The following is a 55,333-nucleotide window of genomic DNA, read 5'->3' as shown; positions in this document are numbered from 1 at the left end:
GGTCTTCGCGGGCGTCGGTGAGCGGACCCGCGAGGGCAACGACCTCTATCACGAATTTCTCGACGCGGGCGTCATCGCCAAGGACGCCGACGGCAACGCGATCTCCGAAGGGTCCAAGGTGGCGCTGGTCTACGGCCAGATGAACGAGCCGCCGGGCGCCCGCGCGCGCGTCGCCCTGTCGGGCCTCACCATCGCGGAATATTTCCGCGACCAGGAAGGCCAGGACGTGCTGTTCTTCGTCGACAACATCTTCCGCTTCACCCAGGCGGGCGCGGAAGTGTCGGCCCTGCTCGGCCGCATTCCTTCGGCCGTGGGCTATCAGCCGACCCTCGCCACCGACATGGGCGCCCTTCAGGAGCGCATCACCTCGACCAACAAGGGTTCGATCACCTCGGTGCAGGCCGTCTACGTCCCCGCGGACGACTTGACCGACCCGGCGCCCGCGACCTCCTTCGCGCACCTTGACGCCACCACCGTTCTCAACCGCGCCATTTCGGAACTGGGCATCTATCCGGCGGTCGACCCGCTGGACTCGACCAGTCGCGTTCTGGAACCCCGCGTCGTCGGCCAGGAACATTATGAAACCGCCCGCGCGGTCCAGGCGATCCTGCAAAAGTACAAGTCGCTGCAGGACATCATCGCGATCCTGGGCATGGACGAGCTCAGCGAAGAGGACAAGCTGACCGTCGCCCGCGCCCGCAAGATCCAGAAGTTCCTGTCGCAGCCCTTCCACGTCGCGGAGGTCTTCACCGGCATCTCGGGCAAGTTCGTCCAGATCGAGGACACGGTAAAGTCGTTCAAGGCCGTGGTCGAAGGCGAATATGACCATCTGCCCGAAAACGCCTTCTACATGGTCGGCGGCATCGACGAAGCCATCGAAAAGGCGAAGAAGCTGGCTGCGGAAGCGGCGTAAGAGCGACCTGTTCCCCTCCCGCAAGCGGGAGGGGCCAGGGGTGGGCAGCGACCCCGGACTTGATCCGGGGGAGCCACCTATCCCGAAGCGTTGCAGGCGATTGCTTGCGCAATCGCACCCACCCCCTGCCCCTCCCGCTTGCGGGAGGGGGGAGAGTCAAAGATGGCACTGCATTTCGAACTCGTGACCCCGGAAAAGCTCGTCCGCTCGGAAGAGGTCTATCAGGTGGTCGTCCCCGGCACCGATGGCGACTTCGGCGTGCTGGAGGGCCACGCGCCCTTCATGTCGACCGTCCGCGACGGCGCGATCCAGGTTTTCGCCAGCGCCGGCGCCGCGCCGGAGGTGATCCCGGTCCGCGGCGGCTTTGCCGAAGTCAACGAAAAGGGCCTCACCGTCCTTGCGGAGCATGCCGGCTGACAGGCCGATCGACAGCCCGACCGCCCCGCTGATCCCAAAAAGGCCGCGCTCCTCATCGGAACGTGGCCTTTTTTGGTCGGCGGCTCCATCAGAACGAAAGAAATCCGCTTCGATTCGGCGCTGATCATGCGAAGCCGAACCAGGCGTCGCCACGGCCCCGCCATCCCCGCCGCATTAGCCATTTATCAAAGTTTCCGCGCTATTCACCTTTAACAGGCATGGCTGATGCACATCATTTCGGCGGAGAATCATGAGCGCGTTCGGACGTAAAAATGGACCTTCGGGCATAAAGCCCGGCTTCGGCCTTGCTCGCCCCATGCAAGGCGGCGCGCCCAGGGAAGAGGCCAAGGGCGGCGATCAATTCCCCCCCCTGGACATGACGGCCCTGCCTCCGGAAGCGCCGCTAGACCCGCTCTCCGCCCCCACCAGCCAGATGCAGCGCAACGCCGACGCGATGCAGCGCCTGTCGGATCGCGCCAATGCCGAACATGCCGCGGATGCCGGGCCGCAGGGTTTCGAAGCCTCCGTCCACAAGATCAAGGAGCAGGTTCTCCCCCGCCTGCTGGAGCGCGTTGACCCCGAAGCCGCCGCCACGCTGACCAAGGATGAACTGGCCGAGGAATTCCGGCCCATCATCATGGAGGTGCTGGCGGAACTGAAGCTGACCCTCAACCGCCGCGAACAGTTCGCGCTGGAAAAGGTGCTGGTGGACGAGCTGCTGGGCCTCGGCCCGTTGGAGGAGTTGCTGGCCGATCCCGACGTCAGCGACATCATGGTCAACGGCCCGGAACAGACCTATATCGAAAAAAAGGGCAAGCTCCAGATCGCGCCGATCAAGTTCCGCGACGAGGAGCATCTGTTCCAGATCGCCCAGCGCATCGTGAACAAGGTCGGCCGCCGCGTCGACCAGACGACGCCGCTGGCCGACGCCCGCCTGCCCGACGGCAGCCGCGTCAACGTCATCGTGCCGCCGCTGTCCCTGCGCGGGACCGCCATCTCCATCCGTAAATTCTCCGCCAAGCCGATCACGCTCGACATGCTCGCCCAATGGGGCGCGATGAGCCAGAAGATGTGCACGGCGCTCAAGATCGCGGGCGCCTGCCGCTTCAACATCGTGATTTCGGGGGGCACCGGCTCGGGCAAGACCACCATGCTCAATGCCCTCTCCAAGATGATTGACCCCGGCGAGCGCGTGCTGACCATCGAGGACGCGGCGGAGCTTCGCCTGCAACAGCCGCACTGGCTGCCGCTGGAAACCCGCCCGCCGAACCTGGAGGGCCAAGGCGCGATCACCATCGGCGACCTCGTCAAGAACGCCCTGCGCATGCGCCCCGACCGCATCATCCTGGGCGAAATCCGCGGCGCGGAGTGTTTCGACCTGCTCGCCGCGATGAACACCGGCCATGACGGTTCCATGTGCACGCTGCACAGCAACTCGCCCCGCGAGTGCCTGGGCCGTATGGAAAACATGATCCTGATGGGCGACATCAAGATTCCCAAGGAAGCCATTTCCAAGCAGATCGCCGACTCGGTCGACCTGATCGTACAGGTGAAGCGCCTGCGCGACGGTTCGCGCCGCGTCACCAACGTGACTGAGGTGATCGGCATGGAAGGCGACGTCATCGTCACCCAGGAACTGTTCAAGTTCGAATATCATGACGAGGACGACAGCGGGAAGATCATCGGGGAATATCGCTCCATGGGCCTGCGTCCCTATACGCTGGACAAGGCGCGCCAGTTCGGCTTCGACCAGCCTTTCCTGGAAGCCTGCCTGTAGGCACCGGCCCGCAAAGCGCATTCCGTAACAATCTGTTGCAGGCGGACGGATTTTCCCGCCGGCACGCTTGCGCGCGGCCTGCATCGCGGGCACATCGGACATCCCCAGGAAAAGAGGAATGCCAATGAACCGCTTAGCCCGCGCCGCCCTGCTGCTGACCGGCCTGTCCCTGCCGCTGCTTCCCCTCGCCGCCCAGCATGCGCACCATCACCAGGCGGCCGATCCGATCGCCGCCGCCATCGCCGCGCCCAGCCGCACCCCCGCCAATGTCGCCCGCGACGCCTATCGCCATCCGGCCGAAACGCTCGCCTTCTTCGGGGTGCAGCCGAACCAGACCGTCGTCGAATATGCACCCAGCGGCGGCTGGTACACGGAAATATTGGCGCCGCTGCTGCATGAAAAGGGCACCTTCTACGCGCTCCAGCCCACCGGCCGCTCGCTGGACGGCTACAAGGCGTTCCTCGCGGCAAAGCCGGACGTCTACGGCAAGGTGAAGGTCGTCCCCTTCCCGGACCAGACCGGCCTCATTCCGGCGGGCAGCGTCGACACGCTGCTGACCTTCCGCAATGTCCACAATATGGTGATGGGCGGGACGGAAGCGGCGACGTTCAAGGCCTTTTACGACCTGCTGAAGCCGGGCGGCACGCTGGGCATCGTCGACCACCGCCTGCCCGAAGGGCGCGACACGGCGCGGGAGAAGACCAGCGGCTACCTCAAGGTCTCGACCGTCCGCCGCCTCGCAGAAGCGGCCGGCTTTGAATATGCCGGATCGTCGGAGATCAACGCCAATCCCAAGGACAGCGCCGACTGGGAAAAGGGCGTCTGGACGCTGCCCCCGACGCTGCGCCATGGAGAAGTCGACAAGGCGAAATATCTCGCCATAGGGGAAAGCGACCGGATGACGCTGCGCTTCCGCAAGCCGGCGAAGTGAAACGACGCGGACAAGTGCAGAACGCGCCGAATGGCTGATTTTGGGTGGTTTCCTGTCATTCCCCCTCCCGCAGGCGGGAGGGGGTTAGGGGGTGGGCTGGCGCAACATCCGCGTTGTTTTGCAACGGCCAAGTCAGAAGCTCCCCCGGATCAAGTCCGGGGTCGCGCCCACCCCTAGCCCCTCCCGCCTGCGGGAGGGGAATGTCATGCATTGGCCATTTCCCCCACTCCAGGTTTGTCGACACCGCCTAACCCGACACCGCGTCAGCCCTGGCGATCAGCGCCCTCGCTTCCTCGACATGCATGCTCTCGATCATCCGTCCCTCGAACCGCTCGGCCCCGCCCGTCGCCGCCTCGATCAGCCGCCGCGCATCGGCAACCGCCTGTGGGTCCGGACCGAACACCTGATTGGCCACCGGCACCTGGCTGGGGTGGATCAGCGTCTTGCCGTCGAAGCCCAGCGCATGCCCCGCCGCGCATTCGCTTTCGAAGCCGGCCTCGTCGTCCAGCCGGTTGAACACGCCGTCGAACGCGGCGATGCCCGCCGCCCGCGCCGCCAGCATGACGGACTGCAGGGACAGGGCCAGCCCTTCCCGCCCGGCCGAGGGCGGTATCCCCAGATCCTGCCGCAGGTCGTTATTCCCCATGAACAACCCCGCGCAGCCCTCCGCCGATGCGATCGCCTGCACCGCCAGCACGCCCGCCGCGCTCTCGATCATCGCGATCACCGGCTTCTGGCAGACGCTGAACACGTCCTTCACCTGGCGGGCATTCTCCACCTTGGGCAGCACCACATAATCGGCGGCGGAGCCTTTCAGCGCCACCATCTCCCGCCCGTGCGTCGGCGCGCCCTCCACATTGATGCGCACCGCGCAGAGCCGTCCGCCGAAACCCTCCGCCACCGCAGCGACGGCGTTCCCCAGCGCGTCCTCCTTGCGGTCGTCGGGCACCGCATCCTCCAGGTCCAATATCACCATGTCGCAGGGCAGCGTCCGCGCCTTGGCGATGGCGCGGGGGTTGGACGCGGGCAGGAACAGCAGCGATCGGGCGTGGCGCAACAACATGACGATACTCCTTTGCCTTTCCCCATTCATGATTTCGCGTCATAGTCCAAGCGGATTTCTGGGGGAGTGCAGGCATGCTGACGACATTCGCGCTGACGGTGACATTACTGGTGCTGTTCTACCTGGCGGTGAGCGTCAAGGTCGTGCGCCAGGGCTATCAATATACCATCGAACGCTTCGGCCGCTTCACCGAAGTGGCGCGCCCCGGCCTCAACTTCTACCCCGCCTTCTTCTACGCCGTCGGGCGCAAGATCAACATGATGGAACAGGTGGTCGACATTCCGGGGCAGGAGATCATCACCAAGGACAACGCCATGGTGTCGGTCGACGGCGTGGTCTTCTTCCAGGTGCTGGACGCGGCCAAGGCGGCCTATGAAGTGTCGGAACTCTATGTCGCGATCATGCAGCTCGCCACCACCAACCTGCGCACGGTGATGGGGTCGATGGACCTGGACGAGACCCTGTCGAAGCGCGACGAGATCAATGCCCGCCTGCTCTCCGTCGTCGATCACGCCACCAACGCCTGGGGCATCAAGATCACCCGCGTGGAGCTGAAGGACATCCGCCCGCCCGCCGACATCGTCAACGCCATGGGCCGCCAGATGAAGGCGGAGCGCGAAAAGCGCGCCCTGATCCTGGAGTCGGAGGGCCTGCGCGCATCGGAAATCCTGAAGGCGGAAGGGCAGAAGCAGAGCCAGATACTGGAAGCCGAAGGCCGCCGCGAAGCCGCCTTCCGCGACGCCGAAGCCCGCGAGCGCGAGGCGGAGGCGGAGGCCAAGGCGACGCAGATGGTCTCCGAAGCCATCGCCAGCGGCAATGCGCAGGCGATCAACTATTTCATCGCCCAGAAATATGTCGAGGCGGTGAGCCAGTTCGCCACCTCCCCCAACGCCAAGACGATCCTCTTCCCGGTCGAGGCGACCCAGTTGATCGGCACGCTGGGCGGCATCGGCGCGCTGGCGAAGGAGGCCTTGGGCGAAGGCGCGCCTCCCACGCCGCCCGCCGCGCCGACCCGCCGCGGCCCGTTCGGACAGGGGCCGGCGTGATGGACGCGGGCATGACCGGCTGGCTCGCCATGCTGGACGATCATTGGGGCTGGCTGGTCTTCGCCGCGCTGCTTGCCATGGGCGAGGTGGTGATACCGGGCGTGTTCCTGATCTGGGTCGCGCTGGCGGCCGCGGTGACGGGCCTTGTCGCGCTTGCCTTCCCGATTTCCGTGCCGCTGCAACTGCTGCTGTTCGCGGGCCTCTGCCTCCTGTCGGTCTGGGGCGGGCGGCGCTGGTACACGGCCAATCCGGTGGATTCGCAAGACCCGCTGCTCAACGACCGCGCCGCCCGGCTGGTGGGAGAGGTCGTCACCGTGGTCGAGCCGATCGACAATGGCCGGGGCCGTGTGAAGGTGGGGGACGGCGTCTGGTCCTGCCGCGGCCCGGACGCGCCGGTGGGCGCCAGGGTCAGGGTGACGGGCGCGGAAGGGTCCGTTCTGACGGTCGAACCGGCGTGACGCCCGCCTGAGGCAGCGCCCCGGCCGCATCGCCCGCGCCTTCCTTCATGAGATCCCAGAAACGATCGACGGCGGCGCGGGCCGGCCGACGGCTGCGGATGGCGACCAGTTCCGTCTCGATGCCCAACCCCTCGACCGCGACCTGCTTCAATCGCCCGCCCTCCCTTTCCTCCGGCATGGCGAACCATCCCAGCGATATGACCGGGATGCCGAAGATCGGGGCATAGCGGATCAGGGCGGGCGCATCGCCTTCGGGCAGGTTCACAAGCTCGGCCCCGGCCTGGCGAAGCCCCCTGGCGATCACCTCCGACAGGCGGACGCCATGGGCGCGGCTGAGCGATCCGATCCGGCATCCGTCAAGCTGCGACAGGGCGACCGCGTCGGCGCCATGGAAGGCATGGCCGGGCGGGACGGCCAGCGCCACGGGCCGCCTGCCCAGCACGATGCGGGGAAATTCGTCCGCCATCCCGGTTTCCACGGCGGAACGCGATGCGCCCGATCCCGCCACTTCCAGGTTGATCGCCACCTCGATCATGCCGTCCGCCAGTTCCTGATAGAGCTGGGCCGGCGCCCGGCCATGGATGCGCAGCCTGTTGTCCGGCCGCGCCGCGAGGAAGCTGTCGACCAGGGCGTTCCGTTCGGGAATCCCCGCCATGTGGTGCGCGATCCCGACGCGCAGCCAGTCGCGGCGGATTTCCTCGGCCGCGCGGCCGATCAGGGCGGTTTCCAGGATGATGCGCCGGGCATTGTCCAGGAACAGCGTTCCCTGCGCCGTCAGTTCCACATTGTGCCGGGTGCGCGTGAACAGCGGGAAGCCAAGTCGGCGCTCCAGTTCCCTGATCTGCGCGGACAAGGCGGGCTGGGAGATGTTATGCGCTTCGGCGGCGCGCCGGAAGGACAGCTTCTCCGCCACCGTGACAAAATAGCGATATGGTCGTGCATCCAGATCCATAGGCTTCTTCACCGCCTGCCTGGGGACGTTGATAGGGCTTGCCTATCACCAGCACAAGAATTCCGTATTGGACTGGCTGGCGGCTCTCTCCTACGCTCCATTCCAGCCGCCGGAGCCGCCAAGGCCCGGCGCGGACCCAAGGTGCGGACCCAAGGTGCGGCCGAAAAGGCAGGAGAGGATGTGCAAGCGGTGAGATTCCCGTCCGAAACGCCGCCGCCAGGCGCAGCCGGGGACCGGGCCGGGGATTGGGCCGGGGATCAGGAACGCCTGGTCCCGGTCGACCGGCTGAGGTCGTGGATGGACGGGCAGGGCCTGGGCCGGGGGCCGTTGCAGCATCCCGTCGCGCTCCAGGGCGGCACCCAGAACATCCTGCTTCGCTTCGTGCGGGACGGCCGCTCCTATGTCCTGCGGCGGCCTCCGCCCAACCCCTATCTGGACGGCGACAAGACGATCCAGCGGGAAATCCGCGTGCTCGGCGCCCTTGCCGACACGGATGTGCCCCATGCCCGGCTGGTCGCCGCATGCCTGGATCGCGAGCCGCTCGGTTCCGCCTTCTACCTGATGGAGGCGGTCGACGGCTTCGCCGCGACGCGGGGCATGCCCGATCTTCATGCCGGCGACGCCGACGTGCAGCATGCCATGGGGCTGGAGATCGTCGACGCCCTGGCCAGGCTCCAGGCGGTCGATCCCGCCGCCGTCGGGCTTGACGGCTTCGGCCGGCCGGAAGGTTTCCTGGAGCGGCAGGCATCGCGCTGGCTGCGCCAGCTCGACAGCTACGATCAATATGCGGGCTGGGACGGACGCAGGGATCTTGCCGCCGCCGAACGCCTCGCCGCCTGGCTGGACGCCCATCTTCCGCGGGACTTCAGGCCCGCCGTCGTCCACGGCGACTTCCACGTCGGCAACCTCCTCTTTTCCCATGACGGCGCGGCGCTGCTGGCGATCGTCGACTGGGAACTGGCGACGATCGGCGATCCGCTGATCGACCTTGGCTGCCTGCTCGCCACCTGGACCGACCCCGACGGCTCCCATCCGGGCTGCCTGCCCGTCGAACCGTGGCTGGGATTTCCCACCGAAGCCGAACTGGTGGAACGCTATGCCGCCCTCACCGGCCGCGACATGACGCATTACAACTGGTTCGTCGTCCTCGCCTGCTTCAAACTCGGCATATTGCAGGAGGGCAGCTACGCCCGCGCCTGCGGCGGCCTGGCCGACATGGGCGTCGCGCGCTGGATGCACGAAACCTCGATCAATCTTTTCCAACGGGCCCTCGGCCGCATCCAGGAGCTGCCATGAGCTGGAGTTTCGCCAATGATCCCGGGTTTCAACCCGAACTCGACTGGATCGATCATTTCGTCAGGGAAGAGGTCGAACCGCTCGACCATCTGCTGGGCAGCCAGTGGAACATCCACGATCCGGAATTTCAACGGCTGGTCCGGCCCCTGCAGGCGAAGGTCAAGGCGCGCGGCCTGTGGGCCTGCCACCTGGGACCGGACCTCGGAGGCAAGGGCTATGGCCAGCTGAAGCTGGCGCTGATGAACGAGAAATTCGGCCGCTCGCGCTTTGGCCCCATCGTCTTCGGCGCGCAGGCGCCCGACACCGGCAATTCGGAGATATTGGCGCATTACGGGACGCCCGAGCAGAAGAAACGCTATCTGGAGCCGCTGCTGGCGAACGAGATCGTCTCCTGCTTCTCCATGACGGAGCCGCAGGGCGGGGCGGACCCGCTGGTCATGCGCATGGCCGCGACGCAGGTGGATGGCGGATGGGTGCTGGACGGGGAAAAATGGTTCGCCTCCAACGCCCGCTGGGCCGCCTTCTACATCGTCATGGCGGTGACCGATCCCGACGCCGATCCGCACCGCCGGATGTCGATGTTCATCGTCCCGGCCGATTCCCCCGGCATAGAGATCGTCCGGAACTACGGCTTTTACGGCGAGCCGGAGGACGGGCATGCGCATGTGCGCTGGAACCGGGTCTTCGTCCCGGCGGACAATATGCTGGGCGGGCGCGGCGACGCCTTCGTCGTGGCGCAGGTCCGGCTGAGCGGCGGGCGCATGCACCATGCGATGCGCACCCTGGCCCAGGCGACGCGCGCGTTCGAAATGATGTGCGAACGCGCCGTCTCCCGCTTCACCAAGGGGGAGCAACTGGCCAGGAAGCAGATGGTGCAGGAGAAGATCGCCGATTCCTGGATAGAGCTTCGCCAGTTCCGGCTGCTGATACTGGAAACCGCATGGCTTGCCGACCAGGGGCATGACTGGCGCGCCATCCGGGCCAATGTCGCGGCGGTCAAGGCGGCGATGCCGAAGCTGCTGCACGACATCGCCGCCCGCGCCCTGCATATCCACGGATCGCTGGGCCTCAGCCATGAGATGCCCTTTGCGGAATGGGTCATCAACTCCTTCCACATCGGCCTGGCCGACGGCCCGACGGAGGTCCACAAGGTGACGCTCGCCCGCGAAATCCTGAAGAATGTCGAACCGTGCGGCGACATGTTCCCCGCCTATATCCGCCATGAGCAGCAGGCCCGCGCGGCGGAGCGCCACGGCGCGGGGGCCATGGCGTGACCGGCGCCAACCCGCTGGACTTCACGGGGAAGACCGCGCTTGTCGTGGGCGGGTCGAGCGGCATCGGCAACGGCATCGCCCGCGCCTTCCTCGACGCGGGGGCGCAGGTGCTGGTCTGGGGCACGCGGCCGGACGCGGCGGACTATTCCGCGTCCGAAGGCAGCGATCTGGCCGGACTGCTCTACAGCCAGGTCGATGCGGCCGACTGGGACGGCGTGGAACGGGCGGCGCGCGACATTCCCGCGGTCGACGTCGTCGTCCTGTGCCAGGGCACCGTGGTATATGGGCGCGGCGAATTCGAACGCGACGGCTGGGACAGGGTGATGGGCGTCAATCTCGACAGCCTGATGGCGTGCGCCCGCGCCTTCCGCCCGGCGCTTCGGGACAGCGCGGGATCGCTGATCATCGTCAGCTCGATTTCGGGCTATCAGGCGAACCGCGGCAATCCGGCCTATGCCGCGTCCAAGGCGGGCGCCATCGGCTTGACCCGGACCCTGGGCCAGGCCTGGGCGCCGGACGGCATCCGCGTCAACGGGATCGCGCCGGGAATGGTCGCGACGAAGCTGACGAAGGTGACCACCGACCATCCCGGGCGGCTGGACCGCACTCTTGCCGCGATTCCCCTGGGGCGGATGGGACAGCCTTCGGAACTGGGGTCGGCCGCGCTGTTCCTCGCCTCGCCCCTCGCCTCCTATGTGATCGGGCACACGCTGGTGGTGGATGGCGGATTGCTTCTTTGAGGGGCGGTTCCATGGCAGGGAGGACGGAATGGAGCGCATAGTCGAAGGGAGGGTGTCGATCGTCACGGGCGCTGCGCGGGGCATCGGCCGCGCCACGGCCGAACTGCTGTGCCAGCATGGCGCGCGCGTCGTGATCTGCGACGCGGATCGCGAAGCGGCCGAGCGGACGGCGCGGGAATTGGAAGGGGAAACGATGGTCTTCGCCGGCGACCTCGTCCAGCCCGGCATGGCGGAGGCGCTGATAGAGGCGACGATGGACCGCTGGAACGCGATCGACATCATCGTCAACAATGCCGGCTATGTCCTCAATGCCCGCGCCGAACGGATGACGGACGAGGAATGGGACCGGATGCTCGCGATCCACGCGACCGTGCCGTTCCGCATCCTGCGCGCCGCCGCGCCGCATATGATCAAGGCAGCCCAGGCCGAACGGGCGGCGGGGCGGGAGGTGTTCCGCAAGATCGTGAATGTCGCCTCGACCGCCGTGATGGGCAGCGTCCGCCAGGCCAATTACGCCGCGGCGAAGGCGGCGCTGGTCGGGCTGACCAAGTCGCTGGCGAAGGAATGGGGCGAACATCTGATCAACGTCAATGCGGTGGGCTTCGGTTCGGTCGATACGCGGCTGGGCGGCTTGCGAAGCGAGGATAATGTGCTGGAACTCGGCGGCGAGCGCATCCAGCTCGGCCTTTCGCAAAAGGCGGTCGACAGCATCCCCGCATCGGTTCCCTTCGGCCGCCCGGCCACGCCCGCCGAAGCGGCAGGCGCCATCTTCATGCTGTGCACGCCCTGGAGCAACTGGGTGAACGGCCAGTTGCTGATGGTCAATGGCGGCCAGGTCTACGGCATGTCGGCATAGCCCGGCAGGACGTTGAGGCGACAAGGGAGAGATCCGGCCGGCGCGCCGTGCGTGACGGGATGGACGGCCACGCGGCGCAAAATGCCTCGCGCCGTCAGGCCGGCCCGTTCCCGACCGCTTCCCAGCCGCCGCCCAGCGCCTTGTAGAGCGCGGCCAGTTGTTGCAGTCGCGCCGCCTGCGCCAGCACGTGCAGGCGATCGGCCGCACTGTAGGCAAGCTGCGCCTGCAACAGGGCGGTCAGATCCTCCTCGCCCGCCGCGTACCGTCGCCTCGCCAGTTCGACCGCCTCCGCTGCGGCGTCGCGCGCCGCGGCGCGCTCGACGCCGACAAGGCCCGCCGAGGCGTAGCGGTTGATGCTCGTCTCGCTGTCGGCGAGCGCGGTCAGCACCGCCCGTTCGTAGCGCGCCGTCGCGGCCTCGGCACGAGCGTCCGCCGCGCGGATCTGGGCACGAATGCGCCCGCCAGAGAAGATCGGCCAGCGCAGCGACGGGCCGAACTGAAAGCGCAGGCTGCTGTCGGAAAGGAGATCGCCCGGCTCCCGCGCTTGCAGCCCGATGCCGCCGATCAGCGAGAAGCGCGGGAAAAGCTCCGCCGTCGCGACTCCGACATCGGCGGTCGCCGCGGCCAGGCCGCGTTCGGCAAGGCGAACATCGGGACGACGGCGCAGGAGGTCAGACCGCAGGCCGGCGGCGACGTCCAGGCTTGCCGCGGGCATGGGCGCGACCCGCCTCAGCCGCTCATGCAGCGCCTCGGGCGGCTGCCCGACGAGAAGCGCGAGACGGAAGGCCGCCGCCGCTTCGTCGCTCTCATGGGCGGGGATCGTCGCCGCGGTCGACCGCGCCTGCGTTTCGGCGCGCAGGAAATCGGCACGCGAAGCCGCCCCGACGCGCAGCCGCTCGCCGACCAGCCGCGCTATGTCGCCCTGCCCCCGCGCTTCGACGACCGCGTTGGCGCGCAGCGCCTGTGCGGCGCGCAGGTCGATATAGGAGCGGACAACCTCTGCGACGACCTGGATGACCGTCCCTCGCCGCGCCTCCTCGGCCGCCTCCGCGCGCGCCTCGGCGCTTTCGATCGCCCGGCGCGTTCCGCCCCACAGGTCGATCTCCCACGACGAGTCGAAACCGGCATCGTAGATCGAAAGGCCGCGGCCCAGCCCCGGAACCTTGCCGACGGGCAACTGGCCATTTTCGCTGAGCCGGCTTTCGGTCGCGATCGCCGAAACCCCGGCCTGCGGCAGTTCGCGCCCGTGGACCGCGTCGCGATTGGCGCGCGCCTCGCGCAGCCTCGCCCCTGCTTCGGCCATGTCCTTGTTGCCCGCGATCGCCGCTTCGACAAGCTCGGTCAGCAACGGATCATTGAACTTGCGCCACCAGGCGCCGTCGACGGCTTCCCCGCTCGCTTGCCCGACCCAGCTTTCGCCGACGGCGATTTCAGGACGCCGATAGTCGGGGCCGACCGCCGCGCAGCCCGCCAGACCGGCGGCGAGAACCGCCGCCAGCGCGATTTTCACGGGTCGCTGCCTCTTCATGATCTTGCCTCTGCTGGAAAGGATTTCGGTTTCCCCATCGTCTTGGCGAGCAGGATCTTGAACGCCAGGATGCACGGCGCGCCGAAGACGAAAAGCAAGGCGACGAGGGTGAAGGCGGTGTCGAAAACGATCACCGCGCCCTGCCCGCCGACCGCGCGGCCGACCATCGCGGTCGCGGCCTTCGCGGCCACGCTCGCCTCGACGCCGCGCGATACCAGCAGGTCGGTCGTCGCCCCGATCCGTTCGGCGAGCGCGGGCGATCCCGCATGGATCGCCGCACCCAGCACCGCCTGGTTATGGACCATCCCGTCATCGATGGAGGTCTGGAGCGCCGCGACGCCGATCAGCCCGCCGAGCTGGCGCCCGATATTGAAGATGCCGATGCCGAACGCGACGCTGGCCGGGGGCAATTTGCCGAACGCGATCAGCATGATGGAAAGGAACAGGAAGCCGAGGCCGAAACCGCGCAGCAGGACCGCCGGCATCATGTCGGCGGCGCCGCTTTGGCCGTTCGAGCCGGAAAGCATCCACATAGCCGTCATGATCGACAGGATGCCGAAGGGCACCGTCGCCACCGGCGGCACTCCGCGGGCCTGCATCAGCCAGGCGGCGAGCAGCAGCGTCGCGAGGAAGCAGCCGCCGCTCGGCAGCAGCAGCGCGCCCGCCTCGGTCGGCGTGAAGCCCAGCACCGATACAGCGAAGGCCGGAATCACGAAGCCGCTGCCGAACAGCGCCGCGCCCGCGATGAAGCTGACGAAGAAGGCAAAGGCGAAATCCGCCGTCCTGAAGGCCGAAGGATCGAGAATTCCGGCGCTCCCCACGCGATATTGCCGGACCGCGAACAGCAGCAGTCCGGCCGCGGCGACAGCGGTCATCCAGCCGATCCGGCTCGCCTCGAACCAGTCCCATCGGCTTCCCTGGGTCAGCACATAGGTGACGCAGGACAGCGCCATGCCCAGCCCAAGCAGGCCGACCCAGTCCAGCCGGCGCGGCGGCGCGGGCCGGGCGGGCGTCGGATCGGCGATGAGCAGCAAGCCCGCAGCGCCCAGGGAAAGCGGCAGGATCGCGAAGAAAATCCACCTCCAGTCGTGATTGTCGACCAGCCATCCTTCGAACAGGGGCGCCGCGGTCGCCGGGGCAACGACCGATCCCATGGCGAACATCGCCTGCAGGATCGGCTGGCGCGCCGCGGGGAAGTTCCAGAACAGGATCGCCTGTCCGCTGATCAGCAAGGTCGCCCCGGCGATCCCCTGAACCATCCGCAGGACGATCAGGAAATCGAGCTCGGCCGTCGACGCCGCCCCCGCGCACGCCGCGCCCATCGCCAGCGTGGCCACCAAAAGCGACCGGCGCGGATCGATGCGGGTCAGGAGCCAGGGCGCGAAGGCGAAGCCGATGAACTTGAACGCGGTATATCCGACGTCGAGCCATGCGAACTCGTCGGGCGTGGCCGAGGTGTCTCCGATGATGTCGGCGCGGCCCAGCGCCAGCAACGTGCCCGCGACCGCTTCCGTCAGGCTGGAAAGGATGATGCCGGCGACGAGGAGCCGGCCGGTCGCGGCCCTAAAAGGCGCCGCCGCCGGGGCAGCGAGGGCGGTCATGACCTTGCGCCCCGCTCGACTTCGACCCGTGCCGACAGGCCTGGGACCAGCCGTCCGGGAAGCGGGTTGCGCTGGATTCGGATCTTCACCGGCACGCGCTGCACGACGCGGACGAAATTGCCCGTCGCATTGTCCGTGGGGATCAGGGCAAATGCCGATCCGCTGCCGGGCGCGAGGCTGTCGACGACGCCCTTGATCACGACGTCGGGATAGCCGTCGACGCGTATCCGCGCGCCCTGTCCGGGGCGGATGTGCTCCAGTTGCGTTTCCTTGAAGTTGGCGACGACGTAGAGATCGGCAACGGGAACGATGTCGAGCAGCGAAGCGCCGGGCGCGACGAGCCGACCGACGCGAACCTGCCGATTGCCCACGACGCCGGCGATCGGCGCGCGCACCACCGTATTTTCCAGGTCGATGCGCGCCAGATCGCGCGCGGCGATCGCCTGCGCAAGGGCCGCGACGGCTGCCTGGCGCTGCGTGCCCAGAAGCTCGACACGCTGGCGCTGGGCATCGATTGCAGCGGTCGAGACGGAGACGCCCGCCTCCGCGCGCGATCGCGCCGTCTCGCTTTCGTCGACTTGCGCCTGGCTGATGGCGCCGCCGTCGATCAATTCGTTACGGCGATCGCTCGTCCTGCGCGCAAGACCCAGGTCGGCGACCGCCGCGCCGCGCTGCGCCGCCGCCTGACGGACCAGGATATGCTGCAACCGTATGTCTTCGCCGCTGTTCGCCAGCCGCGCCTGGGCTGCCTTCACATTGGCTTCGGCCTGCGCCAGCTTGGCCCGATAGTCGCGATCGTCGATGCGGAACAAAATATCGCCCGGCCGGACGGCCTGATTGTCCCTCACCGCGACCGAAACGACATATCCGCGCCGCTGCCGCCCCACACCCACGCGCCCAGCGCGACGCTCGCGGCCGCGACGCATAGCAGCATGCCAATCTTCTTCCCGTCAGCGCTGGCCATGAAATCTCCGGTAATAGGAATTACCATTGACCCATAGGGTAATCCCAATTACCAGTCAATGGCGTAGGCGAGGGAAGGAGACGTGCCAGTGAGCCAGACGCCGGGCCGGGGCCGCATCAAGGTCGGTCGCGACGAGCTGCTTGCCGTTGCGGCGAAGATCTTTTTCGAACAGGGCTATGCCGCGACGCGCATCGACGACATCATCGAGCGGACGGGCGGTTCGAAGCGCAACATCTATGCCGAGTTCGGCAACAAGGAGGGGCTGTTCGCCGCGATCGTCTCCGAACAGGCCGGCCAGGCGCTGGCCCCGCTGGCGATCGACAATGCGGCGGGCCAGAAACTTGAGGAGGTGCTGCTCGACTTCGGGCGCCGGCTGATCGACATCTACATGTCACCTGCCCTGCTGGGCGTTTACCGCATCGCGATCACCGAATGCGCCCGCTTTCCCGAACTCGTGCGGCGCTTCTATGATCTCGGCCCGGGACGCGCGGGCGCCACGCTCGCGGACGTGCTCAGGGCGGCCAAGGCGCGCGGAGAGATCCAGACCGACGATTGCGCCGTAGCGGGCGATCATTTCGTCAGCATGATCCGCGGGAACATGCATCTGCACGTCATGCTTGGCCTGCGCGACCCGCCGGATGCGCAAGAGCGGCGCCAATTCGTGGCGTCCGTCGTCGATCTTTTCCTGAACGGCCTCGTCCATGCCAGGCCGGAACAGGACTAGCGACCCGAATCCGCAGCGCGTCGCATCGCGGGGAGACCTTGTTGGTCATAATGGGCCAAAATAGTGGCTGGGGCGGCAGGATTCGAACCTGCGCATGGCGGTACCAAAAACCGCTGCCTTACCGCTTGGCTACGCCCCAGCATGGGCCGGACACCGCCGGCGCGGACCGCCATATAGCGCCTGTTGCGCGAAAGGAAAGCCTAAGGCTGTATCGACATTCAGAAGATGGCGAGCCGAAAATGGTGATTTTCCGTGACCCGGCGCGCAGCCTACTCAAAGTAGGTGAGCACCGGAAGCACAGAAAAGCGCGATTTGCAGGCCGCCAGGGCTGAATGTCGATACAGCCTAGTCATTATTTTCCGGAACCGCCAATATGCGCGCCGCCCCTTCCTCTCAGCCTGGAACCGACCGGCATGTCCGCGCCCCATTCCCCGACCCCCGCCCCCACATCCCAGATCGCGCCCGCTTCGCCGCTGTTCCTGCGCGAGGATGAGATCCGGCGGGGCATAGAGATGCTCTATTTCGGCTATTCCGCGCTCACCCGCTCGATCGACGAGGGGCTGGCCGCGCAGGGGCTGGGCCGGGCGCATCACCGCGCGCTCTATTTCATCTCGCGCCAGCCCGACCTGACGGTGAAGGACCTGCTGCGCCTGCTCGCCATCACCAAGCAGTCGCTGGGCCGCGTGCTCAACGACCTGATCGAGCAGGGCTATATCGAGACGCGGCAGGGCGCCAGCGACCGGCGGCAGAAACTGCTGCGGCTCAGCCCCGCCGGCGTCGCGCTGGAGGCGGAGCTGTTCCGCGCGCTGCGGGAAAAGATGGCCGCCGCCTACGCCCAGGCGGGGCAAGGCTCCGTCACCGGATTCTGGCGCGTGCTGGAGGGGCTGATCCCCGATCAGGACAGGTCCATGGTGTTCGGCCTGCGCGGCCGGTGAAGGGCCGTCGCGCAACCTTATCGCCGCGGGAGCGCTTATCACCCCTGTGTTGAAGGCAAGACAAGGGTGAATCCATGCGCACAAAATTCCTGGCCGCCATGTCGGCGCTGGCCACGCTCGGCGCGTCGGCCTGTTCGGAAAAGGCGGCCGACAATCTGGAAAATGCCGGCTCCGCGATCGGCAGCGACGTCGGCAACACGGTCGACCGGGCGGGCGACAGGATCGACCGGGGCCTGGACGCGGCGGGCAATGCGATAGGCGAAGGGTCCGACCGACTGGGCGCGGCCATGGACAATGCGTCCCGCGATGCGGAGCGGGAGGCGCGCGAAGCCAAGCAGGACGTCGGCGCGGCCATGGAACGCGCGGGCAACGACATCAGCAAGGAGTGACGGCCCGCGAAGGGCGCGGCGCTTGACCTTGGCGTCCATCGGCCGCACCAGCGACGGCATGTGCGCCGCGTCCCGACATCCCGCCCCCTCCCGACTGATGATCGGACGCCCGGAACTGGCGCTGATCGGCATCACATTGCTGTGGGGCGGCACCTTCCTGATCGTGCACCAGGCGATGCGGCACAGCGGGCCGTTGTTCTTCGTCGGGCTGCGCTTCGGCACGGCGGCGCTGATCGCGCTCCCGCTCGCCTGGCCCGTCCTGCGCGGCGTCACGCAGCGGGAATGGCTGGCGGGGACGATGATCGGCGTCGGCATCTTCACCGGCTATACGCTCCAGACCTGGGGGCTGCGGACGATCCCCAGCAGCACATCCGCCTTCATCACCGCCGCCTATGTGCCGCTGGTGCCCATCCTGCAATGGATCGTCCTGCGCAGGCGGCCGCGCCTGGCGAGCTGGATCGGCGTGGCGCTGGCCTTCGCCGGCCTGCTGCTGATCGCCGCGCCGAAGGACGGGCTGTCGCTCGGCCAGGGGGAGGCGCTGACGCTCATCAGCACGCTCGCCATCGCGCTGGAGATCATCTTCATCAGCCTGTGGGCGGGCCGCGTCGACGTGGCGCGGGTGACGTTCATCCAGTTGGCGGTGACGTCGCTGCTCGCCTTCGCCTGCATGGTCCCGGCCGGAGAGGCGATCCCGCCCTTTTCCTGGATCGTCATTCTGTCGGCCTGCGGCCTGGGCCTGATGACGGCGCTGATCCAGCTCGCGATGAACTGGGCGCAGCGCAGCGTGTCGGCCACCCGCGCCACGCTGATCTATGCCGGGGAGCCAGTCTGGGCGGGCCTGATCGGCTGGATCGCGGGCGACCGCCTGCCCGCCAGCGCCCTGCTGGGCGGCGCGCTGGTGGTCGCCGCCGTGATCGTCAGCGAAATCCGCTTCGGCAGGCCTCAGGGCATTGCGCGTTAAATCAAATCCCCGCCATTGTGAGTTTACGGCCTAGTCACCTGGAACTGAAGTAAGCTTCATTGTATAAGCCCTTGTAGATCAGACGGAGGTTAATGTGATGGCGGGCAGACGGGCGGATTTGGTTGTCTTGAGCGGAGATGACCGGCGTTTTCTCGAAGCTCAGGTCCGCCGCCACAAAGCGCCGCGTTCACTCTCTGATCGATGCCGGATGGTCCTGCTTTGTGCAGAAGGGCTGCAGAGCAAGGAAGTCGCCGAACGCCTGGGCGTTCACGAGCACACGGTTGGCAAATGGCGCCGCCGGTTCGTGCAGGCTGGCATTGAAGGACTGACTGACGAATATCGTGCGGGTCGGCCACGAACAGTATCTGACACGCAAGTAGCTCAGGTGATCGAGCGTACGCTGAACACGACCCCCAAGGACGCCACGCATTGGTCGATCCGTTCCATGGCCGCCAAGTCCGGGCTGTCACACACCACCATCCGCCGGATCTGGGGCGCGTTCGGCCTGCAGCCGCACCGGTCCGAGACATTCAAGCTGTCCACCGATCCGCTATTTGTCGACAAGGTGCAGGACATAGTCGGGCTCTACATGTCGCCGCCGAACCGGGCGATCGTGCTGTGCGTGGATGAAAAATCGCAAATCCAGGCGCTGGATCGCGAGCAGCCGGTCTTGCCCATGGCGCCGGGGGTTCCTGAGCGGCGCACCCATACCTACGTCCGCAATGGCACGACATCCCTGTTCGCCGCGCTCGACATTGCCACCGGCGCCGTGATCGGGAAATGCTACAAGCGCCATCGGGCAACCGAGTTCCTCGACTTCCTCAAGCGGATCGACGCCGCGATCCCCAAGGGGCCAGACGTCCACCTCGTGATGGACAACTATGCGACCCACAAGACGCCAAAGATCAAGGCCTGGCTCGCACGCCGCCCGCATTGGCATGCTCACTTCACACCGACTTCGGCGTCCTGGATCAATCAGGTCGAACGATGGTTTGCAGAACTGACCCGCAAGCAGTTGCAGCGCGGTGTCCACCGATCAACCGCTGAACTTGAGACCGACATCACCGCATTCATCGCGGCGCACAACGAAAACCCCAAGCCCTACAAATGGGTCAAATCCGCCGACGAAATCCTCGCCGCCGTCAAACGATTCTGCCAAAAAACAATGAGCCGAACTTCAGATTCAGGTGACTAGGTGTGTGGGGATTCAGTCCATGGCGGGCTGCAAATAGCGGCTTTCTGCGCTTCCGGTGCTCACGTACTGAAGTACGCTGCGCGCCAGTTCTCGAAATCCACTATTTTCGCCGCGCCCTGAACTGAATCCCCACACACCCTAGCGGCGAAACACCGGCGCCCGCTTCTCGAAGAAGGCGGCGAACGCCTCCCGCGCCTCGTCGGAGGCAAGCGTCTCCCTGAACAGCCGCGCCTCCTCCTCGATCCGCTGGTTCAACACCGCCGGATCGCCCTTCATCAGGCGGCGGGTCGCGGCGAGCGCCCCGGGCGGCTTGGTCATCAGCAGCGCAGCCTTCTTCCGGGCATGGTCCAGCAGCGCATCGGCCGGAACGATCGCCGTGACGAAGCCCGCATGGTCGGCGGTCTGCGCATCCATCGGCTCGCCCAGAAGCAGCATCGACGCCGCCTTGGCATAGCCCATCGTCGCCGGAGCCAGCAGGCTGGAGCCTGCCTCCGGCACGATCCCCAGATTGACGAAGGGCATGGTGAAGCGCGCGTCGGGCGCCGCATAGACCAGGTCGCAATGGAACAGCATGGTCGTCCCCACGCCCACGGCCAACCCCTGCACGGCGGCGACCGCCGGCTTGCCGAAATTGGCGATGGCGCGGATGAAGGCGAAGGCCGCCTCCCCGCCCTGCGGGCCGGACATGAAGTCGTTGAGGTCGTTGCCCGCGCAGAAGGCGTCACCCTTCCCCGCGAATAGCACGGCGCCGATCTCGTCCCGGGCGGACGCATCCGCCAGCGCGGCGGTCATGGCGCGGTACATGTCGGCGGTCAGCGCGTTCTTCTTGTCGGGACGGTCGATGTGGATTTCGATGACGCCCTGGTTCTCGACAATGGCTATCCCTTCGCTCACGACCGGAGCCTCCTTGCTGTTCTTCCGCCCTTGCACGGGCCTTGTGGTTCGTCGCGACTGTTGGCGCATCTGCGCGGGCGCGTCTATCCTTTTCCGCCCGTCCTGCCTAAAGGCGACCCATGCAACGCCTGCGCGAGATACTGGACCCTTTCCTGCTGCTGCTGATCGGCACCGTGGCGCTCGCGTCCCTGCTGCCCGCGCGCGGGGAGGCCGCCGGCCTCGCCGGGGCGGCGGCGGACGCGGGCATCGTCCTGCTTTTCTTCCTGCACGGCGCGAAGCTGTCGCGGCAGGCGATCTGGAACGGCGCCAGGGCGTGGAGGCTGCACCTGGCGACGCTGGGAACGACCTTCGCGGTCTTTCCCCTGATCGGCCTGGCGACCCAGCAGGCGACGGCGATCCCGCCATCGATGCGCGCCGGCTTGCTGTTCCTGACGCTGCTCCCCTCCACGGTGCAATCCTCCATCGCCTTCACCGCCATCGCGCGGGGCAATGTCGCGGCGGCGGTGGTCAGCGCATCCTTCTCCAACCTGCTGGGCATCGCGCTGACGCCGCTGCTGGTCGCGCTGACGATGGAAAGGGGCGGGACGGGCGGCCTGATCTCGCTCTCCTCGATCGAGGACATCGTGCTGCAACTGCTGCTGCCCTTCATCGTCGGCCATCTGGCGCGGCCATGGATCGGCGGCTTCGTCAGCCGGCACAGGGCGATGCTGGGGCGGGTGGATCGCGGGTCGATCCTGCTGGTGGTCTATGCCGCCTTCAGCGCGGCGGTGGTGGAGGGATTGTGGCAGACGGTGTCGCGCGGCGAATTGCTGCTGCTGGCCGCGGCCTGCATCGCCATGCTGGGGGTCGTGCTGGTCTTCACCCTCCTGCTCGGACGGCTGCTGGGCCTGTCGCGGGAGGATGCGATCGTGCTGCAATTCTGCGGATCGAAGAAAAGCCTGGCGACGGGGGTGCCCATCGCCGGGGTGCTGTTCCCCGCCGGCGCGGTGGGGCCGATCCTGCTGCCGGTCATGCTGTTCCACCAGATACAGTTGATGGCCTGCGCGGTGCTCGCCCGCCGCTACGGCGCGGCGGACGCCCAGGCCCGCCTGGCGGCGGCGGGCTGAGGCGATGGACCGGCCGGTCCCGACCCCCGTCGCCATGGGCTGAATGTCGATCGGCCCCAGGACCGATCCGATCGCCGCCATTGCCGGAAAGGCGCCGTATGTTATACATGCGTAAAATATATCGGCTGGGGCAGGCGCGCGATAGTGACGGATGATGGGCAAGGGGAGGATCCGGACGCGGCATGGAGCCTGCCGGCCTAGACCTATCGCGATCCCGAATTTTTCGATCTGGAGCGGCGCCGGATATTCCGCCCCTCCTGGCAAATCGTGGCGCATGAAAGCGACATCCCCGCCCCCGGCGATTTCCGCCTGCTCGACTATATCGGGGAAAGCGTGATCCTGATGCGGGGCGGGGATGGTCTCGTCCGCGCCTTCGCCAATGTCTGCCGCCATCGCGGCGCGCGGATCGTCGACGCCGCCGCGGGCTGCGCCAGGACGCTCACCTGTCCCTATCATGGCTGGACCTATGACGATCGGGGCCGGCTGTCCGGCGTGCCGCTGGAGGAAAGCTACGGCCTCGACCGCGCCCGCCATGGCCTCCACGCCGTGGAGGTCGAGAATTTCCACGGCTTTCTCTTCGTCAGGCTGGAGGATGACGGCGGCCCCTCCGTTGCGGAGATGATGGTGCCTTATGTTCAGGAGATCGCGGCCCACCGCTTCGGCGAGTTGCGGGCCATGGGGCGGGTGACGCTGCGCCCCCGTGCGGTGAACTGGAAGATCGTCGGCGACAATTATGCCGACGCGCTGCATGTCGCCGTGGCGCATCCCGGACTGCGGCGGCTGATGGGGGCGGGCTATCGGGTGGAGGCCGCCGCCCATGCCGACCGGATGAGCGCGCCGATCCTGCGCCGGCCATCGGCCAAGCTGTCGGAACGGGCCTATCAGCATTTCCTGCCGCGCATACCGCATCTGGGGGATGAGCGGCAGCGGCTTTGGACCTATTTCAGGCTGTGGCCCAATATCGCCTTCGACATATATCCCGACCAGGTGGACTTCATGCAGTGGCTGCCGCTGTCCCCCACCCGATCGCTGATCCGGGAGGTTGCCTATGCGATCCCTGACGAGCGCCGGGAAATGAAGGCCGCCCGCTACCTCAACTGGCGGATCAACCGGCGCGTGAATGCGGAGGACCGCGCCCTGCTGGAACGGGTGCAGGCGGGCCTTTCCTCCGACAGCTTCACCGTCGGCCCCCTTTCGACGCAGGAGGTGGCGCTCCGCCATTTCTGCGCGCGGATGCGGCGCATCATTCCGCAGGCCCGGCTGCGTCGCGCCCCCGCCCCTGGATGGAGCCGGGCGGCATGACCGGGGCCTATGACGCGGTCATCATCGGCGGCGGGCATAACGGGCTGGTCTGCGCCTTCTACCTGGCGCGGGCGGGATACCGGGTGCGCATCCTCGAACGCCGCGCCATCGTCGGCGGCGCCGCCGTGACGGAGGAGTTCCACCCCGGCTTCCGCAATTCGGTGGCAAGCTATACCGTCAGCCTGCTCCACCCCAAGGTGATAAGCGACATGCGGCTGGTCGAACATGGCTATCGCGTGCTCGAACGGCCGATCAGCAATTTCTTCCCCCAGCCGGACGGCCGCTATCTGAAGCTGGGCGGCGGGCTGGAGCGGACCCAGGCGGAGTTCGCGAAGTTCAGCGTGAAGGACGCCGCCGCCCTCCCCGCTTATTATGACGCGCTGGAGGTGGTGGCCGACCTGCTGCGCGACATGACGCTCAAGACCCCGCCCAATGCCGGCGACGGGCTGGCGATGGTCGTCGCCGCGCTGCGCCAGGGCCGGCGGATCGGCGGCCTGACGCTGGAACAGCAGCGCGACGTGCTGGAACTGTTCACCCGGTCGGTGCGCGGCTTCCTCGACGGCTGGTTCGAGAGCGAGGCGGTGAAGGCGGCGTTCGGCTTCGACGCGGTGGTCGGCAACTACGCCTCCCCCGACGCGCCGGGCAGCGCCTATGTGCTGCTGCACCATGTCTTCGGGGAGGTGAACGGGAAGAAGGGCGCCTGGGGCCACTGCGTCGGCGGCATGGGCACGATCACCCGCATCATGGCGCAGGTGGTGCGCGACCTGGGCGTGGAGATCAGCCTGGAGGCGCCGGTCGCGTCCGTGCTGGTCGACGGATCGCGGGCCGTGGGCGTCCGGCTGGAAAGCGGGGAGGAGGTGATGGGCAGGGCCGTCATCGCCAATGTCGGGCCGAAACTGCTCTACGAACGATTGATGGACCCCGCCGACCTGCCGCCCGATTTCCTGAAGCGCATAAGGGGGTTCAGGGCGGCGTCGGGCACCTTCCGCATGAACGTCGCGCTGTCGGCGCTGCCCGACTTCGCCTGCCTGCCCGGCCTGGGCGAGCATCACCAGTCGGGCATCGTCATCGCGCCGACGCTGGACTATATGGACCGCGCCTATATGGACGCGAAGCGCGAGGGCTGGTCGAGGGAACCGATAGTCGAGATGCTGATCCCCTCGACCGTGGACGAAAGCCTCGCCCCGGCGGGATGCCATGTGGCGAGCCTCTTCTGCCAGCAATTCGCGCCGATCCTGCCCGACGGCCGCAACTGGGACGACGAACGCGAGGCGGCGGCGGATCACGTCATCGCCACCGTCGACGCCCACGCGCCCGGCTTCGCCCGGTCGGTGATCGCCCGCGACATCCTCTCCCCGCTCGACCTGGAACGGAAATTCGGCCTTGTCGGCGGCGACATCATGCACGGCAACATGACGCTGGACCAGCTATGGGCGGCGCGGCCGGTGCTGGGCCACGGCAACTATCGCGGCCCGCTCAAGGGCCTCTACATGTGCGGCGCGGGCACGCATCCGGGCGGCGGCGTGACCGGCGCGCCGGGCCATAATGCGGCGCGGGAAGTGATCCGGGACGGCGCGCTGCTGGGGCGGTGGTTCGGGCGGGGGTGAAACGGCATGCGCCGCCATGCCTTGCCCTCTCCCCCACCCTCGCCTAAAGGATCGGTTCATGCCCGACATCACCGTTCCATCCGCCCAGTCCGACCTGACCGGCCGGGCGTTGTTTCCGCACCGGCATCTCCTGTCCATCGCCGACCTGAAGCCTTGGGAAATCCGCTTCCTCCTCGATGAGGCGGAACATTGGGCGAAGAGCAACCGGGGCGGCGCGCGCAAGCATGACGACCGCCTGGCGGGCATGACCCAGATCAACGCCTTCTTCGAAAACAGCACCCGCACCCTCCTCTCCTTCGAGATTGCGGGCAAGCGGCTGGGCGCGGACGTCGTCAACATGGCCGCCGCCACCTCCAGCGTGAAGAAGGGCGAGACGCTGATCGACACCGCCATGACGCTGAACGCCATGGCCGCCGACGTGATCGTCATCCGCCACGCCAGTTCCGGCGCGGTGGCGCTGATCGCGGACAAGGTCGACTGCCCAGTGCTGAACGCAGGCGACGGCTGGCACCAGCACCCGACCCAGGCCCTGCTCGACGCGCTCACCATCCGCCGCCGCAAGGGCGGGTTCGAAGGGCTGGTCGTCGCGATCTGCGGCGACGTGCTGCACAGCCGGGTGGCGCGCTCGAACATGCTCTGCCTCGCCGCCCTGGGCGCGCAGGTCCGCGCCGTCGCCCCGCCCACGCTGATGCCGCCGGAGGTCGAGATGCTGGGCGCGACCCCCTACAGCCGCATGGACGAGGGGCTGGAGGGCGCCGACGTGGTGATGATGCTGCGCCTCCAGAATGAGCGGATGGACGGCGCCTTCATCCCCTCCCCCCGCGAATATCACATGCTCTACGGCCTGACCCCGGAACGGCTCGCCATCGCCAAGCCCGACGCGCTGGTCATGCACCCTGGCCCGATGAACCGGGGCGTGGAGATCGCCAGCGTCGTCGCCGATCACCCGGACCGCTCCGCCATTACCGAGCAGGTGGAAATGGGCGTCGCCATCCGCATGGCCTGCCTGGACGTCCTGACCAGAGGCGCGCGCGGCGTGGAGGGCTGGGCATGACGACCACCACCCCCGCCCCCGCCCTCGTCATCCCCGCGAAGGCGGGGATCCATCTCCCGCCCCATCCCGAGGCGCAAGGCAGGGGGAACGCGCAATGACCAGACTCGCCATCGCCAACGGCAAACTGGCCGACCCTTCAGGCAAAGACCTGACCCCCGGCATCATCCTGATAGAGGATGACCGCATCCTCGCCTCAGGCGACGTCGCCATCCCCCCGGACGCCGAAACCATCGACGCCAAGGGCCTGGTCGTCGCCCCCGGCCTGATCGACCTCGGCGTCTTCGCCACCGACAAGCCCGCCTTCCATTTCGGCGGCATCACCCGCGCCGCGCTGATGCCCGACCAGTCCTCCCCGCTGGACGACGCGGGCCTCATCCGTCAGGCCACCCGCGCCGGCAAACCCGATTTCTGGGTCCACCCCATCGCCGCCGCCACGCGGGGCCTCAAGGGCGCGGAACTGGCCGAAATCGGCATGATGCAGGCGGCAGGCGCGAAGGCGGTCGGCACCGGCCGCCAGTGGATCGCGGATTCGGGCGTGATGATGCGCGTCCTCTCCTACGCCTCCGGCCTCGGCCTCACCGTCATCACCCATGCCGAGGATGCGGGGCTGGCGGGCAAGGCCGTCGCCACCAGCGGAGAGACCGCGACCCGCCTCGGCCTGCCCCACGCCCCCGCCTGCGCCGAAGCCATGGCCATCGCCCGCGACATCATGCTGGCCCACGCCACCGGGGCGGCGATCCACTTCCGGCTGGTGACGACCAAGGCGGGCTTCGACCTGATCCGCGCCGCCAAGGCGGAGGGGTTGAAGGTCACATGCGGCATCAGCCCGGCCTATCTCTTCCTCTCCGACAATGCGGTGACGGATTTCCGCACCTTCGCCCGCCTCTCGCCCCCCCTGCGGTCGGAGGATGACCGCAAGGCGTCTATCGCGGCGGTCGCGGACGGCACGGTCGACGTCATCACCTCCAGCCACGACCCTCGCGGGCCGGAGGACAAGCGCCTGCCCTTCGCCGACGCCGCGCCGGGCATGGCGGGGGCGGAAACGCTGCTCGCCCTGTCGCTCAACCTGGTGCGGGAGGGGCATGTGACGCTCAACCGGCTGATGACCCTGCTCAGCGCCAATCCGGCCCGTATATTGGGCGTGGACGCGGGCGGCTTCGCGCCGGGCAGCGCGGCGGACCTGATCTTCATCGATCCCGACGCGCCCTGGATCGTCGATTCGGGGAAAATGGCGGCGCAGGCCGGAAACACTCCGTTCGACCGCATGCCCGTGCAGGGCCGGGTAAGGCGGATCATGAAGGGCGGGAATTTCCTTTAAGTTTCCCGCTTGCCCAACCCCGCCCGCCACGCTAAAGCGCCCTCCTTCGCTGGCCCCGGCCAGTGCAGGAGTGTAGCTCAGTTGGTAGAGCGTCGGTCTCCAAAACCGAATGCCGGGGGTTCGAGTCCCTCCACTCCTGCCAAGCGACCTGGCCGCGAACCTTGAAATATCGGGGTTTCGCGGCTAGATGCGCTTGAAGAAATATGGGTCGCGGAGCGCGGCCGCACCCCCGGACGCCGAACAGGGCGGGATCGGGAGGGCGGACTGTTGCTTCGCGCTTTGGTGTTTGTTGGAAGGATTTGGTGCGGGCGATGGCGAAGGTTTCTCCGGGCGAATTCGTCAATCAGGTGAAGGCCGAAGCGTCGAAGATCGTGTGGCCCACCGGCCGCGAAACGATCATGACCGGCGTGATGGTGGTCATCATGACCTCGCTGCTGGGCATCTTCTTCTTCGGCATCGACACCTTCTTCGGCGCGATCGTCCAGTGGCTGCTGGCGTTCGCCGCCGGCCAGGCTTGAGAGTTTTTGATTACCGCGATTTCCCAGTGAATCGCTTAGTGGGAGTTTGAGACGGCAACATGGCGCGCTGGTACATCATCCACGCCTATTCGGGCTTCGAGAACAAGGTCAAGGAATCGATCCTGTCCGAAGCCGAGCGCATGGGCCTCTCCCAACTGGTCGAGCAGGTGGAAGTCCCCACCGAGACCGTGACGGAGGTGAAGCGCGGCAAGAAGGTGCAGGTCGAGCGCAAGTTCATGCCCGGCTATGTCCTCGCCAAGCTGGCGATGAACGACGACATCTACCACCTGGTCAAGAACACGCCGAAGGTGACGGGTTTCCTGGGGTCGAGCGGCAAGCCGCAGGCCATCAGCGAGGCGGAGGCGGCCCGCTATTTCGGCGCGCAGAAGGCCGCCGAGGCCGCGCCCAAGCACAAGATCAACGTCGATTACGAGATCGGCGACAGCGTCAAGGTGCTGGACGGCCCCTTCGCCAGCTTCAACGGCACGGTCGAGGAACTGGATTTCGAAAAGAACCGGGTCAAGGTGTCCGTGTCGATCTTCGGCCGCGCCACCCCGGTCGAACTGGACTTCGAACAGGTCGAACTGTCCAAATAGGAAGCCTGGCGAAGTAAGAACAACATCCGTCACCCCGGACTTGATCCGGGGTCCCGCTTTCTTCTCGAAAAGGCGGCATGACGGCAAAGGAATTTCCGGGAAACCGGGAATAGCTGCGGGAGGATCGCTCCGGTGATCCGTCAATACCGCTAAACTTGAACCGGGCGCATCCTCGGACGCGCCCAGCAACAGAGTGAGTGAACATGGCCAAGAAGATTACGGGCTATATCAAGCTCCAGGTGCCCGCTGGAGCCGCCAACCCCTCGCCGCCGATCGGCCCGGCGCTGGGTCAGCGCGGCGTGAACATCATGGAATTCTGCAAGGCGTTCAACGCCTCGACGGAAAAGATGGAAAAGGGCACGCCGCTGCCGACCATCATCACCGTCTATGCGGACCGTTCGTTCAGCTTCGTCACGAAGCAGCCGCCCGCCACCTATCTGATCAAGAAGGCCGTCAACCTGAAGTCGGGTTCGAAGGAACCGGGCAAGGTCACTGCCGGAAAGATCAAGCGCTCGCAGCTCGCCGAAATCGCGCAGGCCAAGATGGCCGACCTCAACGCGAACGACATCGACGCGGCGACGAAGATCATCGAAGGCTCCGCCCGCGCGATGGGCCTCGAAGTGGTGGAGGGCTAAGAGCATGGCAAAGCTGACGAAGAAGGCCAAAGTTCTGGCCGCCGCCATCGACAAGGAAAAGCTGCACGGCGTCGACGAGGCGCTGGGCCTGATCAAGACCCACGCGACCGCCAAGTTCGACGAAAGCGTCGAAATCGCGATCAACCTGGGCGTCGATCCGCGTCACGCCGACCAGATGGTCCGTGGCGTCGTCACGCTTCCGGCCGGCACCGGCAAGGACGTCCGCGTCGCCGTGTTCGCCCGCGGCGACAAGGCTGAAGCCGCGACCGCCGCCGGCGCCGACGTGGTGGGCGCCGAAGACCTGCTGGAATCGATCCAGGCGGGCAATATCGACTTCCAGCGCGTGATCGCCACCCCCGACATGATGGGCCTGGTCGGCCGCCTCGGCAAGGTTCTGGGTCCCAAGGGCCTGATGCCGAACCCGAAGCTGGGCACGGTCACCCCGAACGTCGCCGAAGCGGTCAAGGCAGCCAAGGGCGGCCAGATCGAATTCCGCGTCGAAAAGGCGGGCATCATCCACGCCGGCCTCGGCAAGGCCAGCTTCTCGGCCGAAGACCTGCGCAAGAATTTCGACGCCTTCGTCGACGCCATCGTCAAGGCGAAGCCGTCGGGTTCGAAGGGCAAATATGTCCGCAAGATCGCCCTGTCCTCCTCCATGGGTCCGGGCGTGAAGGTCGACGTGGCGGAAGTCGCCTCGGTCTGATCCGACGCACAAACAGATAGGGGAGCCTCCTTCCTCCACATGGGGAAGGAGGCTTTCGCTTTTTATGCTATGCTGTGCTCCTGCCTTCGCAGGAGCACAGCATTTCCAAACACCGCCGGGGACACCCCCAACAACGGTGTGAACTTCGGGGCGCATGACCTTGCACCCCGGCTCCAAAAACCCCCGGAGCGCATTGAGGTCACCTTCGTATCCGTCGGGAATGGCGGGTCGCCTTTTACCGATGGAAAATAGAATGTCTTTCGAACACCTCCCCCCTCTCCTGTCCGGCGCCCTGACGCGAAAGGGCTATGAAAGCCTGACCCCCGTCCAGGCCCAAGTCACCCAGCCGGAAGCCGAAGGCCGCGACCTCATCGTCTCGGCCCAGACCGGCTCCGGCAAGACCGTCGCCTTCGGCCTGGCCATGGCGAAGGAACTTCTGGGCGACGCCAGCCGCCTCCCCGCTCCCGGCCTGCCGCTCGCCCTCGCCATCGCCCCGACCCGCGAACTGGCGCTGCAGGTCGCCCGCGAACTGGAATGGCTCTATGGCGAGGCCCGCGCCCGCATCGCCACCTGCGTCGGCGGCATGGACGCCGCCAAGGAACGCCGCGCTCTCAGCCACGGCGCGCATATCGTCGTCGGCACGCCGGGCCGCCTGCGCGACCATCTGGAACGCGGCGCGCTCGACCTTTCCGGCCTCAAGACCGTCGTGCTGGACGAAGCCGACGAGATGCTCGACATGGGCTTCCGCGAGGATCTGGAGGAAATTCTCGACGGCGCGCCCGAAGGCCGCCGCACCCTCCTCTTCTCCGCCACCATGCCCAAGCCGATCGTGGCGCTCGCCAAGCGCTACCAGAAGGACGCGCTGCGCATCTCCACCGTCAGCGATGAGCGCGGCCATGGCGACATCAGCTATCAGGCCGTGACCGTCGCCCCCGCCGACATCGAAAATGCCGTGGTCAACCTGCTGCGCTATCATGAGGCGGAGACGGCGATCCTCTTCTGCGCCACCCGCGACAATGTCCGCCACCTCCACGCCAGCTTGACCGAGCGCGGCTTCGCGGCGGTGGCGCTGTCGGGGGAGCATAGCCAGAATGAACGCAACCATGCCCTCCAAGCGCTGCGCGACCGCCGCGCCCGCGTCTGCGTCGCGACCGACGTGGCGGCGCGGGGCATCGACCTCCCCAATCTCAGCCTTGTCGTCCATGTCGAACTGCCCCGCGACGCGGAGACGATGCAGCACCGCTCCGGCCGCACCGGCCGCGCAGGCAAGAAGGGCACGGCGGTCCTCATCGTCCCCTATCCCCGCCGCCGCCGGGTCGAATCCATGCTGCGCGGCGCGAAGATCCCGGTCGAATGGGGCACCCCGCCCAGCAAGGAAGCGATCCAGGAACAGGACAATGCCCGCCTGCGCGAGAAACTGATGGAACGCGCCGACCTCGACGAGCAGGACTGGGCGCTGGGCGCCGAACTGCTGGAGGCGAAATCGGCCAAGGAAATCGCCGCCATGCTGGTGAGGAGCGCCCGCGCCGCCCTCCCCGCGCCGGAGGAACTGCTGGACGCCAGCGAAGCCCCGCAACGCCGCGACGGGCCGCGCCCCGGCTTCGAGGACACGGTCTGGTTCCGCATGGACATCGGCCGCCGCCAGAACGCCGACCCGCGCTGGATATTGCCGCTGATCTGCCGTCGCGGCCATGTGTCGCGGCAGGACATCGGCGCGATCCGCATCGCCGCAAACGAGACCCTGTTCGAAATCCCCCGCGCCATCGTATCGCGCTTCATCGGTTCGGTGAAGCGGACCGGAGAGGCCAATGACGAGGGCGCGGACATCGCCTTCGAGCAGGTCGAGGGCACGCCCCGCGAAGCCGCCCGCGAAAACCGCCACGGCAAGGGCCGCCCCAATGATCGCGGCCCCCGCCCGCCCGCGCACAGCCCCCGCCCGTTCAAGGGCGGCCCCAGGCGGCCCGGTCCGCGCAAGCCCCGATAACAGGAAAGGGCCGCCCTTCGACGGAGCGGCCCTTACTCCTGACTAGCCCGCCCCGCAAAGGGCCAGCATCCGCGCCGCCAGTTCCCGTTCCCCCATCACGACATGGGGCACGCCCAGCCCCTCCAGATGCCTGACCTCCGCATCGGAATGGGCGCGGGCGATGACCTGGAGGTCGGGGTTCAAATGGCGCGCATGTTCGTGGATCGCGCCGCCCTCGAACCCTTCGGGCACGGCGATCAGCAGGCGCCGAGCCTCGCTTATGCCGGCCGCCCGCAGATGCCGGTCCTCCAGCGCGCTGCCGCGCACGACGGTGAGGCCGGTCTCCTCCGCCTCCTCCGCCCGGTCGGAGTCCGCTTCGATCACCACCAAATGCGCGCCCTTTTCCGCCAGCCGATCCGCGATCAGCTTGCCCACCCGGCCATAGCCGACCAGGATGACATGGCCGATGCGCGGCTTGGCCCTGGCCTTCTGCGCCTCTGCCTCTTCCTCGACCTCCTCCTGCTTGTGCCCGCGCACGATGAGGGAGAAGATCAGCGGATTGAGGAAGATCGACACGATCGCGCCGGCAAGGATCAGGTCGCGCCCTTCGGCGGGCAGCACGCCCAATCCCGTCCCCAAGGATGCCAGGATGAAGGAAAATTCGCCGATCTGCGCCAGGCTGGCCGCGATGGTCAGCGCCGTGTCGCCGGGATGGCCGAAGGCGCGGACGATGGCGAAGGCGGCGATGGACTTGCCGATGATGATGATCGCCACCGTGGCCAGCAGCGGCAGCGGTTGTTCGACCAGCACCGCCGGATTGAACAGCATGCCGACCGAAACGAAGAACAGCACCGCGAAGGCGTCGCGCAACGGCAACGTCTCCTCCGTGGCGCGGCGGCTGAGCGGCGTCTCGCCCAAAATCATGCCGGCGAAGAACGCCCCCAGCGCGAAGGACACGTCGAACGCCACCGCCGCGCCAAAGGCCACGCCCAGCGCTATCGCCAGCACGGCCAGGCGGAACAGCTCGCGCGATCCGCTATGCACGACCCAGTGCAGCGCCCAGGGAATGACGCGGCGGCCGACCACCAGCATCAGCGCGACAAAGCCCGCGACCTTGAGCAGCGTGCCCAGCAGCGGCGCGAGCAAGGCACCGGCCCCCGCTCCGGCCCCCGCATCGGCCCCCGCATCGGCATTGTTCATCACCCCGGCCAGCGCGGGCAACAGCACCAGCGCCAGCACCATCACCAGATCCTCGACGATCAGCCATCCCACGGCGATCCTGCCCCGGCGCGTTTCAACCAGATCCGCCCCCTGCAAGGCGCGCAGCAGGACAACCGTGCTCGCCACCGACAGCGCCAGGCCGAAGACCAGCCCGCCCATCAACGGCCAGCCCATATAATAGGCCAGGCCCATGCCCATCAGCGTCGCCACCGCGATCTGGCCGAGGGCGCCGGGCACCGCGATATTCTTCACCGACAGAAGGTCGCGCAGCGAAAAATGCAGGCCGACGCCGAACATCAGCAATATGACGCCGATTTCCGCCAGTTCATTGGCCAGGCTGGCATTGGCGACGAAGCCCGGCGTGAACGGCCCGACCATGATTCCAGCGATCAGATAGCCGACCAGCGGCGACAATTTCAGGCGATGGGCGATGGCGCCCATGACGAAGGCAACGACAAGGCCCGCGACGATCGTTCCGATCAGGGGCGTGTGATGGGGCATGGAGTGTCTTTCCCTGGCTGCCGATGGAGGAACGCCCTCCATCGGCAGCATATCCTATTCATTCAGCGACGGTCAGCATCGCCGCCGACAACAGCGCGCCGGCCGCGCCCAGTCCCGCCATGACGGCCGGCATGAACCACCATGGCGGACGGCGGGACGGCCCCGTGCCGCCGCGTCGCGATCTTCTGCGGGTCATGAAGAGGCTCCTTTTTCCTGACGGCGGCCTTAAAACGGCCGCCCTGATGCGTCAGGAAAGGGCCGGCGGCGCCCGCGCCCGCTGGCGGGACAGCAGGTGAAAGGACGGGAAAGAAACCAAGGAGGGCGAGAATCGGTCGCCGGGGCGCAGCGGGATTGCGCCCGGCAGCATCGCTATGGCCACCGGCCCGCCCGCGGCGAGCGCCGGCAACGGCGAGCGCCCATCGCCATCCGGCTCCATGGCCTGCACGGTGAGGGGGGTCGCATGGGCGCGGGCCTTCAGCACCACGCCGGTGGTGGCCGGATTGAAGGCGGAGCCGGTGAACCGGCTGGACGGCGGCCCCAGGGGCACGAGCGCGCTCAGCAGGGCCACGCCCAGCGACAGCCACAGGGTCAGGATGAACGGCAGCCGGCCGGCCAAGGTGTCCTTCCTGTACGGCGCTGGCGTCATCCGTGATATTGTCCCTTTGCTGGCCCTTCGCCGCGCCAGGATAGGGTCGGACAAGGCCAAAAACCAGCCCCGAATGCCGCGCTTGCCGGTTGACATCGGCGAGTCATTCCAGTAGCGGGCCACATTCCCGCGCGGGTCCAACAGGGCATTGTCCCTCGACGATCTGCGTAAAGCAGATTTGAACGAGAAGAGAAGAGCCATGTTCGCAGTCGTGCGCACGGGCGGCAAGCAGTATCGCGTCGCCGCCGGAGACAAGATCGTCGTCGAGAAGCTGGCCGGAGAGGCCGGCGACAAGGTGACGCTGGATGACGTCCTGTTCGCCGGCGAAGGCAGCGACGTGAAGGACGCGGCCAAGCTGACCGTCGCCGCCGAAATCGTCGCGCAGGCGAAGGGCGAGAAGGTCATCGTCTTCAAGAAGCGCCGCCGGCACAATTATCGCCGCCGCAACGGCCACCGCCAGAATCACACGATCCTCAAGATCGTGTCGATCGCCTGAGCCGCAGCAAAGTCACGAGGAGTTTGAGTCATGGCACATAAGAAAGCTGGCGGTTCGTCGCGCAACGGTCGCGATTCGGAATCGAAGCGCCTTGGCGTTAAGAAGTTCGGCGGTCAGGAAGTGATCGGCGGCAACATCATCATTCGCCAGCGCGGCACCCGCGTCTATCCGGGCCGCAATGTCGGCATGGGCAAGGACCATACGCTGTTCGCGCTGGGCGAAGGCCGCGTGGTATTCCACACCGGCAAGCTCGGCCGCAAATATGTATCGGTCGACGCCATGGCCGAAGCAGCCGAATAACGGACGATCGATGACGGATCGTCCCACGCAAACGGGGCGATCCTCCTGGCGGAACGGCTTTTCGGCCACCGCCAGGGTTCGAGGGAAACAAGGGGCGCCCCCTCCGGGAGCGCCCCTTTTTCGCGTCGAAGGGCGTCTCCCCTGAATTTCCCTCAGGCCGCTGGAACCCCCGCCTTTCTCACGCGTCATGCGGGCGGGGCCCAGCCAGAGAAGATAGTCGTCATGCCGTAACTTTTCGCGGTCATTGGCGCGCAGGAGATTAGGAGACTTTCGATGTTCGCCCGTACCCCCCGCCTGTTGCTGCGGCCCGGCTGGATGGAAGACGCGCCGGCCCTTGCCGACGCGATCGGCGATGCGGCCGTGCTGCGCAACCTGACCCGCGCGCCGGCCGCCTACGACCGGGCCGATGCGCAGGCGTTCCTGGCCCAGCCGCAGGACGCGCGCCTGCCCAGCCTGCTCGCCTTCACCCGCACCAAGGGCGCGCCGCGCCTGGTGGGCGGCTGCGGCCTCCATGCGGCGGATGACGGCAGGGTGGAACTGGGCTATTGGATCGCCCGCCCCTATTGGGGACTCGGCTTCGCCACCGAAGCGGCGGGCGCCGTCATGCACATGGCCCGCGCCTTGGGCATACGCGACGTGCGCGCCGCCCATTTCGCGGACAATCCCGCGTCCGGCAACGTCCTGCGCAAGCTCGGCTTCCGCGACACGGGCCGCATCGAACGCCGCTTCAGCCTGGGCCGGGGCGCGGCGGCGGATTGCCTGGTCTTCGAGGAAGGCGCCCCTGGAGAAGAGGGCGCGATCCCCATGACGGCGGATTCGTCCGCCGATCTTTACGGGGATTCGCTGCCGGCTCTGGCGGCCTGAACCCCGCGACCGGGGAGGGCGGCGCCGGGCCGCCTTCCCCCGCCCCCGCCGCGTTTCGGAAGAAGCGGCCGCTTTTGCGGCGCGCCTGTTTAATTCCGCCGCATAAACCGCTATGGGCGCGCGATGCATTTTCTTGATCAAGCGAAGATTTACATCAAGTCCGGCTGGGGCGGTCCCGGCGCGGTCAGTTTCCGGCGGGAAAAATATGTCGAATATGGCGGCCCGGACGGCGGCAACGGCGGCAAGGGCGGCGACATCATCTTCGAGGCGGTGGCCGGGCTGAACACCCTGATCGACTTCCGCTACACCCAGCATTTCAAGGCGCAGCGCGGCATGCCCGGCGCGGGCAAGAACCGCTATGGCGCCGGCGGCGAAGACCTGGTCATCAAGGTGCCGGTGGGCACGCAGATCCTGTCCGATCCCACGCCCATAGAGGGGACGGAGGATGAGGACGGCACGATGGAATATGAGCAGGAACTGCTCGCCGACTTCACGCAGGTCGGGCAGCGCATCGTCCTGCTGCGCGGCGGCGACGGCGGGCGCGGCAACCTGTCCTACAAGACCAGCACAAACCGCGCCCCGCGCCAGCATGGCACGGGCTGGCCGGGGCAGGAAATGTGGGTGTGGCTGCGGCTGAAGCTGCTGGCCGACGTCGGCCTGGTGGGCATGCCCAATGCGGGCAAGTCGACCTTCATCAACCAGGTCACCAACACCAAGGCGAAGGTGGGCGCCTATGCCTTCACCACCACCAAGCCGCAACTGGGCGTGGTGCTGCATCGCGACCGGGAATTCGTGCTGGCCGACATTCCGGGCCTGATCGAGGGCGCGGCCGAGGGCGCCGGCATCGGCGACCGCTTCCTGGGCCATGTCGAACGCTGCCGCGTGCTGCTGCACCTGATCGACGCGACCGGCGACGACCCGGTCGAACAGTTCCGCATCGTGCAGGACGAACTGGCGGCCTATGGCGGCGGCCTGGACGAAAAGCCGCAGATCGTGGCGCTCAACAAGGGCGACCTGCTGGGGCCGGAACTGATGGAGGACATTGCCGGCCAGCTTCGGGAAGAGGCTGGGGTGGAGGATGTGTTCATCATCTCCGGCGCGACCGGCGAAGGCGTGCCCGCCCTGCTGGACGCGGTGCTGCCGCTGCTGGACCAGCCCGGCGGGGAGGAAGAGGATGGGACAGAAGAAGACGAGAAGCCGTGGTCGCCACTGTAACTCCTCCCCTCCCCTTCAGGGGAGGGGTCGGGGGTGGGGGCTTGCCGGATAGGGCTTCCCCCGCCTTGTCTCCTCACCCCAACGCCTCCCCTGCAGGGGAGGAGCGCATTCGGACCGCTTCATGACCCCTTCCCTTTCCGGTTTCCCCCCCTCCCAGATCCGCCGCCTGGTCATCAAGATCGGCTCGGCCCTGCTCGTCGATCCGCAGGGCGAGGTGCGCGAAGCCTGGCTCCGCACGCTGGTGGCCGACGTCGCGGCGCGCAAGCAGGCGGGCCAACAGATCATCATCGTCTCCTCCGGCGCCATCGCGCTCGGCGCCCGCAGGCTGAAGCTGCCCAAGGGCGGACGCGGCAGCCTTGAAGACGCTCAGGCGGCCGCCGCCACCGGCCAGATCGCGCTGTCGCAATGCTGGGCCAGCCTGCTCCACGAAAGGGACATCACCGCCGCGCAGATGCTGGTGACGCTGGACGATCTGGAAAATCGCCGCCGCTACCTCAACGCGTCGGCCACGCTGGAGCGGCTGATGGCGCTCGACGTCGTGCCGGTCGTGAACGAGAATGACAGCGTCGCCACGGCGGAAATCCGCTTCGGCGACAATGACCGGCTGGCGGCGCGTATCGGACAGGCGGCACGGGCTGACGCGGTTGTGCTGCTGTCCGACGTCGACGGGCTTTACAGCGCCAATCCGCATGTCGATGCGAACGCCATGCTGATAGAGACAATCGAGCGCATCGATGCGCGCATCGCGGGGATGGCGGACGGCGGTTCCGCCTCCGGCATGGGGTCGGGGGGCATGACCTCCAAGATCGAGGCGGCGCGTATCGCCACCGGGGCGGGCGCGCATCTGGCGATCATCTCCGGCAAGGTGGATTCGCCCCTCTCGCACTGGGCCGATGGCGGCAAAGGATCGATCTTCCTCGCCGCGCAGGCGAAGGGCGCGCGCAAGGGCTGGCTGGCCGGGCGCCTGACGGTGCGCGGGCGGATCGTGGTCGATGCGGGGGCGGAGGCGGCGCTGGGCCGCGGCAACAGCCTGCTCCCGGCTGGGGTTGCACGGGTCGAGGGCATCTTCGCCCGCGGCGACGTGGTCGACATATTGGCGGAGGACGGACGGGTGATCGCCCGCGGCCTCATCGAATATGACAGCGAGGAAGCGGCGCGCATCGCGGGCAAGCGCAGCGAGGACATCGCGACGCTACTGGGCCACCTGCCCCGGTCGGTGCTGGTCCACCGCGACCATATGGCGATGGTCTGATCCCATGTCCCTGCGCATCGCCATGACGGGCGCGACGGGCTTCGTCGGCGCCGAGACCCTGAATCAGGCCCTGGCGGCGGGGCACCATGTCTCCGCCATCACCCGCCGGGCGCAGCCGCCCCGCGCCCATCTCAAATGGGTGCCCGGCGCGCTGGAGGACCGGGCGGCGCTCAACACGCTGGTGCGCGACGCCGACGTGGTGATCCACATCGCGGGCGTGGTGAACGCGCCCGACCGCGAGGGGTTCGAGACCGGCAATGCCCGCGGCACCATGGCGGTGGTTGACGCCATGCGCCAGCGCGGCGTCAGGCGGCTGATCCACGTCTCCTCCCTCTCGGCGCGGGAGCCGGGCCTGTCCGACTATGGCTGGTCGAAGGAACTGGCGGAACGGCATGTGAAGGCCAGCGGCCTCGACTGGACCATCATCCGCCCCCCCGCCATCTACGGGCCGGGCGACCGGGAGATGCTGGAACTGTTCCGCATGGCGAAGCGCGGGTTCATGCTCATGCCGCCGGGCGGACGGCTGTCGGTGATCGAGGTGAGCGACCTTGCCCGGCTGTTCCTGACGCTGGCGGTCGAAAAGGACATGAAGAGCCTGACCCATGTCTATGAGGTGGACGACGGCGCGCCGGGCGGCTGGGACCATATGGACTTCGCGCAGGCGATCGGCCGCGCCGTCGGACGGCCTGGAGAGAGGGCGGTGCGGACCTTCGCCACGCCCGCCTGGCTGCTGGGCGTGGGCGCGCGGCTCGACCGGCTGGTGCGCGGCAGGAACGCCAGGCTGACGCCCGACCGGGTCAGCTATTTCTGCCACCCCGACTGGGTGGTGAAGAAGCGCAAGCAACCGCCCAGGAAGCTGTGGGCGCCCAGGGTGCCGACGGAAGAGGGATTGCGGGCGACCGCCGAAGCCTATCGGGCGAAAGGCTGGCTCTGACGACCGGAAGCCTGGAACAGAGCCTGTCCTGGCAAGTTCTTGTTGTCGCATCCTTTTGAGCGGAAAACCGGTTCCTACTTTTCCGCACGATGCTCTAAACGCCGCTCAACCCCGCATCCGCCAGACCGCGCCAAAGGTGCAGCGCCTGCACGCTTTCCGCGACATCGTGCACCCGCACCATCTGCGCGCCCAGTTCGGCGGCGCGGAAGGCCAGGGCCACCGAACCGCCCAGCCGCTCCGCCGCCGGCGCCTCGTTCGACAAGGCCCCGATCAGGCGCTTGCGGCTGCCCGCGAACAGCAGCGGCACGCCCAGCCCCTGGAATGTCGCCAGCCCGTTCACCAGCGCCAGATTGTCGCCCAGCGACTTGCCGAAGCCCAATCCCGGATCGACCATGATCTTCCCGCGCGGCACCCCCGCCGCCAGACAGGCGTCCACGCGCTCCTCCAGCATGTCGAACACATCGGCCACGACATCGCCATAGCCCCCGGCATTGTCGTGCGGATCATCCCCGGCCGACGGCGCATGCATCAGGATGACGGGGCATCCCGCCGCGACCACCACCTCCATGGCGCGGGGGTCGTGCCGCAGCGCGCTCACATCGTTGACGACCGCCGCTCCGGCGGCCAGCGCGGCTTCCATCACCGCAGCCTTGCGGGTGTCGACGGACATGGGAACCCCTGCCGCCGCCAGCCTTTCGATCACCGGCACGACGCGGGCGATCTCATCCCCTTCCCACAGGCGCGGCGCCCTGGGTCGGGTGGATTCGCCGCCCACATCGATCAGCGCCGCCCCTGCCGCCGCCATGGCGAAACCCGCATCGGCCGCCGCCTGCGGATCGTCCATATGCCTGCCGCCGTCGGAAAAGCTGTCCGGCGTGATGTTGAGGATCGCCATCACCTGCGGCGCGTCGAAACGGATGGTGCGTTCCCCCAGCACCAGGGGCTGCCTCTGCGCCGAGATATTGGCCGCCAGCAGCCGCGCCCGCTCCGCCAGCGTATCGGGCAATCCCGCGATGGCATCGGCGAACTCCGCGACCGGCACCGTCGCCCGCGCCACGCGCCGCCCGTCCTTCCGCGCCGTCAGCTCATAAGCCTGGAACCAGATCAGCCCATTGCCCATCCGCGCCGCCGAGCCGTCGGCCAGGCCGACGGGCGACGGCGCGAACCAAGTGGGGCGCAGGTAAAGCCGCGCATCGGCAGGAAGCTGTGGCAACATCTTCAAACTCCGTCGCCCAGAGCCCGAAAGGAAATCCGGGATCGTTAAGGCTCGTTCGCCAGCAAATAGGTCTGCCGCAGCGCATCGATCGGCTTCAGCACGCCCTCCACCTCGCAATGCCAGAAGGTCCAGCCATTGCAGCTCGGCGCGCCCTGCAGGGTCGCGCCCATCTTGTGGATCGAGCCGGTATCCGTGCCCACGCTGAGCGAACCGTCCGCCCGTACCACCGCCTGCCAGCGCCGCTTCGAGTCCGTCAGCACCGCGCCGGGCTGGAGATAGCCGGTCTCGACCAGCGTGCCGAACGCCACCTTGGGCTGCGCCTTCGCGCTCTGCATGATGGTGAGCGCGCTCTCATCGAGCGGCAGCGCCGCCTCGATCCGCTCCAGCGCGACCTCTATATAATCCTCCTCGCGCTCGATGCCGATCCACTTGCGGCCCAGGCGCTTGGCCACCGCGCCCGTCGTCCCGGTGCCGAAAAAGGGATCGAGCACCACGTCGCCCGGCCTGGTGCAGGCCAGCAGCACGCGATAGAGCAGCGCTTCGGGCTTCTGCGTCGGATGCGCCTTGGTGCCGTTGCGCTTCAACCGCTCCTGCCCGCCGCAGATCGGCAACACCCAGTCGGAGCGCATCTGCAACTCGTCGTTCAGCGTCTTCATCGCCTTGTAGTTGAACGTATATTTCGCGTCCTCGCCCTGGCTCGCCCAGATCAGCGTCTCATGCGCGTTGGTGAAGCGGGTGCCCTTGAAATTGGGCATGGGGTTGGACTTGCGCCAGATGATGTCGTTCAGGATCCAGAAGCCCTCGTCCTGCAACGCCGTGCCGACGCGGAAGATATTGTGGTAGCTGCCGATCACCCAGATGGTGCCGTTGGGCTTCAATATGCGCCGCGCTTCCCGCAGCCAGGCCTTGGTGAAGCGGTCATAGCTGCCCAGCGTGTCGAACTTGTCCCAGTCATTGTCGACCGCGTCCACCCGGCCGCCTTCGGGCCGGAACAGGTCGCCGCCGAGCTGGAGATTATAGGGCGGATCCGCGAAGATCATGTCGATGCAGGCGTCGGGCAGCTTCGCCATTTCCGCGATGCAGTCGCCGCGCAGCAGGCGGTCTGCCTCGACCTCTACGGGCGCAACCGCCTTTTTCCGCAGCGGCGCGACGCGTTCCATGACACCCATTAGATGACCCCCGTTTCCTTCTGAGGTCCAGCGATGAGTCCTTGGGAGTCGGCCGTCAAGATCAGCGACTTAGGGTCCAAGCCTGCCATAATGGTTAACGCGGGCGGGAACGAACCGGGTAGCCACTAGATATTGAGTCGACCGCGACTCGAAAGACTCTAGATCGGCTAATGTGGCGCAAAAGACTCAGCGGGGAAGGGGCGCGAAGTTTTTTTGGTTAACGCCGCTTGGAAGGGTAAAAATCGTCTTCACCTTGACCCACTCATAACCCGATGATTATGAATGGGTCCATGACCGACCATATTTTAAAGGGGGATCGATCGGCCTCCTGCGACGAACTGTTCAAGGCCCTGTCGGACGGCACCCGGCGCGCCCTGCTGGAATATCTGGTGCGCGAAGGGGAACAGAGCGTCCACGCCCTCACCGCCATTTCCGGCGTATCGCAACCCATGGTGTCCCGCCATCTCGGCAAGCTGAAGCGCGCCAGCCTCGTGACGGCCCGCAGGTCCGGCCGCGAAACCTACTATACCGCCCGCGCCAAGGGCCTCGCGCCCGTGGTGCAGTGGATGGCGGTCTATGGCGCGCTCTGGTCGCAACGCTTCACCGCGCTGGAGGCGCTGGACGGCTACTGAGATAATTAGTGCGGCTGCGGAAATACGTGCTCCTGCGCAGGCAGGAACACGAAAGTTCTATTCTGCTGCGTCAGCCAGGATCCCCTCGATCAACATCACGTCATCCACCTTGTCCGCGTCGATGCAGGCCTCCGCCTTCTCCATCGCCACCAGGCGCGCCACGATCCCGAACCGCCGCCCCACCCGCGCGATCCCGCCCCGCAGCGTCGCAATCCGCAGCACCGCCCCCAGCAATGTCAAAGGACCGAAGGCGGACACTATCTTCCACCCCTTCTTCCGGTCCTGCTCGACCTCCTGCCACAGTGCGATCACCGGCCGCGCCTTGCCGCTGCCGAACCAGAAGATATTTGCCCCCGACCACCAGCCGTCGCGGAATTTGAGCCAGGTCCGCCGCGACCCCGGATAGCGCGCCAGCAATGTCCTCCGCTCGACCATCGCCACGGCGATGTCGGCGCCCGATGACTCCCGCACCATCTGGTCCAGCATGGACCCGTCCAGCAGCACATGATCCGCCGTCGTCATCAGCAGCGGAAAGGGCAGATCCCCCCGGTCCAGCAAGGCGATGAGCGAAGACGCGATCCCGCCCCCGCTCCTTTCGAACCGCACTTTGGGATGCTCCGCCAGCCAGGCCGTCGCGGGATCGGCCGCGAACAATTCGGGCGCCTGGGTCAGCACGACCAGCCGCCCGACCGCCGGATGCGCCAGCAGGGCGCGGGCCGGCCGGTTGATCATCGGCTCCCCCGCCACCGGCACCAGTGGCTTGACCGCGACGCCCGCCGCCACCGCCAGGGGATCGGGGACCGGCCGCGCCCCGGCCAGCAGGATCGCGGTGATGTCGGAAGCCGCTGCGTTCATTCCCGCCCGTTAGCCGACGGCATCGCCCGCGAAAAGCTATTTCCCGGTGGCCGCCGGCGCCGCATTCCTATGCGCCACCTGCACGGGCAGGCCGATGCGCAGGCCCTTCAACTGCGCCAGCCGCGCCCGGAAGGCCGCCAGTTCCCGCCCGGCCAGTTGCGCCGTGGTCGTGAAGCGAACAGACAGCGGATTGATCGTCCGTCCGTTGCGATAGAGTTCATAATGCAGATGCGGCCCGGTCGACAGGCCGGACGATCCGACATAGCCGATCACCTGCCCCTGCCGCACCCGCTGCCCCGGCGACGCGGCAATGCGGCTCATATGCGCATAGCCGGTGGCAAGGCCGTTGCCATGCTCCAGCCGGACATAATTGCCATGCCCGCCATGCCGCCCGGCATAGGACACGAAGCCGTCGGTCGCCGCATAGATGGGCGACCCGTAATGGGCGGCAAAGTCGATCCCCGCATGCATGCGGGTATAGCCCAGTATCGGATGGCGCCGCATGCCGAAGCTGGACGACATGCGCCCCGCCACCGGCGCCGACAGCACGCCCCGCCGCTGGCCGACGCCCGACGCCTCGAACCACTGGGTCCGCCCGTCCTGCGTCCATTTCAGCATGTCGATGCCGCGCCCGCTGGCCCGGTGAAGCCCGGCGAACAGCAGGTCGCCCACCTCCACGTCGCCGGTGTCGGCCCGCCGATATTCAGTGATGATGTCATAGCGATCCCCGGCCGAGATCGATCCGAGATCGACCTGCTGCGCGACGACGCGCAGGAAGCTCTGGATCGCCTTGGGCGGAGCGCCCGCCGCCCGCGCCGAACGATAGAGGCTCTCGCCCACCACGCCCTGGATGCGCAGCGGCGTCTCGTCCACATGGATCGCCGTCCGCTGCACCTGCAGAACCCCGCCGACCCGCGCAATCTCTATCCCCAGGTCGAGCCGCGCCCGGAAGGCCAGCTTGTCCAGGGGCCGCGGCACGTCCCGGCTCGCCCGGCGGCCCAGCACGATGTCCAGCGGCGTGCCCGGCTTCAATCCCGCGCCGGTGTCGCCCGCGACCAGGCTCGTCACCGTGGCCACGTCGCCGCCGCTCACGCCCGCCCGCGCCAGCGCCCGGCCCAGCGAATCGCTGCCGCCGATCTGCGCGCGCAATTCGATCTGCGGCCGCTCCGGCGTCTCGCGCAGCGGCTGCACCGCGTCGGTCGGCCCCATGCGCCGCCCGCTGTCCGCGCCCAGGGCAAGGGGCATGATCATCTGGCTGCGCACTTCATCGAACTGCCTGGCCGGCATCAGCGGCTGCGGCGCGCCGGGCAGGGGATGGAAGCCCGGCGACAGGTAAAGCGCCGCCGCGCACAGCCCAAGGCAGGTCGCAAGTCCCCGGAACCAGGTGAAACTTCCCACCCGCTGGCCAAGGTCGGGGACCAGTTCCACATCCTCGGCCCAATCGCGCAGCTTCTCTCGCCAGCCGCGCCGATCCTGGGCCGATCCCCCATTGCGGATCGAGTCAGTCAGCCACAGGGACGCGGAGGCGCCACCCTGCTGGGCATTGATCTGACCTTCATGAAACACGGTGAACCAGGCCCCCCAGGGCAAATATCGCCCGACCCCCGCCGCGCGTTCATCCCCAATCCTGTAAAGGCATACGGTTAAAGTCAAATAAAGACGGCTTTTTTAACCCTTTTCCTGCGGCCGGACGTGCTGCGCGAAAGACCGGCGGCCGACAGCGCGTCGCGCCGATTTGCCGGGCGGCGCGGATAAATTCGGAATGCGGGAAATGGCAATTGCCGGCATCAATTCCTCCCTACGCTTAGCGTGGGGAGGGGGACCGCTCGCGAAGCGAGTGGTGGAGGGGAATACGCAGGTCGTGCCCCATTCCCCTCCACCAGCCTACGGCCGGTCCCCCTCCCCATCTCCCGATGGGGAGGAAAAGGATATGACCGCGCTCCATTCCGAATTTGTCCGCCCCGCCACGCCCTTCCCCCTTGCCCTTCCCTGATCCATGCCCGACATAGCGGAAACCATGGCCCTATTCGCCCGCTCGCCCGTCACCGCCGTCCTGGGCCCCACCAACACCGGCAAGACCCATCTGGCGGTCGAACGCATGTGCGGCCACAGTTCCGGCATGATGGGCTTTCCGCTGCGCCTGCTGGCGCGGGAGGTCTATGACCGGGTGGTCGGCATGAAGGGCCCGGCGCAGGTCGCCCTCATCACCGGCGAGGAAAAGATCGTGCCCCCCGGCGCTCGCTATTTCCTCTGCACGGCGGAATCCATGCCAATCGGCGGGGGCCGCGAACCCGCGCAGGAGGGCCTGAAGGATTACGCCTTCGTGGCCCTCGACGAAGCCCAACTCGGCGCCGATCCGGAGCGCGGCCATATCTTCACCGACCGCCTGCTGCGGGCGAGGGGCCGCGAGGAAACGATGATCCTCGGCTCGGCCAGCATCGGCCGCCTGGTCAAGGCGCTGGTCCCCGATGCGGAGATCATCGGCCGCCCCCGCTTCTCCACCCTCAGCTATGCGGGCGCGAAGAAACTCTCCCGCCTGCCCAAGCGGTCCGCCATCGTCGCCTTCTCCGCCGAAGAGGTTTACGCGGTAGCCGAAATGCTCCGCCGCTTCCGGGGCGGCGCTGCGGTGGTGATGGGCGCGCTGTCCCCCCGCACCCGCAACGCGCAGGTGCAGATGTTCCTGAACGGGGAGGTCGACTATCTGGTCGCCACCGACGCCATCGGCATGGGGCTGAACCTGGACGTCGCCCATGTCGCCTTCGCCTCCCTGCGCAAGTTCGACGGCCGCCGCACCCGCCGCCTGACCGTCGCGGAAATGGCGCAGATCGCGGGGCGCGCCGGGCGCCACCACAAGGACGGCACCTTCGGCAGCCTGGGCCATGAAGATGGCGACGCCGCCTTCACCCCCGAAGAGATAGAGGCCATCGAGGCCCATCGCTTCCCCCCGGTGGAACAGCTTTTCTGGCGCGACGGCACGCCGCGCACCGACCGGCTCGACCACCTGCTCTCCGACCTGGAACAGAAGCCCGAACGCCCCGAACTGCGCCCCGCCCCCGAAGCGGTGGACCTGGCCGTTCTCAAGCGCCTGGCCGACGACCCCGTCGTCATCGAACGCGCCAGGGGGAAGAAACAGGTCGAACGCCTCTGGGCCGCCTGCGGCCTGCCCGATTTCCAGAAGCTGGGCGCGGAACATCATGCCCGCGCCGTCAGCCGCATCTGGCGCTTCCTGTCCGAAGGGACGGGCCACATCCCCCGCGACTGGTTCGCGCAGCAGATCGCCCGACTCGATTCGGTGCAGGGCGACATCGACACGCTTTCGGGCCGCATCGCGGCGGCGCGCACATGGTCCTACATCGCCCATCGCGCCGACTGGCTCGCCCATCCGGCGGAAATGGCCGAACGCACCCGCGCCCTCGAAGAAAAGCTGTCCGACGCGCTCCACGCCGCGCTGACGCAGCGTTTCGTGGACCGGCGCACCACCGTTCTGCTAAGGGACATGGGCCAGAGCGCGGCCAACCTGCCGGTCGAAATGGAGCCGGACGGGACAGTCTGCGTCGATGGCGAGACGATTGGGCGACTTGACGGATTTCGTTTCTCGGTCGATCCCGCTACCCGGCATCAGGACAGGAAGATGCTGCTGGCGGCCGCTGAACGGCGCCTTGGAAGGATATTGCGAGTGAAGGCTGACGAATTACTGGGCGCGCCCGATACTGATTTCGCGCTCACGGACGAAGCGGGTCAGGCCCCCGGCATAAGCTGGCAGGGCAATCCGGTCGCGAGCCTGCACGGCGGCTCCGCGCTGCTGGCCCCCGAAATCCGGCTGGACCGCGCCCTCCTTGCCCTCGGTCAGGACGTGCAGAAGCAGGTCGCGACCCGCCTCGCCACATGGTTCGACGCGCAGAAGGAAAAGCATCTCCTTCCCCTCACCAAGATGGTCGCGAGCAGCGCCGACCCCGAAGTCCCCGCCGTGGTCCGCGCCGTCTTCGCGCAGCTTGCCGATGCGGGCGGCGTGATCGCGCGCACCGACCTCGATTCGGCGCTCGGCCATCTCGACAAGGACCAGCGGCACCTGCTGCGCCGCGCAGGCATCGATATCGGCGTCCTCGACATCTACCATCCCGGCCTGCTCAAGCCCGGCTCCGCCCGCTGGCGCGCCGCCCTGCTGGCTGCCCGCCTGGGCAAGCCCTGCCTGCCGCTGCCCGGCCCCGGCCTCACCCTGATCCCGGCGGGGGAAAAGTTCGATCAGATGGGCGCCCGCATCGCCGGTTTCCGGGGTTTCGGCGACCAGATGCTGCGCATCGACATGGCCGAACGCATGGCCCGCACCGCGCATGAAGCCATCGCCAAGAACGAAGCCTTCACCGCGCAAAGCCCGCAGATCGTCTCGCTCGGCCTGTCGGAAGAAGCCTTCCTGCAACTGATGCGCCTCGCCGGTTTCCGCCCGGTGGAAGCGCCCGAAGAGGGCGGCCCCAACTGGGTCTTCCGCGGCCGCCAGAAGCCCCGCCCCCACCAGCAGCAGCGCGGCGACAAGCGCGGCGCCCCGGCGGCGGGCAAGCCCCAGGGCAAGCCGCGCGGCGACCGCCCGCCCCGCCCCGCCGCCTCGTCCGGCCCGGCGCCCACCGGCAACCACGCCTTCGCGGGCTTGGCCGAACTGCTGGGCCGCAATGGCTGACGCGGGCACGGCGTCGGCCCATGGGCCAAGCCTGCGCATCGACAAATTCCTCTGGTTCGCGCGCCTCGCGAAAAGCCGCTCGGTCGCGCAGAAAATGGCGGAGGACGGCCATATCCGCCTGAACGGCCGCCGCATCGAACGCTCCCATTCTCCGGTGCGGGCGGGCGACCTCATCACCTTCCCCCACCCCAGCGGCGTGCGCGTCGTCCGCATCCTCCAGCTTCCCGGCCGCCGCGGCCCCGCGCCCGAAGCCCAGTCCTGCTATGAGGAACTGACGGTCGGCGCCTGACCCTCCCCACCGTCATTCCCGCGAAGGCGGGAACCCATCTCCCGACATTGCCCCAAGCTCATCGGCAGGGGACAGAATCCCCGCCTCCGCAGGGATGACAGGAAAAAGCCCGCTACCCGCCGCCCAACAATATCCTCATTGACCTTCGCTGCGACCGCGCATAGCAGGGCGCCGATTGTCCTTATTGCCAAGAGTGCTGACCCATGACCTATGTCGTGACCGATAACTGCATCCGCTGCAAATATATGGATTGCGTCGAGGTTTGCCCCGTGGACTGTTTCTACGAGGGCGAGAATATGCTGGTCATCAACCCGAACGAGTGCATCGACTGCGGCGTGTGCGAACCGGAATGCCCGGCCGAGGCGATCCTGCCCGATACGGAGAACGGCCTGGAAAAATGGCTGGAGCTCAACACCAAATTCTCCGCCGAATGGCCGAACATCACCGTCAAGGGCGATGCGCCCGCCGACGCCGACGACATGAAGGGCGTCGAAAACAAGTTCGAACAATTCTTCTCGCCCGAACCCGGCGCCGGTAGCTGAGCTGCCGCGCCGCAGCGTCGCCCGCCACCGGCGCAACGGCTGCCCCCGGCAACAAGCTGTTGCGGTTTATTTGCCTGCCCACTCCCGGATTTTGTGTCCAGGGGTGGCAATTTTGTTACGAATCTGCTAAATAGTCATCAACAGGTGGACATGGTCGCGTCCGCTACGGAGATAAATGCCTGATGACTTGATGGTGGCGCCGCATCCCCCTCGGCTCGTGCATCCGTTCGCACCTGCAAGGCGAACGCCACCGCTCCTCCCGGAATAATGGAAAGGTTTCAAATGGCTGCCAAGGCGCTGTCCTTTGACGTAGGTGATTATGTTGTTTACCCCAAGCATGGCGTTGGCCGCGTCATAGAGCTTCAGAAGGAGCAGATCGCGGGCATGGAGCTGGAGCTTTACGTGCTCCGCTTCGAAAAGGAACGCATGACGCTCCGCGTGCCCACGAACAAGGCCGAAGGCGTCGGCATGCGCAAGCTGTCCTCCAACAAGACGCTGGAGGAAGCGGTCGAGACGCTGAAGGGCAAGCCCAAGGTGAAGCGCACCATGTGGTCGCGCCGCGCCCAGGAATATGAGGCGAAGATCAATTCGGGCGACCTGGTGTCGATCGCCGAAGTGACCCGCGACCTGTTCCGCGCCGACGACCAGCCGGAACAGAGCTATTCCGAACGGCAAATCTTCGAAGCCGCCTCCAGCCGCCTCGCCCGCGAACTCGCGGCGATGGAGGAAACGGACGAACCGAGCGCGCTCAAGAAGATCCTGCGCATCCTCAACGAAGCCGCCCCCAAGCACGCAAAGGTGGAAGGCTAAGCAACTTCGGCTGAGCCGGAACAGCAGACAAAGAAAAGGGCGCTCCTCGACGGAGCGCCCTTTTTTGATTTCGATGGTTGGCCGTCATCCCCCTCCCGCAGGCAAGAGCGGGCTAGGGCGAGCGGACAAATTCGAAAATGTCGGGATGGGCAGTGCGGTCTTCAGTTTTCCGTCACCCCGGGCCTGACCCGGGGTCCCGCTGCCTTGGACGAGGCGCGCGCTCAGAAAGAAAGCGGGACCCCGGATCAAGCCTGTCCTGAGCTTGTCGAAAGACCCGGGGTGACGGATAGGGGGACATCCGCTCCCCACCCAGATCACCCGGTCCGACAAGTCCTGAATGCGTCCAGGCCGATCAATCCGCAGGTTGTTCCTTCACAGTCCCGGCCGCGTCCTTGGCCGCGTCGCCGACATCGCTCGCGGCCTGGCCGACCTGGGTGGCCGCGCTTTCGACGGCGCTGTCCTTCCGGCTCTCGCTGCCGATCAGGAAGAAGGCGGCGATCGCCACCACCACGACCAGCAGCAGAACCGCCACCATGGTGCCGCCGCCGCCGCGCTTTTCGATGATCGTGGTCGTCGCCGGACGTTCCTGATAATCCGCCATATGAATCCTCCTCGTCTTCACGCCTCCCGGCGGCATAATGCGCAAGCGAGCGAGCGGGTTCCTGACCGGATCAGCGGCAATAGCCCTCCCGCCCCGGCAGCACGATCAGGCAATCCTGCCGGCCGGCCAGATCCTTGAACCCGGTTTCCGCGCCCGTCCCCGGACGGATGACCAGATCCCTGCCGTCGCGCGCGAAGCGGATCGTCGCGCCTTCCGCCACCCCGGCATAGTCCCCCTGCCGGTCCAGATTGTCCTGGTTGGCGATGGCGTAATGGCCGCGCCGCCCATCGGGCGAAGGCTGGATGTCCAGGAACAGCCCCTCCGGCCCGTTCCACCGCCCGACCCACGCGTCGGTGGGCGGACCTGTCGCCTCATTGGCGGCCGCGTCCACGGCGTCCGGCTCCGCCATCGCCTCCACCTCCGCCGGCCGTCCGGCATTGTTCGCGGCCCCGCCTTCGTCCACGCCCTTGGCGCAACCGGACGTTAGCGCTCCCATCGCGATGAGCGGGAGGATCAGGCCCATATTGCGACATGTCATCCATATTTCTCCTTGCAATTGACCCCATAAACCGCTGAACGCGGGGCTTCGATCCCTTTTCCTGGCAGGGGACGGGCCGCCTGTCGGCGGCTTCGGCGGGAAGGGCGGATCATGGGCGGGGAAAAGACATGGAGCACAAGGTTGAGGGGCGCCCCGAAAGGGCACGGTTCGTTCGCGAATCCGCCGATGTCCGGCGGCAGGCCCTGATCGAGGCGACGGCGCGCTGCCTTGCGGAAAAGGGGGTGGGCGGCACGTCCGTCCGCGCCATCTGCGCCTATGCCGGCGTTTCGGCGGGCCTTCTCACCCATTATTTCGACGGCGTCGACGCGCTGATCCTGGCCACCTATCGCGATGTCGGCGAAAAGGTCGCCGCCGCGATGGAGCGCGCCGTGGCGGAGGCTGGCCCCTCCCCCCGCGACCGGCTCTGGGCCTATCTGCGTTCCAATTTCCAGCCGCCGGTGCTGGACCCCAATCTGCTGGCGACCTGGATTTCCTTCTGGAGCCTCAACAAGACCAATCCGGCCATCGCCGCCACCCATGCCGAAACCTATGGCGGCGGGCGCGAACGCATGGAGGTGCTGCTGCGGGAGGCCGCCCCCCAGATCGCCCGGCCGGAGGCGCGCATCGCCGCCATCGCGCTGACCGCGATGATCGACGGCCTGTGGCTGGAACTGTGCCTCGATTCCTCCACCTTCACCATAGAGGAAGCGCTGGGCATGCTGGAGGAGGCGATGAACTATGTCCTGGAAAAGCCGAGGGACGGCTAGGCAGCGTCGACGAATTCAAGACTCGCCAGATTGCGTGATGCGGGTGGTTTCCCGCCATTCCCCCTCCCGCAGACGTTCAGCAGACGTTCAAACGCGGCGCGTGACTCGTTTGAAGGGGCCAGGGGGTGGGCTGGCGCGATATTTAAGGGGTCACGGAAAACCGCCATCTGCCGGCTCGCCATCGTCTGGATGCAGTTACAGCCCAAGCCGATCAATGAACCGGCAGTGATCGCTTTTATCAATCAACCTGGTCGATAAAACCAATTTCACGCCGCCGTGCGCATTCCCTACATGGGTCGGGCAACAGCAACCCCTGAAAAGGAACTGGAAAGCCCATGGCGCTTATCAATACGACCATCAAGCCGTTCAAGGCCACCGCTTACAAGGAAGGCAAGTTTGTCGACGTGACCGACGCCGACGTGAAGGGCAAGTGGGCCGTCTTCTTCTTCTACCCCGCCGACTTCACCTTCGTCTGCCCGACGGAGCTGGAAGACCTGGCCGACATCTACCCGACGCTGCAGAAGCTGAACGTCGAGGTGTATTCGGTGTCGACCGACACGCATTTCAGCCACAAGGCGTGGCACGACACCTCGCCGGCCATCGGCAAGATCAACTATTACATGCTGGGCGACCAGTCGGGCCAGATCACCAATAATTTCGACGTGATGCGTCCGGGCGTCGGCCTGGCCGACCGCGCGACCTTCCTGGTCGATCCCGAAGGCGTGATCCAGTTCATGGAAATCACCTCGGAAGGCGTCGGCCGCAACGCGACCGAACTGCTCCGCAAGATCAAGGCCGCCCAATATGTCGCCGCCAACCCCGGCGAAGTCTGCCCGGCCAAGTGGGAAGAAGGCGAAGCGACCCTTGCTCCGTCGCTCGACCTCGTCGGCAAGATCTGACGACCTGAAAGGGCATCTGCCGGATCGGGTAGAGTTCCTCCCTGATCCGGCAGGGCCTTTACATGCTGCGTGCTCCTGCGAAGGCAGGAGCCCAGTCCAGCCGCTTGAACCGCAGTCCTGCCTTCGCAGGAACAGGGAACGGCAAGACCGCCAGATCATTAGCAAAAACGCCGGGCCTTCGGGTCGCACCATCCCGGCGATCGTCAAGCCGCGCCCCGGATAGGCGCGCCCAACCATGGAGACCGATATGTTGGACGCAAATCTCAAGGGTCAGCTCAAGGCCTATATGGCGAACATCACCCAGCCGATCGAACTGGTCGCATCGCTGGACGACGGCGCGAAGAGCCGCGAACTGAAGACCCTGCTGGAAGAGATCGCCGAGCTGTCGGACAAGGTGTCCATCGCCGCCGGCAGCGACAGGCGCGTCCCCAGCTTCATGATCCGCCGCGCCGGCACGGACATCGTCGTCACCTTCGCGGGCCTTCCCATGGGCCATGAATTCACCAGCCTCGTCCTCGCCCTGCTCCAGGTCGGCGGCCATCCGTCGAAGGCCGCGCAGGAACTGATCCAGCAGATCAAGGACATTGACGGCGACTTCGCCTTCGAAACCTATTTCTCGCTCTCCTGCCAGAACTGCCCCGACGTGGTGCAGGCGCTGAACCTGATGGCGGTCCTCAACCCCCGCATCCGCCACACCGCCATCGACGGCGCGCTGTTCCAGGAGGAGGTCGACGCCCGCAAGGTCATGGCCGTTCCCACCGTCTTCCTGAACGGCGAACCCTTCGCCAGCGGCCGCATGGAACTGGAGCAGATCGTCGCGAAGATCGACAGCGGCGCCGCCGCCCGCGCCGCCGCAAGGATCAAGGCCCAGGATCCGTTCGAGGTGCTGATCGTCGGCGGCGGCCCCGCGGGCGCGGCGGCGGCCATCTATGCGGCGCGCAAGGGCATCCGCACCGGCATCGCGGCGGAACGTTTCGGTGGCCAGGTGCTCGACACCATGGATATCGAGAATTTCGTCTCGGTCAGCCGCACCGAAGGCCCCAAATTCGCCGCCGCGCTGGAGGCGCACGTCAAGGATTATGATGTCGAGATCATGAACCTGCAAAAGGCGGCGAAGCTGATCCCGGCCAGGACCGAAGGCGGCTATCATGAAGTCGTGCTCGAAAATGGCGCCTCGCTGAAGGGCCGCACCGTCATCCTCTCCACCGGCGCCCGCTGGCGGCAGATGGGCGTCCCCGGCGAAGAGGAATATCGCAACAAGGGCGTGGCCTATTGCCCGCATTGCGACGGCCCCCTCTTCAAGGGCAAGCGCGTGGCGGTGATCGGCGGCGGCAACAGCGGCGTGGAGGCGGCCATCGACCTGGCCGGCATCGTCGCCCATGTGACGCTGATCGAATATGACAGCCAACTGCGCGCCGACGCGGTGCTGCAACGCAAGCTCGCCAGCCTGCCGAACGTGAAGATCATCACCTCCGCCCTCACCACCCGGGTGGACGGCAATGGCGAGCGCGTCACCGGCCTCAGCTACAAGGACCGCAACAGCGGCACGGAACATGATGTCGAGCTGGAGGGCATTTTCGTCCAGATCGGCCTTGTCCCCAACACCGAATGGCTGAAGGACAGCATCGCCCTCTCCCCACGCGGCGAGATAGAGATCGACGCGCGCGGCGAAACCAGCCTGCCGGGCGTCTTCGCGGCAGGCGACTGCACGACCGTGCCCTACAAGCAGATCGTGATCGCCTGCGGCGCGGGATCGACGGCGGCGCTCTCCGCCTTCGACTACCTCATCCGCCTCCCCGCGACGGAAGAGACTGCCGAAGCGGCCTGATCATCCAACCCAAGACATTCCCCTCCCGCAGGCGGGAGGGGTTAGGGGTGGGCGCGAGCGAAGCGAGCTTCTGATTTAACCGTTGCAAAACAACGTGGATGTCGCGCCAGCCCACCCCCTAACCCCTTCAAACGAGTCACGTGCCTCGTTTGAACGCCTGCGGGAGGGGGAACGACGGCCACCCCCTACCGCCGCATCAACCGCAGCCGGAAAATCCCCGGATCGACCTCCAGCATAGGCATCGGCGGCACCGTCTCATCCCGCTGCGCCAACACCACCGGCGCGGCCTGCGGCGAGAAGGTCACGACCGCGCTGCCCGGATCGCCCGCCACCAGCGCATCCACCATCAGCGCGGGACTCAAGCGATCCGACGTCACGCTCACCAAAGTCCCGACCTGCGTCATCCCGAACAGCCTGCGCGCAAAATCATAGGGCAGGCGGATGCACCCATGGCTCGCCGGATAGCCCGGATTATGCCCGGCATGCAGCGCGATCCCGTCCCAGGTCAGCCGCTGCATGAAGGGCATGGGCGCGTTGGAATAGAGGTTCGACCGATGCCATTGCCGCTTCTGCAGCACGGGAAACTCCCCGGTCGGCGTGCGATGCCCCTTCATGCCCGTCGACACGCTGGCCATCCCCACCAGCCGGTCGCCGTCATAGACATGCGCCATCTGCCGCTCGATGCTGATCACCAGATAGAGCGGCCCGGCAAAGGGGCCCTCCTCCAGCCAGCGATAGCCGCCCGCCCCCACCGGCTCCTGCGCCCCGGCCGGAACGGCAATGGCGCAGAACATAAGCAGCATTGAGGTTAGAAAAGCGCGCATAAACGCTTTTTTAACCATAAGACGCGCCAGCGCCAGCCCCGGATGCGTTCTACAGCAAACTCAACTGCGCGACCGGCGCAAAGCTCCTGCGATGCAGCGGCGTCGGGCCATGTTCCCGCAACGCCGCGAGATGCCTGGCGCTGCCATAGCCCTTGTTGCTTTCCCAGCCATAATGGGGATGCGCCGCCGCCGCCTCCACCATCATCCGGTCGCGCGCCTCCTTCGCCAGGATGGATGCCGCCGCGATGGACAGGCATTTGGCGTCGCCCTCGACGATCGCGGTCGACGCCCAGCGCCATTGCGGGCAGCGATTGCCGTCCACCAGCACATGCGCGCAGTCATGGGCCAGCGCCTCGACCGCCCGCGTCATCGCCAGCATCGTCGCCCAGAGGATGTTGAGGCTGTCGATCTCCTCGACCGAGGCGACCCCCAGCCCCCAGCACAGCGCCCGCGCCTTGATCTCCCCCTCCAGCACGGCGCGCCGGGCCGCGCTCAATTGCTTGGAGTCGTTGAGGCCTTCGGGGCAGTCCTCCTGCCGCAGGATCA

Annotated in this window: 55 protein-coding genes, 2 tRNA genes and 1 pseudogene (2 of these 58 only partly in view); 40 read left to right on the top strand and 18 right to left on the bottom strand. The window is 67.1% G+C overall.

Annotation, left to right across the window (positions count from 1 at the left end):
- From atpD to SIDU_RS01410, 4 genes are all read left to right on the top strand, one after another.
- Positions 1–913, top strand: the 3' portion of a protein-coding gene (gene atpD / locus SIDU_RS01425) for a F0F1 ATP synthase subunit beta (RefSeq protein ID WP_007683648.1). The gene continues 533 nt to the left of window position 1, outside the view; 913 of the gene's 1,446 nt are visible here — the last part of the coding sequence; its start codon lies off the left edge, out of view; it ends in the stop codon at positions 911–913.
- Positions 914–1,075: 162 nt separating this feature from the next.
- Positions 1,076–1,330 carry an ATP synthase F1 subunit epsilon gene (locus SIDU_RS01420; protein WP_007683647.1) on the top strand — a complete coding sequence of 85 codons (255 nt, stop codon included), beginning with the start codon at positions 1,076–1,078 and terminating at the stop codon, positions 1,328–1,330.
- Between the two features lie 250 nt (positions 1,331–1,580).
- Positions 1,581–3,107, top strand: coding sequence for a CpaF family protein (locus SIDU_RS01415; RefSeq protein WP_013040865.1), 1,527 nt, complete (start codon positions 1,581–1,583; stop codon positions 3,105–3,107).
- A 124-nt stretch (positions 3,108–3,231) separates the two neighbouring features.
- Entirely contained in the window at positions 3,232–4,038 is an 807-nt protein-coding gene (locus SIDU_RS01410; RefSeq protein ID WP_007683645.1) for a class I SAM-dependent methyltransferase, read from the top strand.
- Between the two features lie 247 nt (positions 4,039–4,285).
- Here the strand turns inward: SIDU_RS01410 and SIDU_RS01405 are convergent, their stop codons facing one another.
- Positions 4,286–5,101, bottom strand: a complete 816-nt coding sequence (locus SIDU_RS01405) for an HpcH/HpaI aldolase/citrate lyase family protein (RefSeq protein ID WP_007683644.1) — start codon at positions 5,099–5,101, stop codon at positions 4,286–4,288.
- Positions 5,102–5,175: 74 nt separating this feature from the next.
- Here SIDU_RS01405 and SIDU_RS01400 point away from each other — a divergent pair, with 74 nt between their 5' ends.
- Together SIDU_RS01400 and SIDU_RS01395 are read left to right on the top strand one after the other, a co-directional pair.
- Positions 5,176–6,147, top strand: coding sequence for an SPFH domain-containing protein (locus tag SIDU_RS01400; RefSeq protein WP_007683643.1), 972 nt, complete (start codon positions 5,176–5,178; stop codon positions 6,145–6,147).
- Positions 6,147–6,605 (top strand): NfeD family protein, encoded by a 459-nt coding sequence (locus SIDU_RS01395; protein ID WP_020819484.1) that lies wholly within the window; start codon positions 6,147–6,149, stop codon positions 6,603–6,605. Before SIDU_RS01400 ends, SIDU_RS01395 begins: the two co-directional genes overlap by 1 nt.
- On the opposite strand, the gene SIDU_RS01390 is transcribed toward SIDU_RS01395, so the two are convergent.
- A complete protein-coding gene (locus SIDU_RS01390) occupies positions 6,556–7,557 on the bottom strand; it encodes a LysR family transcriptional regulator (protein ID WP_007683639.1) in 1,002 nt (333 codons plus the stop codon). The two genes, SIDU_RS01395 and SIDU_RS01390, sit on opposite strands and share 50 nt — an antisense overlap.
- Positions 7,558–7,746: 189 nt before the next feature.
- On the opposite strand from SIDU_RS01390, the gene SIDU_RS01385 reads away from it, so the two are divergent.
- From SIDU_RS01385 to SIDU_RS01370, 4 genes are read left to right on the top strand one after another with little or no spacing between them, the layout of a single operon-like run.
- Entirely contained in the window at positions 7,747–8,853 is a 1,107-nt protein-coding gene (locus SIDU_RS01385) for a phosphotransferase family protein (RefSeq protein ID WP_007683638.1), read from the top strand.
- A complete protein-coding gene (locus SIDU_RS01380) occupies positions 8,850–10,127 on the top strand; it encodes an acyl-CoA dehydrogenase family protein (protein ID WP_007683637.1) in 1,278 nt (425 codons plus the stop codon). The genes SIDU_RS01385 and SIDU_RS01380 overlap by 4 nt, the downstream gene beginning before the upstream one ends.
- Positions 10,124–10,867: an SDR family NAD(P)-dependent oxidoreductase gene (locus tag SIDU_RS01375; RefSeq protein ID WP_007683636.1), complete on the top strand. Its 744-nt coding sequence runs from the start codon at positions 10,124–10,126 to the stop codon at positions 10,865–10,867. Before SIDU_RS01380 ends, SIDU_RS01375 begins: the two co-directional genes overlap by 4 nt.
- A gap of 28 nt (positions 10,868–10,895) precedes the next feature.
- Positions 10,896–11,723, top strand: a complete 828-nt coding sequence (locus SIDU_RS01370) for an SDR family NAD(P)-dependent oxidoreductase (protein ID WP_007683635.1) — start codon at positions 10,896–10,898, stop codon at positions 11,721–11,723.
- 94 nt (positions 11,724–11,817) lie between these two features.
- On the opposite strand, the gene SIDU_RS01365 is transcribed toward SIDU_RS01370, so the two are convergent.
- Genes SIDU_RS01365 through SIDU_RS01355 form a run of 3 tightly spaced genes read right to left on the bottom strand, consistent with a single transcriptional unit; the run spans position 11,818 to position 15,778 of the window.
- On the bottom strand, positions 11,818–13,233 hold the full coding sequence (locus SIDU_RS01365) for an efflux transporter outer membrane subunit (RefSeq protein WP_007683634.1): 1,416 nt from the start codon (positions 13,231–13,233) through the stop codon (positions 11,818–11,820).
- A gap of 14 nt (positions 13,234–13,247) precedes the next feature.
- Positions 13,248–14,852: an MFS transporter gene (locus SIDU_RS01360; protein WP_007683633.1), complete on the bottom strand. Its 1,605-nt coding sequence runs from the start codon at positions 14,850–14,852 to the stop codon at positions 13,248–13,250.
- A complete protein-coding gene (locus SIDU_RS01355; protein ID WP_007683632.1) occupies positions 14,849–15,778 on the bottom strand; it encodes an HlyD family secretion protein in 930 nt (309 codons plus the stop codon). Before SIDU_RS01355 ends, SIDU_RS01360 begins: the two co-directional genes overlap by 4 nt.
- Before the next feature lie 126 nt (positions 15,779–15,904).
- Here SIDU_RS01355 and SIDU_RS01350 point away from each other — a divergent pair, with 126 nt between their 5' ends.
- Positions 15,905–16,540, top strand: coding sequence for a TetR/AcrR family transcriptional regulator (locus SIDU_RS01350; protein ID WP_007683631.1), 636 nt, complete (start codon positions 15,905–15,907; stop codon positions 16,538–16,540).
- A gap of 64 nt (positions 16,541–16,604) precedes the next feature.
- Here the strand turns inward: SIDU_RS01350 and SIDU_RS01345 are convergent.
- Positions 16,605–16,679 (bottom strand) — tRNA-Gln (locus SIDU_RS01345).
- A gap of 274 nt (positions 16,680–16,953) precedes the next feature.
- On the opposite strand from SIDU_RS01345, the gene SIDU_RS01340 reads away from it, so the two are divergent.
- The 4 genes from SIDU_RS01340 to SIDU_RS01325 all read left to right on the top strand — a co-directional run bounded on the left by SIDU_RS01340 (position 16,954) and on the right by SIDU_RS01325 (position 20,020).
- Positions 16,954–17,475 (top strand): MarR family winged helix-turn-helix transcriptional regulator, encoded by a 522-nt coding sequence (locus tag SIDU_RS01340; RefSeq protein ID WP_007683629.1) that lies wholly within the window; start codon positions 16,954–16,956, stop codon positions 17,473–17,475.
- 74 nt (positions 17,476–17,549) lie between these two features.
- A complete protein-coding gene (locus SIDU_RS01335; RefSeq protein ID WP_007683627.1) occupies positions 17,550–17,864 on the top strand; it encodes a hypothetical protein in 315 nt (104 codons plus the stop codon).
- Positions 17,865–17,886: 22 nt separating this feature from the next.
- Positions 17,887–18,825, top strand: a complete 939-nt coding sequence (locus SIDU_RS01330; protein ID WP_007683626.1) for a DMT family transporter — start codon at positions 17,887–17,889, stop codon at positions 18,823–18,825.
- 97 nt (positions 18,826–18,922) lie between these two features.
- A complete protein-coding gene (locus SIDU_RS01325) occupies positions 18,923–20,020 on the top strand; it encodes an IS630 family transposase (protein ID WP_007683624.1) in 1,098 nt (365 codons plus the stop codon).
- Between the two features lie 138 nt (positions 20,021–20,158).
- Here SIDU_RS01325 and SIDU_RS01320 read toward each other — a convergent pair whose 3' ends face one another.
- Positions 20,159–20,914, bottom strand: a complete 756-nt coding sequence (locus SIDU_RS01320; RefSeq protein ID WP_007683622.1) for an enoyl-CoA hydratase — start codon at positions 20,912–20,914, stop codon at positions 20,159–20,161.
- 119 nt (positions 20,915–21,033) lie between these two features.
- Between SIDU_RS01320 and SIDU_RS01315 the strand changes: the two genes are divergently transcribed.
- The 11 genes and pseudogenes from SIDU_RS01315 to SIDU_RS01265 all read left to right on the top strand — a co-directional run bounded on the left by SIDU_RS01315 (position 21,034) and on the right by SIDU_RS01265 (position 31,737).
- Complete coding sequence (locus SIDU_RS01315) at positions 21,034–22,020, top strand: bile acid:sodium symporter family protein (protein WP_007683621.1); 987 nt, start codon at positions 21,034–21,036, stop codon at positions 22,018–22,020.
- Positions 22,021–22,164: 144 nt separating this feature from the next.
- Positions 22,165–23,322 (top strand): annotated as a pseudogene (locus SIDU_RS01310) (aromatic ring-hydroxylating oxygenase subunit alpha).
- Positions 23,319–24,929: a phytoene desaturase family protein gene (locus tag SIDU_RS01305; protein WP_007683617.1), complete on the top strand. Its 1,611-nt coding sequence runs from the start codon at positions 23,319–23,321 to the stop codon at positions 24,927–24,929. Before SIDU_RS01310 ends, SIDU_RS01305 begins: the two are co-directional and overlap by 4 nt.
- Before the next feature lie 58 nt (positions 24,930–24,987).
- Entirely contained in the window at positions 24,988–25,983 is a 996-nt protein-coding gene (locus SIDU_RS01300) for an aspartate carbamoyltransferase catalytic subunit (protein WP_007683616.1), read from the top strand.
- Between the two features lie 94 nt (positions 25,984–26,077).
- Positions 26,078–27,301, top strand: coding sequence for a dihydroorotase (locus SIDU_RS01295; protein WP_007683612.1), 1,224 nt, complete (start codon positions 26,078–26,080; stop codon positions 27,299–27,301).
- A 66-nt stretch (positions 27,302–27,367) separates the two neighbouring features.
- A tRNA-Trp gene (locus SIDU_RS01290) sits at positions 27,368–27,443 on the top strand.
- A gap of 169 nt (positions 27,444–27,612) precedes the next feature.
- Positions 27,613–27,819 (top strand): preprotein translocase subunit SecE, encoded by a 207-nt coding sequence (secE, locus tag SIDU_RS01285; protein ID WP_007683611.1) that lies wholly within the window; start codon positions 27,613–27,615, stop codon positions 27,817–27,819.
- Positions 27,820–27,878: 59 nt separating this feature from the next.
- Positions 27,879–28,415 (top strand): transcription termination/antitermination protein NusG, encoded by a 537-nt coding sequence (nusG, locus tag SIDU_RS01280; protein WP_007683610.1) that lies wholly within the window; start codon positions 27,879–27,881, stop codon positions 28,413–28,415.
- Positions 28,416–28,618: 203 nt separating this feature from the next.
- Positions 28,619–29,050, top strand: coding sequence for a 50S ribosomal protein L11 (gene rplK / locus SIDU_RS01275; protein ID WP_007683609.1), 432 nt, complete (start codon positions 28,619–28,621; stop codon positions 29,048–29,050).
- 4 nt (positions 29,051–29,054) lie between these two features.
- Positions 29,055–29,753, top strand: a complete 699-nt coding sequence (gene rplA / locus SIDU_RS01270; RefSeq protein ID WP_007683608.1) for a 50S ribosomal protein L1 — start codon at positions 29,055–29,057, stop codon at positions 29,751–29,753.
- A 253-nt stretch (positions 29,754–30,006) separates the two neighbouring features.
- Entirely contained in the window at positions 30,007–31,737 is a 1,731-nt protein-coding gene (locus SIDU_RS01265; RefSeq protein ID WP_007683607.1) for a DEAD/DEAH box helicase, read from the top strand.
- A 42-nt stretch (positions 31,738–31,779) separates the two neighbouring features.
- On the opposite strand, the gene ybaL is transcribed toward SIDU_RS01265, so the two are convergent.
- From ybaL to SIDU_RS01255, 3 genes are read right to left on the bottom strand one after another with little or no spacing between them, the layout of a single operon-like run.
- On the bottom strand, positions 31,780–33,438 hold the full coding sequence (gene ybaL, locus SIDU_RS01260; RefSeq protein ID WP_007683606.1) for a YbaL family putative K(+) efflux transporter: 1,659 nt from the start codon (positions 33,436–33,438) through the stop codon (positions 31,780–31,782).
- Between the two features lie 58 nt (positions 33,439–33,496).
- Complete coding sequence (locus SIDU_RS19745; RefSeq protein WP_007683605.1) at positions 33,497–33,634, bottom strand: hypothetical protein; 138 nt, start codon at positions 33,632–33,634, stop codon at positions 33,497–33,499.
- Between the two features lie 51 nt (positions 33,635–33,685).
- Entirely contained in the window at positions 33,686–34,054 is a 369-nt protein-coding gene (locus tag SIDU_RS01255) for a hypothetical protein (RefSeq protein WP_007683604.1), read from the bottom strand.
- Between the two features lie 229 nt (positions 34,055–34,283).
- Here SIDU_RS01255 and rplU point away from each other — a divergent pair, with 229 nt between their 5' ends.
- From rplU to SIDU_RS01225, 6 genes are all read left to right on the top strand, one after another.
- A complete protein-coding gene (gene rplU, locus SIDU_RS01250) occupies positions 34,284–34,580 on the top strand; it encodes a 50S ribosomal protein L21 (RefSeq protein ID WP_007683601.1) in 297 nt (98 codons plus the stop codon).
- A 30-nt stretch (positions 34,581–34,610) separates the two neighbouring features.
- A complete protein-coding gene (rpmA, locus tag SIDU_RS01245) occupies positions 34,611–34,880 on the top strand; it encodes a 50S ribosomal protein L27 (RefSeq protein ID WP_007683600.1) in 270 nt (89 codons plus the stop codon).
- A gap of 273 nt (positions 34,881–35,153) precedes the next feature.
- On the top strand, positions 35,154–35,744 hold the full coding sequence (locus SIDU_RS01240) for a GNAT family N-acetyltransferase (protein WP_007683598.1): 591 nt from the start codon (positions 35,154–35,156) through the stop codon (positions 35,742–35,744).
- Between the two features lie 123 nt (positions 35,745–35,867).
- Positions 35,868–36,959: a GTPase ObgE gene (obgE, locus tag SIDU_RS01235; protein ID WP_007683597.1), complete on the top strand. Its 1,092-nt coding sequence runs from the start codon at positions 35,868–35,870 to the stop codon at positions 36,957–36,959.
- Between the two features lie 121 nt (positions 36,960–37,080).
- On the top strand, positions 37,081–38,211 hold the full coding sequence (proB, locus tag SIDU_RS01230; protein WP_007683596.1) for a glutamate 5-kinase: 1,131 nt from the start codon (positions 37,081–37,083) through the stop codon (positions 38,209–38,211).
- 4 nt (positions 38,212–38,215) lie between these two features.
- Positions 38,216–39,145, top strand: a complete 930-nt coding sequence (locus tag SIDU_RS01225) for an NAD-dependent epimerase/dehydratase family protein (RefSeq protein WP_007683595.1) — start codon at positions 38,216–38,218, stop codon at positions 39,143–39,145.
- Between the two features lie 94 nt (positions 39,146–39,239).
- Here the strand turns inward: SIDU_RS01225 and folP are convergent, their stop codons facing one another.
- Together folP and SIDU_RS01215 are read right to left on the bottom strand one after the other, a co-directional pair.
- Positions 39,240–40,361: a dihydropteroate synthase gene (gene folP, locus SIDU_RS01220; RefSeq protein ID WP_007683594.1), complete on the bottom strand. Its 1,122-nt coding sequence runs from the start codon at positions 40,359–40,361 to the stop codon at positions 39,240–39,242.
- A gap of 44 nt (positions 40,362–40,405) precedes the next feature.
- Positions 40,406–41,530: a site-specific DNA-methyltransferase gene (locus SIDU_RS01215; protein WP_007683592.1), complete on the bottom strand. Its 1,125-nt coding sequence runs from the start codon at positions 41,528–41,530 to the stop codon at positions 40,406–40,408.
- Between the two features lie 290 nt (positions 41,531–41,820).
- Between SIDU_RS01215 and SIDU_RS01210 the strand changes: the two genes are divergently transcribed.
- Positions 41,821–42,162 carry an ArsR/SmtB family transcription factor gene (locus SIDU_RS01210; protein ID WP_007683590.1) on the top strand — a complete coding sequence of 114 codons (342 nt, stop codon included), beginning with the start codon at positions 41,821–41,823 and terminating at the stop codon, positions 42,160–42,162.
- A gap of 57 nt (positions 42,163–42,219) precedes the next feature.
- Here SIDU_RS01210 and SIDU_RS01205 read toward each other — a convergent pair whose 3' ends face one another.
- Together SIDU_RS01205 and SIDU_RS01200 are read right to left on the bottom strand one after the other, a co-directional pair.
- Positions 42,220–43,017 carry a nucleotidyltransferase family protein gene (locus SIDU_RS01205; protein WP_007683588.1) on the bottom strand — a complete coding sequence of 266 codons (798 nt, stop codon included), beginning with the start codon at positions 43,015–43,017 and terminating at the stop codon, positions 42,220–42,222.
- A gap of 36 nt (positions 43,018–43,053) precedes the next feature.
- Positions 43,054–44,583, bottom strand: a complete 1,530-nt coding sequence (locus tag SIDU_RS01200; protein ID WP_013040899.1) for a M23 family metallopeptidase — start codon at positions 44,581–44,583, stop codon at positions 43,054–43,056.
- A gap of 451 nt (positions 44,584–45,034) precedes the next feature.
- Here SIDU_RS01200 and SIDU_RS01195 point away from each other — a divergent pair, with 451 nt between their 5' ends.
- The 4 genes from SIDU_RS01195 to SIDU_RS01180 all read left to right on the top strand — a co-directional run bounded on the left by SIDU_RS01195 (position 45,035) and on the right by SIDU_RS01180 (position 49,330).
- Complete coding sequence (locus tag SIDU_RS01195; RefSeq protein WP_409349298.1) at positions 45,035–47,689, top strand: helicase-related protein; 2,655 nt, start codon at positions 45,035–45,037, stop codon at positions 47,687–47,689.
- On the top strand, positions 47,682–47,978 hold the full coding sequence (locus SIDU_RS01190) for an RNA-binding S4 domain-containing protein (protein ID WP_007683584.1): 297 nt from the start codon (positions 47,682–47,684) through the stop codon (positions 47,976–47,978). The genes SIDU_RS01195 and SIDU_RS01190 overlap by 8 nt, the downstream gene beginning before the upstream one ends.
- A 203-nt stretch (positions 47,979–48,181) precedes the next feature.
- Positions 48,182–48,520 carry a ferredoxin FdxA gene (fdxA, locus tag SIDU_RS01185; RefSeq protein ID WP_007683583.1) on the top strand — a complete coding sequence of 113 codons (339 nt, stop codon included), beginning with the start codon at positions 48,182–48,184 and terminating at the stop codon, positions 48,518–48,520.
- A 282-nt stretch (positions 48,521–48,802) separates the two neighbouring features.
- A complete protein-coding gene (locus SIDU_RS01180) occupies positions 48,803–49,330 on the top strand; it encodes a CarD family transcriptional regulator (RefSeq protein ID WP_007683582.1) in 528 nt (175 codons plus the stop codon).
- Between the two features lie 352 nt (positions 49,331–49,682).
- On the opposite strand, the gene SIDU_RS01175 is transcribed toward SIDU_RS01180, so the two are convergent.
- Together SIDU_RS01175 and SIDU_RS01170 are read right to left on the bottom strand one after the other, a co-directional pair.
- Positions 49,683–49,931, bottom strand: a complete 249-nt coding sequence (locus SIDU_RS01175; RefSeq protein WP_007683581.1) for a hypothetical protein — start codon at positions 49,929–49,931, stop codon at positions 49,683–49,685.
- 70 nt (positions 49,932–50,001) lie between these two features.
- Positions 50,002–50,469: a hypothetical protein gene (locus SIDU_RS01170; RefSeq protein WP_007683580.1), complete on the bottom strand. Its 468-nt coding sequence runs from the start codon at positions 50,467–50,469 to the stop codon at positions 50,002–50,004.
- 128 nt (positions 50,470–50,597) lie between these two features.
- On the opposite strand from SIDU_RS01170, the gene SIDU_RS01165 reads away from it, so the two are divergent.
- The 3 genes from SIDU_RS01165 to ahpF all read left to right on the top strand — a co-directional run bounded on the left by SIDU_RS01165 (position 50,598) and on the right by ahpF (position 53,963).
- Positions 50,598–51,236, top strand: a complete 639-nt coding sequence (locus SIDU_RS01165; protein WP_007683579.1) for a TetR family transcriptional regulator C-terminal domain-containing protein — start codon at positions 50,598–50,600, stop codon at positions 51,234–51,236.
- A 335-nt stretch (positions 51,237–51,571) separates the two neighbouring features.
- The gene (gene ahpC, locus SIDU_RS01160; protein ID WP_007683577.1) at positions 51,572–52,135 is read left to right on the top strand and encodes an alkyl hydroperoxide reductase subunit C; all 564 of its coding nucleotides are present in this window, start codon (positions 51,572–51,574) and stop codon (positions 52,133–52,135) included.
- A gap of 247 nt (positions 52,136–52,382) precedes the next feature.
- Positions 52,383–53,963, top strand: coding sequence for an alkyl hydroperoxide reductase subunit F (ahpF, locus tag SIDU_RS01155; protein ID WP_007683575.1), 1,581 nt, complete (start codon positions 52,383–52,385; stop codon positions 53,961–53,963).
- Between the two features lie 185 nt (positions 53,964–54,148).
- Here ahpF and SIDU_RS01150 read toward each other — a convergent pair whose 3' ends face one another.
- Both SIDU_RS01150 and SIDU_RS01145 read right to left on the bottom strand, forming a co-directional pair.
- Positions 54,149–54,757, bottom strand: a complete 609-nt coding sequence (locus SIDU_RS01150; protein WP_007683573.1) for a L,D-transpeptidase family protein — start codon at positions 54,755–54,757, stop codon at positions 54,149–54,151.
- Positions 54,758–54,836: 79 nt separating this feature from the next.
- A protein-coding gene (locus tag SIDU_RS01145; protein WP_007683571.1) for a ribonuclease HII crosses the window boundary here: on the bottom strand, positions 54,837–55,333 show its 3' portion. The gene runs 103 nt beyond the window's last position; the window shows 497 of its 600 coding nt (coding positions 104–600); its start codon lies beyond the right edge, outside the window; the stop codon is at positions 54,837–54,839.

The organism is Sphingobium indicum B90A (genome assembly GCF_000264945.2).
In the GTDB taxonomy this organism is placed as follows: domain Bacteria; phylum Pseudomonadota; class Alphaproteobacteria; order Sphingomonadales; family Sphingomonadaceae; genus Sphingobium; species Sphingobium indicum.
This window is presented reverse-complemented; position numbering and strand designations above follow the sequence as displayed.

Excerpts from the sequence above, each read along its gene's own strand:
- SIDU_RS01420 (WP_007683647.1), top strand. The coding sequence starts at position 1,076 with ATGGCACTGCATTTCGAACTCGTGACCCCGGAAAAGCTCGTCCGCTCG.
- SIDU_RS01415 (WP_013040865.1), top strand. The coding sequence starts at position 1,581 with ATGAGCGCGTTCGGACGTAAAAATGGACCTTCGGGCATAAAGCCCGGC.
- SIDU_RS01410 (WP_007683645.1), top strand. The coding sequence starts at position 3,232 with ATGAACCGCTTAGCCCGCGCCGCCCTGCTGCTGACCGGCCTGTCCCTG.
- SIDU_RS01405 (WP_007683644.1), bottom strand. The coding sequence starts at position 5,101 with ATGTTGTTGCGCCACGCCCGATCGCTGCTGTTCCTGCCCGCGTCCAAC.
- SIDU_RS01400 (WP_007683643.1), top strand. The coding sequence starts at position 5,176 with ATGCTGACGACATTCGCGCTGACGGTGACATTACTGGTGCTGTTCTAC.
- SIDU_RS01395 (WP_020819484.1), top strand. The coding sequence starts at position 6,147 with ATGGACGCGGGCATGACCGGCTGGCTCGCCATGCTGGACGATCATTGG.
- SIDU_RS01390 (WP_007683639.1), bottom strand. The coding sequence starts at position 7,557 with ATGGATCTGGATGCACGACCATATCGCTATTTTGTCACGGTGGCGGAG.
- SIDU_RS01380 (WP_007683637.1), top strand. The coding sequence starts at position 8,850 with ATGAGCTGGAGTTTCGCCAATGATCCCGGGTTTCAACCCGAACTCGAC.
- SIDU_RS01370 (WP_007683635.1), top strand. The coding sequence starts at position 10,896 with ATGGAGCGCATAGTCGAAGGGAGGGTGTCGATCGTCACGGGCGCTGCG.
- SIDU_RS01360 (WP_007683633.1), bottom strand. The coding sequence starts at position 14,852 with ATGACCGCCCTCGCTGCCCCGGCGGCGGCGCCTTTTAGGGCCGCGACC.
- SIDU_RS01355 (WP_007683632.1), bottom strand. The coding sequence starts at position 15,778 with ATGCGTCGCGGCCGCGAGCGTCGCGCTGGGCGCGTGGGTGTGGGGCGG.
- SIDU_RS01340 (WP_007683629.1), top strand. The coding sequence starts at position 16,954 with ATGTCCGCGCCCCATTCCCCGACCCCCGCCCCCACATCCCAGATCGCG.
- SIDU_RS01335 (WP_007683627.1), top strand. The coding sequence starts at position 17,550 with ATGCGCACAAAATTCCTGGCCGCCATGTCGGCGCTGGCCACGCTCGGC.
- SIDU_RS01325 (WP_007683624.1), top strand. The coding sequence starts at position 18,923 with ATGGCGGGCAGACGGGCGGATTTGGTTGTCTTGAGCGGAGATGACCGG.
- SIDU_RS01315 (WP_007683621.1), top strand. The coding sequence starts at position 21,034 with ATGCAACGCCTGCGCGAGATACTGGACCCTTTCCTGCTGCTGCTGATC.
- SIDU_RS01305 (WP_007683617.1), top strand. The coding sequence starts at position 23,319 with ATGACCGGGGCCTATGACGCGGTCATCATCGGCGGCGGGCATAACGGG.
- SIDU_RS01300 (WP_007683616.1), top strand. The coding sequence starts at position 24,988 with ATGCCCGACATCACCGTTCCATCCGCCCAGTCCGACCTGACCGGCCGG.
- SIDU_RS01295 (WP_007683612.1), top strand. The coding sequence starts at position 26,078 with ATGACCAGACTCGCCATCGCCAACGGCAAACTGGCCGACCCTTCAGGC.
- secE (WP_007683611.1), top strand. The coding sequence starts at position 27,613 with ATGGCGAAGGTTTCTCCGGGCGAATTCGTCAATCAGGTGAAGGCCGAA.
- nusG (WP_007683610.1), top strand. The coding sequence starts at position 27,879 with ATGGCGCGCTGGTACATCATCCACGCCTATTCGGGCTTCGAGAACAAG.
- rplK (WP_007683609.1), top strand. The coding sequence starts at position 28,619 with ATGGCCAAGAAGATTACGGGCTATATCAAGCTCCAGGTGCCCGCTGGA.
- rplA (WP_007683608.1), top strand. The coding sequence starts at position 29,055 with ATGGCAAAGCTGACGAAGAAGGCCAAAGTTCTGGCCGCCGCCATCGAC.
- SIDU_RS01265 (WP_007683607.1), top strand. The coding sequence starts at position 30,007 with ATGTCTTTCGAACACCTCCCCCCTCTCCTGTCCGGCGCCCTGACGCGA.
- ybaL (WP_007683606.1), bottom strand. The coding sequence starts at position 33,438 with ATGCCCCATCACACGCCCCTGATCGGAACGATCGTCGCGGGCCTTGTC.
- SIDU_RS19745 (WP_007683605.1), bottom strand. The coding sequence starts at position 33,634 with ATGACCCGCAGAAGATCGCGACGCGGCGGCACGGGGCCGTCCCGCCGT.
- rplU (WP_007683601.1), top strand. The coding sequence starts at position 34,284 with ATGTTCGCAGTCGTGCGCACGGGCGGCAAGCAGTATCGCGTCGCCGCC.
- rpmA (WP_007683600.1), top strand. The coding sequence starts at position 34,611 with ATGGCACATAAGAAAGCTGGCGGTTCGTCGCGCAACGGTCGCGATTCG.
- SIDU_RS01240 (WP_007683598.1), top strand. The coding sequence starts at position 35,154 with ATGTTCGCCCGTACCCCCCGCCTGTTGCTGCGGCCCGGCTGGATGGAA.
- obgE (WP_007683597.1), top strand. The coding sequence starts at position 35,868 with ATGCATTTTCTTGATCAAGCGAAGATTTACATCAAGTCCGGCTGGGGC.
- proB (WP_007683596.1), top strand. The coding sequence starts at position 37,081 with ATGACCCCTTCCCTTTCCGGTTTCCCCCCCTCCCAGATCCGCCGCCTG.
- SIDU_RS01225 (WP_007683595.1), top strand. The coding sequence starts at position 38,216 with ATGTCCCTGCGCATCGCCATGACGGGCGCGACGGGCTTCGTCGGCGCC.
- folP (WP_007683594.1), bottom strand. The coding sequence starts at position 40,361 with ATGTTGCCACAGCTTCCTGCCGATGCGCGGCTTTACCTGCGCCCCACT.
- SIDU_RS01215 (WP_007683592.1), bottom strand. The coding sequence starts at position 41,530 with ATGGGTGTCATGGAACGCGTCGCGCCGCTGCGGAAAAAGGCGGTTGCG.
- SIDU_RS01210 (WP_007683590.1), top strand. The coding sequence starts at position 41,821 with ATGACCGACCATATTTTAAAGGGGGATCGATCGGCCTCCTGCGACGAA.
- SIDU_RS01205 (WP_007683588.1), bottom strand. The coding sequence starts at position 43,017 with ATGAACGCAGCGGCTTCCGACATCACCGCGATCCTGCTGGCCGGGGCG.
- SIDU_RS01195 (WP_409349298.1), top strand. The coding sequence starts at position 45,035 with ATGGCCCTATTCGCCCGCTCGCCCGTCACCGCCGTCCTGGGCCCCACC.
- SIDU_RS01190 (WP_007683584.1), top strand. The coding sequence starts at position 47,682 with ATGGCTGACGCGGGCACGGCGTCGGCCCATGGGCCAAGCCTGCGCATC.
- fdxA (WP_007683583.1), top strand. The coding sequence starts at position 48,182 with ATGACCTATGTCGTGACCGATAACTGCATCCGCTGCAAATATATGGAT.
- SIDU_RS01180 (WP_007683582.1), top strand. The coding sequence starts at position 48,803 with ATGGCTGCCAAGGCGCTGTCCTTTGACGTAGGTGATTATGTTGTTTAC.
- SIDU_RS01175 (WP_007683581.1), bottom strand. The coding sequence starts at position 49,931 with ATGGCGGATTATCAGGAACGTCCGGCGACGACCACGATCATCGAAAAG.
- SIDU_RS01170 (WP_007683580.1), bottom strand. The coding sequence starts at position 50,469 with ATGACATGTCGCAATATGGGCCTGATCCTCCCGCTCATCGCGATGGGA.
- SIDU_RS01165 (WP_007683579.1), top strand. The coding sequence starts at position 50,598 with ATGGAGCACAAGGTTGAGGGGCGCCCCGAAAGGGCACGGTTCGTTCGC.
- ahpC (WP_007683577.1), top strand. The coding sequence starts at position 51,572 with ATGGCGCTTATCAATACGACCATCAAGCCGTTCAAGGCCACCGCTTAC.
- ahpF (WP_007683575.1), top strand. The coding sequence starts at position 52,383 with ATGTTGGACGCAAATCTCAAGGGTCAGCTCAAGGCCTATATGGCGAAC.
- SIDU_RS01150 (WP_007683573.1), bottom strand. The coding sequence starts at position 54,757 with ATGTTCTGCGCCATTGCCGTTCCGGCCGGGGCGCAGGAGCCGGTGGGG.